Source organism: Paenibacillus swuensis (assembly GCF_001644605.1).
In the GTDB taxonomy this organism is placed as follows: domain Bacteria; phylum Bacillota; class Bacilli; order Paenibacillales; family DY6; genus Paenibacillus_N; species Paenibacillus_N swuensis.
Genome location: NZ_CP011388.1, coordinates 3945172 through 4002842 on the forward strand (window position 1 = coordinate 3945172; position 57671 = coordinate 4002842).

Below are 57671 nucleotides of genomic sequence, written 5' to 3' on the forward strand. Positions count from 1 at the left end.
CGGCAACCGTTTCCCTCGAACAATCGGAGCCTTTATACAGTTTTGATGTTTTTTTGGGATAACACAACCAGAATAGTCCGTCTTCCAGCAAGTGATGTGAAGCTGTGTGGGCGAGAACCTGAATTTCGTCATTGCTGCTTCCGAATACCTGAACAAAATCATACTGTATTCCGGTTTCCGGGTGTCTGTGAATATGCCCTTTGAATGCAGATTCTGTTTCCGCATAAGCTTGCGGAGCGTTCAGAACTAATACCGGCTGACCGTGATCTTTGAAATTTAATTTTTTGAGCGTATCCTGTTCGGACATAGTCTAATGTGTCTCCTTTCCTAACGTAGCGGTTGAATCTTACTGATCTCCCGCTTCCCACAGTTTATCCAGTTCCCTCATCAGCTTCTCGACCGATTCAGGATCTGTGTCTCCTCGTAGCTTAAATGCGTGAAGTCGTTGCTGAGCTTCTAGTCCGGAACGCTCCAAACCCGATCGATCTTCTGTTCCCGCGGGATTAAACCAGACATAATGACCTTCAGGTCCGTTACGCAGGAATGTACGATTCCAGTAAACTGGGTAAGTATAGAGCTGTTCACCCATCACGACGGCGATTACGTCATCATGCCCGAGAGGCATCAGTTGATGGTAAAATTCCTCCGTGAATGCGCTGCTTGCTTCTTTGTGCAAATACGCGAAGTGCAAATAATGCTCACCGGTTTCCGTATCCTTGTCTATTTCGTAAAATTCATACTCGGATTCAGCCAAAGTCTGTACGGAGATGACCCGAGCTGTGATCTCGTCACCCTTCACTTTGTTTAATGCCGTTAATGATTTTAGTGAATTAGACATGAGCCATATCCTCTCGTTCTATAACCCAGCGAATCAGTTGATCGCAACCTTCTTGAACAAGCTCATATACCTCTTCAAAGTTACCAGTAAAGTATGGATCAGGCACATCTTCAAGTTCACTGCCGGGTACGAATTGCATGAACGGCACAATTTGGCTAGTCCGCGCATCAGAGTCAGGTTGTAGATTTAATACGTCTTGCAGGTTCTTCCGATCCATACAGACAATATAGTGAAAACCGGTGAAATCCGGCAAGTCGAATTGTCGCGCCTTCATGCCTTTATAGTCAATTCCGTACGTATCGAGAATACGTTGGGTTCCTACATGAGGAGGATGTCCTATATGCCAATCGCCCGTCCCAGCGGAATCTACGTTGATTTTGTCGGATAAGCCCATTTGTTGAATCTGTTGTTTGGCTACAGCTTCCGCCATCGGAGAACGGCAAATGTTGCCCAGGCAAACGAATAATATGTTAATCATCTATTCTCATTTCCTCCTGCTCACTCTTTAGCCTACTTTGTTTCTATGTGCCGTTGCGGTTCATGCAATGACCTGCGGGGCAGCTTCCATCCATAGTATACCGACATCATGCGAAGAATAATGACCAATACGAATAAAGCATACAATTGAACCGGGGTCGTCATCCAGCCAAAATGAATGACCGCGCCCGCCATAATCGCCCAGACCGCGTAAATTTCCTCACGCAACACAAGCGGTTTACGACCTGCCAGGACATCGCGTATGATGCCGCCGCCTATGCCTGTAAGCATGGCCGCAACAATGACTGCGCTTAAAGGCAACTGCCGCTCAGTCGCGTATAACGCTCCCTGAATGGCGAACGCCGACAACCCTACCGCATCCAGGATCACCTCAAAATTCTTCCATCGCCGAATCCAGCCAATCGGCAGAATAAAGATAATGATTGTCGCCAGTACGGCTGTTTTTAAGTAGAGTCCTTGCTGCCATAACATCGTAACATCCACGCCAATTAGTAAATTACGTATGACGCCTCCGCCGAACGCCGTAACTAAGCCGAGGACAAAGACGCCGAGTATATCATATTCTTCCTCCATCGCAACATAGGCGCCACTTACGGTAAAAGCGATTGTACCGATTAAACTGAACACTTCCCAACTCACTGACCGAACCTCTCCTCTGACTGTTGTGCAACCATCCCATATATTATATACGGTTCAAGATCATTCTCATATACTTAAATAAGGCGCGCACAAAGAAAAGCACTTCGGATAAGTGCTTTTGGTTGGCATTTAGATATGTTCCTGGTCTTGAAAATAACGGGAAGCCGCGTTGTCCAACATGACGACCAGGTTTGGGTGAGTTTGCAGCAATGAAGCGGGAAGCTCGGTGCGAATGGGCCCGGTAAGCGCCTCATGTACAATCTTCGCTTTATCTTCTCCCCGTACGATTAACAGAATCGTCTTGGCTTTAAGGATCATCCCCACACCCATCGTAATGGCCAGTTTGGGAACTTCCTCAATTGAATCAAAATACCGGGCATTGGCCCGTAACGTTTCTTCTTGAAGTTTAACCACATGTGTCCCGCTTACGAGTGCATGATCCGGCTCATTAAATCCGATGTGTCCGTTGTGACCCAGTCCGAGAATCTGAAGATCAATCTGCTTCGCTTTCGCTAGTTTTTCTTCGTATTGACGGCATTCCGCTTCCGGATCCGGTGCGTTGCCATCGGGAATGTGAATCTGTTCCGCAGGCAAATCCACATGATTAAACAGGTTCTCTTTCATATAGGTGTAATAGCTTTGTTCATGCTCGCGTGGCAAGCCTACATATTCATCTAGATTAAAGGAAGTCGCTTTCTTGAAAGAAACCAATCCTTTTTTGTAGGATTTCACGAGCTGTTCATAGACGCCTACCGGTGTTCCTCCGGTCGCCAGTCCCAGCACCGCATCAGGCTTCGTCTGCAATAACGAAACAATAATTCCTGCTCCTGCCTCGTTCAGTTCTTCCGTGGATTGAAATGTCAGGATGTTCATCTATATCTGTCCTCTCCGCTTCCATAGCGTTTAATCTTGTAATCGATGTAATGCGAACATGGCCGAGCCAACGATCCCGGCTTCATCCAGCCGCATAGCCGGAACGATCGTCAGCCGTTCCCAGTATAGGGGATGCACCATCCGCTTGAGCTCCTCGCGCATCGGGGCCAAGAGCCGCTCTCCCGCCAGGGAGGCGCCGCCGCCGATCACGATCGCGTCAGGCCCGTACAGCGTGACCGCGTAAGACAGAGCTTTACCCAGCGTGCGCCCGGTAAAGTCCATGATTTCGACCGCGAGCGCGTCGCCGAGGTCGTAAGCCCGCGAAACGTCCGCCGCGCGGATAGCGGACGTTTCGCCCCCCGCCAGGCCGGCGAGTATAGACTCGCGGCCGGCGGCCAACTGGGCGCGCACCTGGCGCACCAGCCCTGTCGCGGAGGCGACGGTTTCGAGGCAGCCGGTCATGCCGCACCCGCAGGCGAACGGCACGCCGTCCATGCGGATGTGGCCGAATTCGCCGGCCGTGAAGCCGCTGCCGTAATACAAGCGTCCGACGTTCACCATGCCGGACGCGAGTCCCGTGCCGAGCATGATGCCGAGCACATGCTCGAAGCCTGCCGCGGCCCCGGTCGTAGCCTCACCGTAAGTGAAACTCCTTACGTCGTTGTCGATATAGACCGGGGTGCGGAGAATAGCGGACAGCGGCGCCGCCACCGCCACGTCGCTCCAGCCCAGATTGCCGGCAAGACGCACGACGCCCGCCGTCGGGTCAATGAATCCCGGCAAGCCTACGCCCGCGGCTAGCAGATCGTCCAGCGAAGCTCCTTCGATATCCAATAACTCCTTGACCATTTCCCCCATAGTCTTCAATACATGGCCGCTTCCAAGTTCAGATTGAGTAGGCTTCTTTAGCGTACGTAGCACGGTTCCGTCAGGCTTAACCAATCCCGCTACTATATTCGTGCCGCCTAAGTCGATTCCCGCAATATAGCTTGGTTTGACGTTAGTGTTGTTCCCCTCATCCGATCTCCCCATCGGTCATGCCTCCACTTCATTGGGATCTCTATAAACCACAGATCCTCTCACATAGGTGCTATGAACCGTTAAATCTTCATGCATCACAACGAAGTCGGCGTCTTTACCTTTCGCTATAGAGCCTTTGCGGTGTTCCATACCGATCTGCTTTGCCGGATTTAGCGTTAATGCGGGCAAGATATCTTCCAGCGAACGATTCGTGAACGTCATAGCGTTTCGTAAAGCCTGATCCATCGTTAATGCGCTGCCGGCCAAATTTCCGCCTTCCTTCAGGGTAACTTTGTTGCAGCGCATAATTACGGGTAACTTCCCCAGCATGTATTCCCCTTCCGGTAAACCTGCCGCTTCCATGGCATCCGTGATCAGAACTACTTTATCCCTTGGTTTGGATCTGAATACATAACTAACGAGTTCTTCGCGCAAATGCAGACCGTCGCAAATCATTTCCACCGCAAGCTCATCCATCATTAAGGCCGCACCGGCAACACCGGGTTCCCGATGATGCAAGGGACTCATTCCGTTAAATAAGTGGGTCACATGTGTCGCGCCGTACTGGACGGCTTGCTTCACTTCTTCATATGTCGCATCGGAGTGGCCGATTGAAACCGTGATGCCTTGCTCGGTTAAATAGCGAATGATATCCATCCCGCCATCAAGTTCCGGAGCAAGTGTAATCAATCGAACGGATTTACCCGAACTTTCAATGATCCGATCCAGTTCCTCACGGGTCGCCGTGCGCATATCCTCCGGTTTCTGAGCGCCGCTTCGTTTGGGGTTTAAATAAGGGCCCTCCAGATGAATGCCCAGAATTTCAGCACCTGATGTTCCATGATCCATGGCCCTGCGAACCTCACCTACGACTTTCACTAACCGATCAGCCTCGTCAGTCAGTGTGGTAGGCAGGAATGAGGTTGTTCCTTTACTGGCGGCGAACCGGCTTAACCCTTCCATCTGACCGGGCTCGGATACCAGCTTCATGGTGTCGAAACCTCCGCCTCCGTGAACATGCACATCCACGAAGCCCGGGAGCAGCAGCTTGCCGGCTAGGTCAACGACGTTCAGTGCCGTATCCCATGTATGGTGCTCTAGCTCTTGCTGCGTCAGAATCGAGGCAATTTTACCTCCTTGCACAAACACGCCGGCGCCTCTTAAAACTTCGTTTTCTGTATACACATTCGCATTGATAAACAAGGTGTCCGTTAATCGTGTCATGTAATAACCTCCGTAGTCGTGTGCGGTAAATAGATATTCACATTCCTCTCGGTCAAAATCCGTTCAAACGGCTCCGGTAAAGGCTGATTCGTAATACAGGCGTGAATATCGCGGATCGGAGCGATTGAGAATAAGGAGGATCTGCCTACCTTTGTGTGATCAAACACCGCTGCTGTAAAAGCCGAACGGCGAATCAACAGCTGAGCAATGTGCGCCTCTTGTTCGGAATACGTTGTTAACCCTTGATTCACGGAAAAGCCGTCGATACCGATGAACATTTTGCCAATATGAATATGCTCAACCATTCGCTCTGCCAGAGGACCACAAAGTTCGAAGCTATTGTTGCGCAAGACGCCGCCCGTCACCACAACTTGAATGCCTTCGGACTCAGCCAGTTCCATAGCCACGTTGACCGCGTTCGTAACCACCGTGATTCCCTGCATATGCTTAATGGCTCTGGAGATGAGATAGGTTGTCGAACCGCCGGTTAAGCCGATGATATCACCCTTCTCAATTAAGGAAGCGGCACGTTCGGCGATCGCTTCTTTTTCAGTCCAGTACTGTGCCTTCTTCTCAAAGAAAGAGGTTTCCTTCGCGGTGGAGAAGCCTTCATATTGCGCCCCGCCTAATGTTCGGACAACCGGTTCCCGATTTGCGAGCACCTCAAGATCACGGCGGGCCGTCGCCTCGGAACACCCAAATTCCTCGATGATGTATTGTACGGTGATACGCCCTTGTGACTTCAAATGTTGAAGTATACTTTCCCGGCGTTGATCGCCTTTATTTAAAATAGATTCGGACATGGATGCCTCCTCTTTATACATTGTTACATTATAATGATAGTATAGTTCATATTTTTGATTGTTTCAATCATATGTAATGAAATAAACGATTATATCAATCATATTTTTATGAAGAATCTATAAATATGTACGAAATTCTCTTCAAGAAGTGGAAATCAAATGCAGAAGTGATTATGCTAAGTAGAATATAACTTGAGTATAAGAAACGGAGAGAAGTATGGATGGATCAACGTATATTGATATTTACGGGCGGCAATTTGAGCGATTGGGCGCTTGATGAGATTCAGGAGGGAGATTATCTGATCGGCGCGGATCGAGGCGCTCATTTTCTCGTTGAACACGGTCGCACCCCTAACCTGGCGGTAGGTGATTTCGATTCCGTTAATTCGGAAGAGATGAACTACATAGAACAACATAGTCTGGAAACGCGAGCATTCGATCCCGTTGACAAAGATTGGACGGATACAGAACTTGCCTATGACATGGCGATCGCAAAAACCCCTCAAGAGATTATATTAATTGGAGCGCTCGGCACCCGATTCGACCACTCGCTTGCCAATGTCCATCTGTTGTTAAAGGGCTTACGCAGCGGGATACCGAGTAAAATTGTGGATGAGAAGAATGAAATCATCGTAGCGGATAAACCAATCACGATCTATAAAGGGAAATATTCAAACGTATCCTTACTCCCGTTAACGCCTGAGGTTCAAGGGATTACATTAGAAGGTTTTCTATATCCGCTGCATAATGCCGTATTAACGATGGGGCAATCGCTAGGAATCAGCAATCGATTGTTATCGGATAAAGGTACAGTTGAAATTAATAAAGGACAAGTTCTCATCATTAAAAGTAAGGATTAGTTGGAGTGTGTATACGGATATTGTCTCCTTCATCGGATTATGATAAACTTTAAGCAAAAGAAAGCCAAGTGTCGTAACACTTGGCCATGCAATCGGCTCGGACGGGATTCTCCCTTCTGATGTCTTGATTCAGAAGTAGATGAAACCCACCTTAGGCGGCAACCTGCGGGTGGGTTTTTACTTATTGCGACGATCGTTACGGATATAAGTCAACAATGCAATTAAGAAGCTGCCGAACAGAATCATCAATGAAATGGCGTCTTGCGCGTCCATCTTCGCCTCACCTCCTTCCGGAAGAAAAGAGGCACCCACCCAAGGTTCGATTGTATTTATATTGTAGCAGTTTTCTATTATGCGAACAAGCGTTCTTAAGTTGTGTTTCCTATAGTTCCAAAGGCATACACTATACAGGTTTTGTGTTTTTTCTGGAATGACATGTATGACTTCCTCCAGATTCAGCCATCTTATGGAAGAATTATAACTTTCGGAAGGATGAGTGGGTATGGAACGTACATTTTTGATGATCAAACCGGATGGTGTACAGCGTGGATTAATTGGCGAGATTGTAAAGCGATTTGAGTTAAAGGGGTTTCAACTCCATGCTTGCAAGTTGGTTCGCGTTAAGAAAGAGCAAGCCGAGAAGCATTATGAAGAACTTAAAGATAAGCCTTTTTTCGGAGAATTGGTCCAATTTATAACAGCCGGCCCCGTCTTTGCCATGGTATGGGCTGGAGATGAAGTCGTTTCTCTTTCGCGCAGTATGATGGGTAAAACCAAAGTGCTTGAATCCCAGCCGGGCACGATTCGCGGCGATTATGCTTTACATACGGGGACTAACATCATACACGGTTCGGACAGCCCCGCTTCGGCGGAACGTGAAATAGCTAACTTCTTCGCCCCGGATGAGATCGTGGACTACGATAAAATCATTCAACGTTGGATGTAAATACACAAACATAAAGAGCTCTCGCGAGCTCTTGTTTTGTTTAGAATTACATTAACTCATTAAGATATTTCTTGCGATTCTCCAGAAAACGTCGGGTTACCTGATAATGATCTGTCTGTTCGTATGCAATCGTACCTAAAGGTTGATGGTCGAAGCTAAAGATATCCGCCTCTGGATATCCCAGCAGTATCGGTGAATGTGTAGCAATGATTAGCTGAGCGCTTTTCTGCAGCTCGTGAATAATACTGAGGAAAGCCAACTGTTTTGCCGGCGAAAGGGCTGCCTCAGGTTCGTCTAGGAGATAGATCCCTTTGCGTCCAAAACGATTCTGAAACAACGAAAAGAAGGATTCTCCATGGGATTGTTCATGCAGGGTTCTTCCTCCATATGAATCATAGATAGACGGGTGATCCTTGGCGATCTCATCAACGTGACTTGCAAAATGATAAAAGGATTCCGCTCTGAGGAAGAAGCCTTGCGTTATTTTGGGCAGCCAGGATAACCGAATGTAATCGCCGAGCATGGAATGGGAAGCGTTTAGCTCATAGGTGTTATTGCGCCCTCCACCCGCTGTATTGAAACCGCATTGATAAGCGATCGCTTCTAGCAATGTGGATTTCCCCGACCCGTTCTCTCCGACAAAAAAAGTGACCTTTTTCTCCAAACGTAGCGTGGTCAAGTTTTGTATGGATGGTATATGAAATGGATATTCATTTGGATGTTTAATTTCTTCATGGAGTTTTCTTATTTCTAATAACACGGTAGACTCCCATCCCGAAGTAATAACAAACATATTAGCTTATTCTTCATTTGCTATTTCGTATAGGGAATTGACTGTTTTCCAATTACGCGTTGTCGCGAATACCTTTAACTTTTTCTCCAAAAAATTGTTTGAAAATAACGACTTCCCATAACTTTCTCTGCAAAATATATAGACTTCTTTCTCTTTAACGATATACTCATCCACTGGACTTCGAAAGGATTGAAGGATTTCTATATGTTCTGGAACAGGAGGATCCGAAAGAAATGAGACGTATATCTTCCCCTCTTCTTCAAGTATGTTCTCTGCAAAAGGATTGCCTTCCAGCACGCGTTGGAAATCTTCCACTGTCCTAACAACTACGGGTACGTCAAAATCAAATGTATTTTTGATTCCTAATACAATTTGCTGACTTATTTTAATAGTATCTTTACTTTCCGAACGAAAAATGACGTTGCCGCTTTGGATATAGGTTCTGGCTTCTAAATAACCCAACTGATTGAAAAGTTCTTTGAGACGATCCATTTTAATCATCTTTTGCCCACTGACGTTGATCCCGCGTAACAATGCGATGTAGGTTATCATAGTTAAGCCTCTTTTCTGTGTTCCCATGCTTGGTTCATCTCTTCATAAAGCTTGTCCATAGGTGATCCTACGTCTAAATCAGTAAGTATAAACACTCTTTGCTTATACAATATTCTGTGATTAAACCTGTTTATCCATGGTATTGTTTGAAAACGAGGTTCACTTAGTACGAGACCGATGGTTCTTCGATTCATAAAAACATATGTAAAAATCTCCTGTACGTCATTCCAATTGACAAACGCTGCGTTTAAGATGCTCGTGCGATCTAATAATCCTCGTTCACTTACAATAATTGAAGGATATCCCCGTGTCATACGATATAGACGATATCCCGCTGAAGCCACGAAGATAATTAAGGGAAATGACAATAAGATAAAAACCAGCGTACGATTAGATGTCTCCAGACCAAATATTATAATTAGAAACGTGCTGCATGGAACAACTGTGTTTCTAAAGAAAGAATTATATTGCTGATACATTTTATTCTTACGATGTTTTAAATGTTGATACAGCATTATCGCATAAACACCAATTCCAGGAATAACCCCTGTGTAAATATCAAAATTTGAAAAATCTGACTTAGCTATCATCCAGAAGCCTAGTACGATAAGAACGGCAGGTACTAAAAAATTAAAAATCTCTTTGCCTTTATTAGGGTAATATACTTTTGGATCTTTAATCTGCATATTTTTCTCCTGTGATTCCTCTTCTTCAGCCTTGTTCATCCAAAAACTTACCTTTCCGAGCTTCGCTGTTCCTCTTCTTTTCGAGTTCGAGCAATTTATAAATAGCGATTTTCATATCTTCACTTATTTGAACCTGCTTGCCTAAATAGTTATTTATGCTAATGCCAACAAACATAATGATCAATAAAATCAACAAATTCCTATAAAAAATACATCCAAATGCTCCACACGTCCTTTATGCCAAAAAATAAATTAATTCTCTCAATTGTCTCAATTTCTTCAACGGCACCACATTGAGGTCGTCTCTCCATGGTTGGTTTACTTCTAGCCAAATGGTTTGTAAGCCTGCCAAAGCAGCACCTTCCATATCGTTCTTGGGATGATCCCCGACATAGATACATTCTTCCGCTGATAGCTCAAGCTCTCTAAGCGCAATATCAAAAATTCGCCGATCAGGTTTCTTTACACCTGCTCCTTCGGACACAACGATTGAGTCGAAATAGTGCTTAATGTTCAATCTTTGAATTTTCCCGTACTGAATTGAGTCCATACCGTTCGTAATTAAACCAAGTTTATATCTGTTTTTACAAAATGACAGAACTTCCTCTGCATGACTCATTAAGGTAGCTTCATTCACATATTCATTGGCGTAAAAGTCCATTAACATATCAACGTTAGGCAGAAGGTCCCCTTGAGGCCAAGGCAATGTTTCAATCAACTCAGCGAATAATTGCGGTTTTTGCTTATACCCGTCGTCATCCAGCTTTACAATTAAATCGGTATTTAATTGATGCACATTTTCTGAACTTGCAGAAAAAAATTGCTGATTGAACCGATGTACGAAATTTCGGAAGGTGGTTGTTCGATCTAACAGCGTGTTATCCAAGTCAAAAATGATCGCTTTCACATCCAACTTTGGTTACACTCCATTCATGGTACTAAGTGTTTTTTGAAAACAGCAGAATATCGTCTCGTCTCTGCCAGCCTTTATGCCCCCCAGAAACTTTTACCGATTTCATTGGCCTCAACAACCATCAAGTGACATTTCATAATTCCTGCATTGCGTAGCTGCTCTAGACTGGAATCCACTAGCGCCTTGCCGATTGAAAGACCGCGATATTCGGGATCCACAGCCACATGATAAATATATCCTCTTCGGCCATCATGTCCGCATAAAATTGAACCAATTACTTGTTCATGAGCAATAGACACAAAGCTCATTCCTGGATTGCGGGCCAAATAAGACTGAATGGACTCTCTCGAATCAGCCTCGCTTAATCCCATACCTTCCGTTCGTTTCCAGAGATTTAAAGATTGTTCATAATCTTCAATTTTCATAGGTTTAATTTGATGCATTTACACGGCCTCCTGTCACTTACCCTCCGAACAATATATCTAAGACGGTTCCCTTTTGGCCCGATTTGTGGCCGCGCAGAATATCAGGATTGTAAATTTCGACAGAACCGCAGTTTGTACAAGAGACGAATAAATAATGGTGATGTTCAATGTCGAATATTTTGCTTAAACCCGTGCCGTTCATCGCTACCTCTTGCACTAGACATTCATTGTTCTTACATTTAGCGCACTTGTACTTGTTCATTATTTGATCTTTCAGAGATAACTCATGCTCATATTCTAAAGCACTCTCATGTTGAGGCTGCATATGTTCAGGGAGCACCTCATGTTTACATTCAGGGCAAATTTGATTTACCAGCACCACTTGTTCGTTACACCATGGACATTCTATCACTTTAATCATCCTACTTTCATCATGTTGTATGTTCTTAGATGTCTACCCGTTTTAAAAAACTAAACTTGTATTTCTCTCCTGTATCAACCACAATCTCGATTCCCTCATGAATTAACTTTGAAAAATCTATTTCGTCAATGAATCGTATTTGGCTCAAAGTAATCTGAATCATCCCATCAGGATCCTGGTTTTTGGGGTCAAAAACAACCCTTTTTGAAGTCACATAAAGATCCCCTACTACACGTTCGTGCTTATTGTTAATGTACGTTGCTTGTTGCCTAACTAGCACTTCCTCATACTCATCCAGACGAATCATTCAAATACACCTTCTTTCCAAGGATAGGCGTTGCTGAAATTGCGATCTGAGCGGTTATTAGATGTTTTTATCCATTTTTACAACTTTACCATATTTATGAATGAGCGTAACTACTGCTTATAATTAATCTATGTCCATGATCAACCAGGTATCATTGGGCTGTTTCCCCTTCCAGAACACATAAACATAAGTCATTTCTTCTTTGTTGAAAGTTACTTCATTTGTTCTGACAGATGCCTCATAAATATTTTTTTGTTCACGAATATGGATCTCTTCCATGACTTTCACCTTTTTTACTTTATATGATGGGGGGTTACTTACCGGGCTGTTGGGGGCAGTTAATTTGACGTATTCGTCTTTGTTCTCTTCAAAAATATATTTCATCCTAAGATTAATAAGTTTAACGATTTCCAGCTGATCACCCGTAAAGTTTGACTCTGGAATATATTCAGGATGAGTAGCTTCACTGCATGAAGTCAATATAATAACAAGCAGAACATATAAAAATGGTTTAGTGAACCTTTTGAACTGGAACATGTCTACCTCCCAAATCTTTCGTTTTCAATGACATTAATCCGTAAACTTCATATGTAATTTCTCTTTTCTATAATATTCCATTCGATCTTCCAACTGTCCTGTATGTAGTTCGAATTTATGTCCATCCGGATCGGTGAAATAAATGGATTTCATATCGCGGCTATCCCTTTCCCGGCCTGGAAGGATATGTACTTTCAATTGTTCCAGTTTATTAACCCAGGCAGCTATTTCGTGTTCTGTCACTGTAAAAGCGATATGGGTGTAAGAATAATGAATTTCAGACCTGGGTATATTTGATTCTTCATTTAAAGCTAACCAGATGCCGTTCAGATCAAAATAAGCAAGTTTTCGGCCGGTCACTAACAACTTGGCGTTAAATACTTGCTCATAAAACTGAATGGATTCGGACAAATTGGAGACTGAGAAACATAGATGATTTATTCCTTGGATTTGCATGAGAGGATCTCCTTGCTGTAGTAATTTTAAAATTTCTTTAAAAATGCCGTTTTACGACCTGTCTCATAGTGATTTTGTTGATAAAAACGATGTACTTCTTCACGATTAGATCGTGTCATCAGCATGATTTTATAGCAATGAAACTTTTGAGCAATGACTGAGGCTTCGTCCAAAATCAAACGGCCGTATCCTCGCTTTCAATACTTACTGTGTGTCACCACATTCTCGATAAGACCGTAGGTTTGGCCCCGCGAGCCTTACTCACCCTATTAATCCCTATTTTCAAAAAAAGACAACTGCGTTTCCACAGTTGTCAGATTAATTCGTTATACTTCCACCTGCAACCCGGCCTGAGCCAAGCGAATATGGCCTGGGAGCGGGTACTCACGCCTCATGTCCACATCGTGCGACATATGCGTGAACACGGCGGCCGCGGCGCCGACCTCGGCAACAACGGCTTCGCCTTCGATCATATCGTACACGGAGCGTGTAGCGAAGTCGTACGGCTCCCGGTAGAAGCTCGTGCCCAGCACGAGCAAATCCGCGCCGAGCATCGGCGCCTTCTCTTGTTCCGACAGGTTGATCGCGTCGGAACAATACACCCACACCCGGCGGCCGCGCTCGAAACGGTACGCGTAAGCGTATCCGTTCTTGCCGTGGCATACGCGCCAGGGGCGGATGGCCCAGCCGGCGAACGTGAAGCCTGCCGCGGGATCCAGATCGGTAAATTCGATGAATTTATCGACCCAGGGATACCGCGCCTTGCAGGCGGCATTCACGTCCGCCGGGGCATAGACGCGGCCGATGTGCCCGAGCCATCGGCAAGCGTCCGCATACTCGGGCAAGCCCGCGACATGGTCATTGTGCGGATGCGTCAGCAGCACATGTTCCACCCAGCGCAGCCCTCGCGCTTCCATCTGCGCCCCGAAATCCGGTCCGCAGTCCAACAGCATCTTATCTTCTTTGAAGTCAATGGGTTCATCCGCGGATGACTCCACGTGCCGAACCCCAGACTCTTCTTCATTAAACTCAATCAGTACCGAAGATCGAAGACGCCGATTCACGTCCGATGTCCTCGCTTCTTCACATACGGAACAAGAACAATAGCTTCTGGGAACACCCATGGAATCTCCGGTGCCAAGAAACGTTACGGTTGCCATCGATGTTCACCCCTGTTTCATTCCGCTTCTGAATCAATCTCCGTCAAGCAGGTTGCCTAATCCGCCTAACAAGCTTCCCTCTTCTTTACGTCCCGTACTCTTGGCCGCGCTCATCACGCGATCCGCCAGTCGGCTGAACGGCAGCGATTGGATCCATACTTTACCCGGACCACGCAAGGTGGCAAAGAACAGCCCTTCACCGCCGAAGATCGCGGTTTTGACCCCTTTGACAAATTCAATATCATATTGGACATCACGAGTCATCGCAACCAAACAACCTGTATCCACACGTATCATTTGCCCCGGAAGCAGCGTACGTTCATAAATCGTTCCGCCGGCGTGCAAGAACGCTAAACCGTCGCCTTCCACTTTTTGCATAATAAAGCCTTCTCCGCCGAAGAAACCAACGCCCAGTTTACGCTGAAAATCAATGCCTACCGAAACACCTTTGGCTGCGCACAGGAAGGCGTCCTTTTGACATACAATTTTGCCGCCTAACTCGCTTAGATCCATAGGGATAATCTTCCCAGGGTAAGGAGACGCGAAGGAAACCCGCTCTTTCCCCCGACCTTCATTCGTGAATACCGTCATAAACAAGCTTTCACCCGTTAACAGACGCTTGGCACCGCCAAACAATTTACCTACAAGGCCTTTCCCATTGTCGGTGCCGTCCCCAAAAATCGTGTTCATCTCAATCGAGCTGTCCATCATCATCAAACTGCCTGCCTCGGCAATAACACTCTCCCGCGGGTCCAGCTCCACCTCGACAAACTGCATTTCATGCCCGTGAATTTCATAATCGATTTCATGACTATTCATCTTCTAATCAGCTCCCTATAAATTACCTGTTAATGATTATGCTCTACTTACGGGCAAAAAGAAAATTCGTTTCACCATCAACTTATGAAGAATCGCAAGATCATTAAAGCCATGGCCCCTGTAACCACCGTGGCTACCAAACTCCGGGTCCAAACGGCTACAATCACGGTCGGCAAAGCTGCCCAAAGTTTTAGATTATGCTGAAAAGGGACAAGCTCGCCTTCGTTCAAAAAAATCTCCTGGCCGATGAGCGCCGCCATGACGGATATCGGAACATAGTTTAACCATCGGGTAAACCATTCGGGTAAATCCAATCGACTTAATACGACAAGCGGAACCACTCTCGGAATCAAGGTTACGAAAGCCGTGCCCAGACTAACCAACAACACATAAAGATTTATTTCCATCGTTCCATTACCACCCCTAACGTGGAAGCCACCAAAGTTGCCGCGATTACACTGAGCGAAGTGGATAGGAGAAAAGTGCCGCTTACTCCTACAAAAAGAGCGATGAGCCCCACAGCAACGTCTGTTCGGATTCGTTTCCTGCTAATGACGGATACGGCAAGAATACCGATAAACATGCCCGCCAGAGCGAAATCCAGACCGAATGTCTCGGGATCCTCAATCCATTGCCCCACATAAGCTCCTGTCATGTTGGCGACCCACCAGCTGATATATGCCGTGAGGTTAAGTCCGTGCATCCACTTTTCACTGAGACGGTGCGTATGTATGGCCTTGTTGATGGCAACTCCGAAGGTTTCATCCGTAACAAGGGATCCAACCAGCAAATTTCGAAAGGGTGTCAGATGTTTAAAATAAGGTGACAAGGCCGCGCTGAGTAACAGATAACGCAGATTCACAAAGAAAACGGTAATCATAATGGCAGTGATTGAGCTGCTCGCCGTAATCATGCCCACCGCAATAAACTGGGCAGATCCCGCATATAAAATCAGGCATAACATAGTAATATCCATTAAACTTAGACCCGCTGTTTTTTGTACCACTCCTGCGGCCATTCCAATACTGAAATAACCGAGTAACGTTGGAACACAATCCCGGACTCCTTGCACAAAACGATCTTCCGTAAGCGGGCGTACGAAGGTATCCTTAGTTACTTTCGATTGACTCATCTGAACTCCTTCATCTTGGTGAATCTGAATGTATTAATCTTACAGCGGCAGAAGCGCGACTTCATCCTTTTCCCTTAATCCTTCCATCATTTGCAGCCATGCTTCAGGCTTGGCGGATAATACCGCATAGTAATTGTCCACGAAATCTGCCACCAGGGAGGCTGGCAGGGATGTCATACCCTCGCGCATAGGCATAAACCCCAGATCGAGCCCCGTTACGGCTTCACCGTTATTCTCCCAAGAAGGATGGACATAACTGAAGTCCAGACGCTGGTATCCCAAATGGGAAAGCACCTCTCTGCGCACGTAAGGATCCATCGGTTTTACGCCTCCGAATTCATGGTCTTTCTTGCGATAAGGGTCATAGATTTCAGCGAACATGCCGAGAAGCTCTTGTCCCGAAACTTCGGCCATCCTCTTCAAATCCTGTTCACGTTCTTTATACAGAAATCTGCCGATTCCAAGCTGGGGTCTTCCGATAATCGTGAAATCGGTCATTGCTACATTAAATCCCGAATAATATCTATATTCCGTAGCCCCCACAACTTCGTCTGTTTCGGATAGAATCGCTACATACACCTGGATTCCTGGATCTTCCAACGGCTCCGCCCACAAGGAATACTCCAGCACCTCTTCCGGCGGGAACACCTCGCGCATTAAATTGTGCATTTTGCGAAAATAAGGATCGTTTATGGTTGTTATTCTATGAAACTTTAATTGGGATTGAGTTACCATCGTCTAATCATTCTCCTTCCAAAAGGGATTATTCCATTCCATTAATACAGCATAGTTTAATGAGTCTTCATCTTCAAGGTAGTTCTCAACAACTTCAACCGGCATGCGACCGCATCGCAGCAAATAGGACAGGACCGGATCTTTCCGCTCTCCTTGAATGATAGCTTCCAGATATTTCTGAGCGGTCATACCGTTTTCTAAAAACGCAGCGCGATAACCAGGCATGCGTCCACCGCCAAGCAACCTTCGCAAACCCAGGTTTACGGTTACCTCGTACATCGTCTGCATCAGCCATTTACCCAATCCTGTTTGGCGATAAGCCGGCGTAACACAAACATCCACAACATACAAAGTATCTCCGGTTGGGTCATGATTCCGGATATATCCGCTGTCCGTTGCTTCATCCCAAGAATGCTTCTGACGGAACATGGCCTGGGGGAGCCGTAAAGCGGTCATCGAACCCACAATACGTCCATCCGCCTCGGCACATATGGCACCTTCCGGAAATCGTTCCGTGTGATTCCCCAGCTGCTCCGGATTCCATAACAGATCTTGAGGGAACGGTGGCGGAAAGCTATCTTGTTGCACTTGAATTAACGCCTCAAAATCATCGGGAGAATAATTTCGAATGACTGCCTTTATGGGGATGCCATTCCTGAATACATATAATTCTTTATACATGAATTACTTCCAATCCGGATACAAATCAATTCTCCGGTCTCTCCATGTCGTTACGGAACCGCGTTCTCTCACTTCATAAAGTAAGCTTAAATCCAAATCAGCCGTCACGATCATATCGTCGTTAATGATGCCTTCCACTTGAATACCGGCGGGCGGAAACGGCACATCATTCGGCGTAATGACCGCGGCCTGTCCAAAATTACCACGCATGAAATCCACTCTGCGCAACGTTCCTACGGTACCTGTAGTGACAATATAGATTTGATTTTCCACAGCGCGGGCATGACAGCAATAGCGTACCCTGTAGAAGCCATGGCGATCATCCGTGCATGAAGGACAGAATATGACATCCGCACCTTGCGCCTTCGCCATACGCACAATTTCAGGGAACTCGATGTCGTAACAGGTAAGCATGGCGATTCTGCCTTTAGGCGTATCAAACACTTGCAGTCCGTGCCCCTGTGACATATCCCATTCTTCTTTCTCGGTAGGGGTTACATGTAATTTGGCTTGTTCAACTACGCTTCCGTCTGGTCCGAAATAATGCGCTGTATTGTAAAGCTTTCCATCCTCTTTACGGATAACATGCGTACCGCCAATGAGATGAACGTCGTATTCCTGTGCGAGACGCCCGAACAATTCCAGATAGGAATCCGTATATCCAGGCAGATCGTCAATCGAAACAGATGAACCATCAATGTTCGGGATGGACAGCAATTGCGTTGTAATAAATTCAGGAAACAATATGAAATCGGTATTAAATTCCATGGCCGTCTTTATGTAATGTGTCACTTGTTCCGCAAATTCCGCAAAGCTTTCAATATCCCTCAAAGCGTATTGTACCGCGGATACTCTGAGTTTCAAAGATGATCATCCTCTCATCCATTTTATTTTTCATTTCATTATAAAGCATTACAGCGGGAAAATTAACGTTTTCACACCAAAGATTAGAATTTTTTCATCTGTTTCTAATAGAGCCCCCTAATCCCTTGCCAGGCCTGGGTTAGCGCAATCTAAGGAAATAATTAGGATGTTTCAATTCTGTTATATTGGGATCAGGCCATCATCTTGCATAAGAAATTCAGGCTCAGGAGGTAACTAGATGATTACCAAGAACAAATTTGTACGTATGATTTCAAGTATCGGACTTTGCGCCGCGATTGGATGGACAAGCTTAGGTTTAGCCGCTCCACAACAAGCCGAAGCCGCTACGTCCAGAGGGGAAAAAGTCATTTCTATAGGGAAAAAATACTTAGGTGTGAACTACCAGTTCGGCGCTCCTACAGGATCCACCCGTACATTTGATTGCTCTTCTTTCACGAAGCATGTTTACAAAAAGGTTGGCGTATCTCTTCCGAGAATTTCGAAAGATCAAGCTAAAAAAGGTTACAAAGTCGCAAAATCCAACCTTAAAAAAGGTGATCTAGTATTCTTCTGGGGACGCAACGGTAAAGGCAGAGTCGCACACGTAGCGATTTATGCGGGGAACAACAAGATTCTTCACACGTACAAGAGAGGTATTGGCGTAACGTATTCGTCTCTGAACAGTTCTTATTGGAAGAAGCATTATGTAACAGCGAGACGTGTAGTCTAGCAAGCGCTTCCATTGTTGGATTCATTAAAAATCTAAGCACCATTTATATGACATAACCCCCGACCGATCACCGGCGGGGGTTTCCCTATTTCGGAAGATTCACAACCATCGTTGTTCCTATATTTTTGGTGCTGTACACTTCGATATATCCTCCATGCAGCTCCACAATTCGTTTTGCAATGGAAAGGCCTAATCCAACGCCCCCCGTCTTTCGAGCCCTGGCTTTATCAATCCGGTAAAACCGTTCAAACAGATTCGGTATTTCTTCGGTTTCAATGCCGATGCCCCGGTCTATAAATTTGATTTTGCAAGAACGCTGATGCTCCTGAACTTCAATTAGAATGGGATCTGAACTGTACTTGATGGCGTTATCGAGAAGAATGATGAATACTTGCTTTATTTTGGCCATATCCCCGCTGATGTAGATGTTCTTGGCTTCGCATTTCACCTGTATGGAACGTCTGAAGGCTTGCTCCATCATCACCGATGTTTCGTCAGCCACACTCACAATGTCGATCCATTCCCGGATCACCCATTCCTCATGCTCCAGATCCGCGAGCTGCAGGAGAGATTTGGTTAGTTCCCGCAAACGCGCAGCTTCAGACTGAATCGCATCGACAGCTTCTTCCCGTATTTGAGGATCATCCCCTCCCCACCGCTTCAACAAAGAAGTGTAACTTTCTATAATTGTTAACGGGGTTTTCAATTCATGAGACGCATCCGCGACAAATTGCTTCTGACGCGAGAAGTTCTCTTTAATCCGATCCATCATGCTGTTAAAAGCGCGAGCCAGTAAGTTTAGTTCATCCCTGCGAGAGTTGGTCATTTCGATTTTCCTGAACTCGCCGTACTTCTGAATCTCTCTCATCGTTTTTACGAAAGAATCGATCGGTTTAAGCAATAAAGCCGTATAGAAATAACTCCCGATTAAAGACAGAATCACGGCACATAAGGAGGATACCACGAGCGCTTTCAATAACAAATCCAAGAAAAAATTCAATCTTAACAACTTATGACCGATTTCAAGCGTCCCCACTTGTATACTTGCGCTATTGTAAATAGGAGCTTGTACAAAGATGTACTTCACATTCTCTTTCGTAAAGCTCTGCGAGTTCCGGACGGCCGAGTAAACAGCGTCATGTTCAGCCAATTCCGGATCGGAGAAAACTTCATTCTTCGTCAACCCGTCCCTGCCTATAATTCGAATAATCTCACTGGAGACGAGAAATTCCGTCAATAAATTAGGTTTATTCCATTGTTCTTTCACATCGATATTCTTTACATTCAATATGGTTGAAGCTTTATCCCTCATCAATTGCAATTCACTGCGTGTGGAAATATTCACAAAGAAATAGTAAATAAAAATATTGAACAACAACAAGATGAAAATTAACCAAAGTGTTGAGAAAAGTGCGAACCGGCTGCGGAAATTCATGGTGTCGACCCTTTGATTAAGTAACCGATGCCACGGCTTGTATGTATAAGCTTTGTCGGAAAGCCTTTATCAATTTTTTGCCTCAAGTAACGAATATAAACATCAATGACATTGGTATCACCGACAAAATCATAACCCCATACGTCCGATATAATCTCTTCCCTGGAGATGACTTGATTGCTGCGTTCCGCTAGGTAAGCCAACAGATCAAATTCCTTCGGCGTGAGCTCTACGTTGCGCCCGCTGCGAATTACACTTCTGGTTCGGGTGTCGATGGATAAGTCATCCACTTCAATCAGATGTGAAGTAACTCCTTGTTGCTGAACTAATCGCAATAAATTGCGAATTCGGGCAAGCAATTCTTCAATTGCAAACGGTTTGGTGACGTAGTCGTTCGCTCCATGTTCGAATCCGCTGACTTTCTCCGGAATCGTGTCTCTCGCGGTGACCATCATCACCGGTGTAGCTGTATTGTTCTGTCTGAATCTGCGAAGCACTTCAATTCCGTTTAATTCGGGGAGCATAACGTCGAGTATAATGAGATCCCAGTCGTTATTGACCGCGAGCTCCAGCCCGATTCTTCCGTCTTGTCCCACCTGGACTTGATATCCTTCATGCTCTAACTCCAATTGTAGAATTCTCGCGATCTTGTCTTCATCTTCTATAATTAATATGTTAGCCATTCCGATCACCGCCGATTACGAAAAGTATCATTGAATATATTACCCACATTCCGCTTTTTTAAAAGGGAAAGCCCCGGAACGGCCGGCGGGCCATTCCAGGGCTTTGAGGTTGTGTTAATTTCTGCGGTAGGAGCGTGTGTTACCGGAAGCGTTATTCGCGGAGTCCGGTTCAAATCGGCGGCGCTCGGTTCGTTCAATTTGCATAATCTTTCCTTCATGAACAGTGATATTTAATGACCCGTACTCCAACCCTTCCAGATTAGCGATAATTCGCTTCAGCCAAACCTCATCAATTTCCAGCGGTTTACTCATCGTATCTCCTCCTATATGACCCAGTCGTTCCAATCCTTACGGCGCTGCGCCGTGTAAGAAAGCCATTCGTTCGTCTTCTCAATAACGGCATCACTGCTCTTCAGTACCGAAAAGGTGTGATCACCGCCCATGATGATATCTTTGTCGCATTGACCTGATGACCTCATCCAGAACAATCGTTGGTACAGAAAGCAATATTCAGAAGGAATGATGGTATCATTGCTGCCGTGCAGAACATAGACATCACCCTTAAAGTCCTTTATCGACTCCAGCGGTTTGGACCGTTGTAACGACTCAAAGAATGCAGGAGTAAAGGAGTAACCGCAGTAATCAATGCTGCCGTGCCGCTTTGCGTAGTCGTATGATTTCTCGCCTATAATTGAAGTAATGTCCTTATAGAGGTAACCCGCTGAAGACCACATAACCAATGTCTTCACTCTGGTGTCCTGCGCTGCGGTCATTGCCGCAACGGCTCCTCCAAGACTATGGCCAAGCAGAGTTACTTGATTGGGATCTACACAGTCCATCGTTAAACCATAATTAATTACATCCCTGGTCTGAGCGATTAAAGTTTCGATTCCGCCGGAACCGTAATCACCTTCGCTCTCTCCGCAACCGCCATAGTCAAAGCGGAGTACCATAGATCCGTTGTCCGCCAAGGAACGGGCTGCTTTCACGAACAAGCGGTCAACGCCTATGCGGTTGCCGATAAAACCGTGACATATAATGATGAGGGGCCAGCGACATTCGCGGCGATCCACCTTTGTCTTGGGATAATGTAATGTTGCTGCCAGATGAATGCCTTCGCTTTGGATTGATAAAGATCTTTCCATAGTAGCCCCTCCTTTAATTAATATAATTCCGATAGTTTTAGTAAGATATTCACATAGTAACATCCGTATTTGAATTCAGTCAATGAAGAAAAGGTCCTATTATTTAAATAGATGTATTATTTCGGTTGATAAATTTGGTCAAATGTTCCGCCGTCATTAAAGTGGTATTTCTGAGCTACATCCCATCCGCCGAACTCTTGAATTGTAATCAGGTTCAACTTAGGGAATTGTTTAGCGTATTTAGCGGCCACTTTCTCATTGGTCGGACGATAGAAGTTTTTCGCGGCAATCGTTTGGCCTGCTTCCGTATAAAGATAATCCAGGTAGGCTGTCGATACTTCACGTGTATTGCGCTTTTCCACATTCTTAGAAACAACAGCCACCGGCGGTTCAGCTAAGATACTTAAAGACGGCGTTACAATTTCAAATTGGTCACCGTATTCTTTCTTCGCCAAGTAAGCTTCATTCTCCCAAGTAATCAACACATCGCCTAAACCGCGCTCAACGAACGTTGTTGTGGAACCGCGTGCGCCGGAGTCCAGTACAGGCACATTCTCAAACAGTTTCTTCACGAAGCCTTGCACCTTCTTCTGGTCTTTCCCGTATAACTTCTGCGCATAACCCCATGCGGCGAGGTAATTCCAACGCGCTCCGCCTGAAGTCTTCGGATTCGGCGTAATGACGGAAATGCCGTCCTTCGTCAAGTCATTCCAATCTTTGATTTTCTTCGGATTGCCTTTGCGAACCAGATACACAATGGTTGATGTGTATGGAGCGCTGTTCTTGGCCAATTTCTTCTGCCAGCCCGGCTTGATGAAGCCCGCCTTCTCAATCGCGCTGATATCGTAAGCAAGGGCTAGTGTCACCACATCCGCTTTTAAACCGTCAATGACAGAACGCGCCTGTTTGCCTGAGCCGCCATGCGACTGTTTAATCGTTACGGTTTGACCGGTTTTCTTCTTCCAGTACGAAGCGAATGATTTGTTGAACTCTACATATAACTCACGGGTTGGATCATAGGATACATTCAAAATTTCAACTTTCGCCGGTCTCTTCGCCGGGGCGGCAAACGCGTTCCCCGCCAGGCCAATCAATAACGCCATTACAAGTGTGAATACTGTCCATTTCTTCATGTTCTTAACGCTCCCTTTTCTTAACTAATTTTTTTTGTGGCAAAACAAATAGCCCCTGTTACCGCACAAACAAACTATGTATATAGTCTGGTTCAAATGGGTCCTCAGAGGCCTCCGGCGTTCCGGTCGGCAAAATTCATTGTTGTCGGGTGGATATGTGACCATATTATTCCATTAATTCCGATGTGTCAACTAGGTTTTAAAAATAAATTTTTCTTATGCTGTTTATAACTTTCCTTTAACAACTCGGGCATGGGTGCATATACAGTAATATAGTTGTGGGCGTAAAATCTCTCCTAAATAAGTATCGTTGTGTGATATAAAAAAGTGTTGACACTGTGTGAATGCCCTTGTTACAATCACTTCAGGCATAAATCCCATTAATCTAATCGGATTTAGTTGATTTTCCAACCGGACACACCGGAGGAAAATGTTTTTTTGTTTTAAAGGACTTCTATAGGATTACTAACGAGAACTTCTATATGAATGGAGATGAATGAATAATGAAGAATTCGAGAGCGAAATGGTTTGTAACGGGCACTCTGGCCCTATCCCTTATAACGGTGTTAACGGGTTGCGGGGGGACCAACAACGCGAACTCCCCAGCGACAAACAACGGCTCCAATACCGCTGCCAAAGGGGATATTGAGTTGTTGAACGTGTCATATGACCCGACCAGGGAATTATATGAAGCGGTGAATACCAAGTTTGCTGCTTATTGGAAAGAACAATCCGGACAGAATGTGAAGATTAACCAATCCCATGGTGGTTCCGGTAAACAAAGTCGTTCAGTCATTGACGGTTTGAAAGCAGATGTGGTCACGTTAGCTTTAGGTTATGATATCGACGCCATTCAAAGTAAAGGACTTATTGAAGAAGGCTGGCAGCAGAAGTACCAGGATAATTCTTCTCCTTATACTTCCACCATCGCTTTTCTTGTCCGCAAAGGAAACCCTAAAGGAATTAAAGACTGGGCTGACCTGATCAAGGACGATGTAAAGGTTGTGACGCCGAACCCGAAAACTTCAGGCGGAGCCCGTTGGAACTACTTAGCGGCCTGGGGCTATGCATCCAAGCAATTTAACGGCGACGAAGCGCAGATCAAAGCATACATGAAGAGCTTGTTTAACAATGTTGAAACACTAGATTCCGGAGCACGCGCTTCTACTACTACTTTCGTTGAACGCGGACTTGGCGATGTGCTGATTACCTGGGAGAATGAAGCGTACCTATCCCTGAAGGAATTCGGTGAAGATAAATTTGAAATTATCTACCCTTCCATCAGTATTCTCGCGGAGCCGCCGGTCGCCGTAGTAGATAAGAATGTAGATAAGAATGGGACTCGAGAAGTTGCCGAGGCGTACCTGGAATTCCTTTATACAGAAGAGGCGCAGGAGCTTGAAGCACAGAATTTCTACCGCCCGCGGCTTGCCTCGGTATTGGAGAAATATAAGGAACAGTTCCCGGACATTCCTATGGTGAATGTGGACACGGATTTCGGCGGATGGGCTGAAGCACAGAAGACCCACTTCGATGACGGCGGGACGTTCGACGAAATCTATACGAAACAGTAAACGGCAGGAGTGAACCGCTATGAAAGCAGCAGTAAAGCCAGCTAAGGGGCGCAGTGTATTACCCGGATTCGGCATTTCCATGGGTTTTACAGTGGTATACTTAAGCTTAATTGTCATCATCCCCCTTGCAGGGATCTTTATTAAGACAGCCGGAATCAGTTGGGCTGAATTCTGGGAGACCGCTACCAATGCACGAGTCGTTGCCGCATACAAAGTCAGTTTCTTGACTTCCTTTGCGGCAGCGTCCGTCAATGCCGTATTCGGTTTACTGGTGGCTTGGGTGCTTGTCCGGTATAACTTCCCGGGTAAGCGAATTATCGACGGATTGGTCGATCTTCCCTTCGCCTTACCAACAGCCGTTGCCGGTATAGCACTCACTACGATTTATTCCCAGAATGGATGGATCGGATCCCTGCTGGAACCGCTGGGCGTTAAAGTGGCGTTCACTCCTATCGGCATCACGATTGCACTGATGTTCATCGGATTGCCCTTCGTCGTAAGGACAGTACAGCCCGTCATGCAGGAACTCGATAAAGAAATTGAAGAAGCGTCCGTTATCCTGGGCGCAAACCGGTTCAGAACGTTTACGCGGGTTATCTTTCCCGAGTTGCTTCCTCCCTTGATTACCGGGTTTGCCCTGGCATTTGCCCGCGGTATTGGGGAATATGGTTCTGTAGTTTTTATTTCCGGTAACATGCCCATGAAAACGGAGATTGCCCCCCTTCTCATCATGTCAAAACTTGAACAGTTTGATTATGTGGGCGCGACAACGATAGCTCTGGTTATGCTGGTAATCTCCTTTGTTTTATTGCTGTTCACAAACTACTTACAATGGCGCAGCAGTCGTCGTATGATTAAGGAATAGGAGGCGTTCGATTATGGCGGGAGCAGTATCTTCCGGTTTAGGCGGAGGCAGCAAAGTCGAGCGGCCTCCCCATATTTCCGAATCACGTATTACAAGGGCAATCCTGATTACGGTTGCTTTGTTGTTTATGACCCTGGTGATTGTAATTCCTTTGTTGGCGGTATTATTTGAGGCTTTCGAAAAAGGCTACGAGGTTTATATCGCCTCCATAACGGAAGCCGACGCATTGTCCGCCTTAAAGTTGACATTAATTGTTGCTTTGATTGCTGTACCGCTTAATACGGTATTCGGTGTTGCCGCAGCTTGGGCGATTACCAAGTTCAGCTTTAAAGGCAAAAACTTATTAATTACATTAATTGATCTTCCGTTTGCCGTATCCCCCGTGATATCGGGTTTGATCTTCATTCTCTTGTTCGGCTCCAACGGTTTCTTCGGACCATGGCTTGAGAACAATGATATTCAAATCGTATTTGCTCTTCCGGGTATTGTGTTAGCGACAATCTTCGTCACCTTCCCCTTCATCGCAAGGGAGTTAATTCCCTTGATGCAAGCGCAAGGCGCCCAAGAAGAAGAAGCGGCCGCAAGTTTGGGCGCTAAAGGTTGGCAAATCTTCTGGCGTGTCACCTTCCCTAATATCAAGTGGGGATTGTTATACGGTATGATTCTGTGCAACGCTCGTGCCATGGGCGAATTCGGCGCCGTCTCCGTCGTTTCCGGCCATATCCGCGGCATGACCAATACGTTGCCGTTGCACATTGAGATTCTATACAACGAATATCAATTCACGGCTTCGTTTGCGGTAGCGTCCCTGCTTGTTGCATTGGCATTGGTCACATTGATTATTAAGTCGATCGTGGAATGGAAGCACGAACAGCAAATGATGGTGAAAGAGTAAATCACTGATGTAAAGCGTTCTCGCTACTTGGCGGGACGCTTTTTTTGCTTGGTAACGACCAGATGGTTTCGAATATTAACGGATTATTGACGGACTATTGACGGAAATATCAATCGGTACTACCATAAAAGGATTCGTAAAATCAATTTGGAGGTGTACCATGTCCGAGCAGAGCCCAGTCGTAAACTACCTTACCGTTAATAACGGACGCCATTTACAAGCTGATTGTGAGAACTGTTTCGGATTATGTTGTGTAGCGCTTGCTTTCGCCGCATCCACGGATTTCGCGATGGATAAAGCTGCGGGGCAGCCCTGTACGAATTTACAATCAGACTTTCGTTGCGGTGTACACAATAACCTCAGACAACAAGGACTTCGGGGATGTACGGTATTTGACTGCCTCGGCGCGGGACAACAAGTTTCACAGAAGACTTATGCCGGACAAGATTGGCACCAAGATACGAAAATCGCGAAACAAATGTTTGAAGTCTTTCCTGTAATGAAAGAGTTACATGAGCTGCTCTGGTATTTAACCGATGCCTTAACGTTTTCTTTGGCCCGTCCGATTCAGCAAGAGCTCAATGAAGCGCTCATTGAAACGCTACGGCTGACAGAGCTTGAACCGGAGTTGATTATTCTCTTGGATCTTAATACGCACCGCATCAAGGTTAATCAACTCTTGCTTGGGACAAGCGAGATCGTACGAACTGAAGCCTTACAATCATTGAAAGGAACCAACGGTGGTCGCCGAAAGTCGTATAACCGGGGAGCTGATTTAATTGGTGCCAAGCTAAAGGGGGCCGATCTCAGAGGCGTAAATTTTCGAGGAGCTTACCTCATTGCCTCCGATTTAAGAGAAGCCGATTTGAGATCCGCGGATCTCATCGGAGCTGATTTCCGAGACTCCGATCTTAGCGGAGCGGACTTGACCCGTAGTATGTTTCTTACACAAGCTCAAGTCAACTCGGCTAAGGGAGATTCAAGCACGAAACTGCCCCTGAGATTGATTCATCCACCCCATTGGACGGGATGTTAAAGAGCTGTCGCATAGGACCACAGCTCTTTTTTTAAAGCTTTAGAGTATCTGATTACACCCTTTTGCGATTCAAGTGAACAAAGGTAATCGCCAATGCAAATACCAATACGGCTCCTTTAAATATATCAAACGTAAAATACTGCAGATTTAACATCGTCAGTCCGTTCAACAAAACCCCAATCAGCACGGCGCCAAAAAAAGTGCCGATTACATTAGGCTTGCCAGCCCCTAACACCGAAAACCCAACAAATACAGCCGCCACAGCTTCCATAAGCAATGGGGCGCCGGCGTCGATCTGCCCTGTTCCTACACGCGCCGCAAACAGAATTCCTGCAATCCCCGCGAAGCCTCCCGATAATAAGTACGCCAATAATCGAATGCGGTCCACCCGAATGCCGGATAAACGAGCGGCTTCCCGATTTCCGCCGGTGATGTACATTTGACGGCCAAGCGTCGTGTATTTCAGAAAAATATGCACAACTGCGACAGCGACTATCATCAGCAGAACGGGCACCGGTATGCCGAGCCATTTCCCCTGACCGATCCACTTGAAGCTCTCGGTGAATGCACCCGGAGATACCGTTCCGTCTGCTCGATTCATATGATCATAGATGGAATAGCCCTCCGTAAAGGTTTTATGAATCCCGTTAATGATATACATAACAGCCAACGTTGCCAATAAGTCCGGTATCTTAATTTTTACAATCAGCAATGCGTTAATGAACCCAATCAGTAACCCCACCAAGACAGGCACAATGAGCACGATCCACAGGGGTTGTTCATACCACACCATTAAGGAAGCCGCAACTACGGTTGATATGGAAACTGTAGAACCGACTGAAAGGTCGAAGCCATCCACGATCAGAGAGAACGTAACGCCGATAGCCACAAAGGTTACTATGGAAATGGAGCGCAAAATATCGGTAATGTTATTATAAGTCATAAAATAAGGGGATTGTGTGGTAAAGAACAGGAGTACACCGGCAATGACGATCAGCGCTCCGTATCGAAATGTAAAGTCTAACAGTTTCTCTTTCACTTTTCTTCTCCTCCGCCGCTTGCGTAATAAAGAATGGTATTTTGCGTAGCTTCTTCCCTGCTGAGCTCTTTCACGATTCGGCCGTCACACATGACTAGAATACGATCCGCGATGCCCGTAATCTCCTGAATTTCAGAGGAGAAGTAGATTACGCCCTTTCCTTCCGCGGCCAGATCTCCGATCAAACGAAACATGTCCTGCTTGGCGCCGATATCGACGCCTTTCGTCGGTTCGTCGAACAGGAACACGTTGGCTTCGGTCGGAAGCCACTTCCCGACCGCGACCTTCTGCTGGTTGCCCCCGCTCAGACGGGCAACCAACTGGTTCAAGCCCGGCGTCTTCACGCCGAGGCGCGCAACCAGCGCGTTCGCCGTCAGCCTCTCCCGGCTGCGGCGAACGAAGCCCAGCACGCTATGCCGGCTCAGCGTCGGCAGCGTCAGGTTCGCGCCTACGGACTCGTAGGCCAGGATCCCTTCCTTGCGGCGTTCCTCCGGCACCAGCACAATGCCGTGTTTCACAGCATCATGCGGCTGCTTCAGCCGGAGGGTCTTGCCGCGCAAGCGGATCGTGCCGCCGTCCGGCGAGTCCGCGCCGAAGAGCAGCCGGGAAAGCTCCGACTTCCCGGCGCCGACCAGGCCCGCGATGCCGACGATTTCGCCGGCTCGCACCGCCAGGCTCACGCCGCGGACCCGGGTTCCGCGGCGAAGCCCTTGCGCCTCGAGCAGTACGCCGCCGATGGGCACGGACCTCTTCGGGAATTCCTCCCCGAAGGTCCTGCCCAGCATATCGGCAATCACTGCTGGAATGCTCGTGTCGGCGGCGTTGCGGGTTGAGATGACCCGCCCGTCGCGCATAACCGTGATGCGGTCGCATACCGCGAACACCTCGGGCAGCCGATGCGTGATGAAAATACACGCAACACCCTCGTCTTTGAGCTTCCGCATCAAGTGGAACAACCGTTCCGCTTCACTTAAGCTGAGCGGTGCCGTAGGCTCGTCAAAGACAACAATCTTCGCTTGCTGCGCAACCGCTCGTGCGATGAGAATCAGTTGTTTCTCCGACAAGGAAAGCTCGCTTACTTTTCTGCCAACCGGTGTAAATAAACCAACCGAAGCAAGAATACGGCTTGCCTCTTTCTCAAGAGCCCTCCAATTTACCCATGTCACTCCTCCATTCGTAAACCGATCCAGCATGATGTTCTCCGTCACGGTTAACTCTGGAAAGAGAACCGTATCCACTTCCTGGTAGACACATTGAATACCGCTTTGAATGGCATCCTGAGGATTGCGAACAGTCAAAGTCTTTCCGTCTAACAAGAGTTCCCCTTGATCAAATGCATAGGCACCGGTCAAGATTTTCATTAACGTGCTTTTACCGGCTCCGTTCGCACCTAACAAAGCATGAATTTCGCCCGGCTTCACTTCAAAATGTATATTATCCAAGGCAGTGACACCGGAAAAGGACTTCATGATTCCTCGCATTAATAACATGATGTTCTCTCTCCTTCATGAAAAATCTCACCGAAGGTATCTCCGGTGAGATAGCAAAATTCATTTATTGTTCCAGTTCTTTCAACCAATCCGTATATCCTTGCTCGCTCCCGCCCCAACCTGGAACATGTTCGCTTAGCGTTTCCGTTGTCACCGGTTCCGACGGCAATTGATCACGAGACACAAACACGGGTTCCAGTACAATCTTATCTTCCGTTGTATCGCCATGAAGCTTCTGATACAGATATCTTACCTGAATCCGGCCAATGTCGGTCGGATCGACAGCTGCGGAAGCTACCCAAGGATTCTTGGGATCCTGTAACATGGTTAAATCTTCGTCGCTTAAATCGATACCGTATATCTTAATCTCATCCCGGCCGGCCGCCTGAATGGCTCTCGCCGCGCCTTTAGCGAATTCATCATACGATGCCCATACCGCGGCGATATCCCCCTTATTGGGGTACTGCTTCAGCACCGCATCCATTTGAGCCTGGATATCCAGCGCGGTGTTGTTGCTAACGGTTCCGAATGCAGCAACTTCCTTTATGTCGGGGTGCGCTTCCATGAATGCTTTATAAGCCAATTGACGTCTTTCCATCGGGGCAAAGCCGGCAACCCATATTTTTACAATATTTCCTTTGTTGCCGATATCTTCCGCAAGTTTATTCAAGGACATTTCCGCCATCTGCTGATCCCCTTGTTCAAGCACCGTAACGTCAGGCACCTTTAAATCGGAATCAAAGGAAACGACCGGAATTTTAGCATCGATAGCTTTCTGCACACCGGCCTGCAATGCCTGAGCTGTACCATGATCCAGAAGGATTCCGTCAAAATGCTGGTTAACGGCCGCATCAAGATTGGAAGACATCTTTGCTAAGTCGTTGTCAGAAGCAAATACCTGAACTTCCCCGCCTAGCTTTTCCACCTGGGATTTAACGCCTTGCACATACTGCGCCGAGAAAGTTCCTGTGTTAAACTGCATGACGAGCGCGATTCGTTTACCGGCTAATTCGTTTTCCTCGGCAGTCTTTTCAACGGTAATCGTTGCTTCTTTCGTCGCATTTCCGTTACTGGATCCGGCGTCGCCTGTTTTGTTGTTACCGCAACCTACAAGAAGTGCTGCCGCTAAAATCACGGGAGATGCAAATTTAAAACTTTTCAATAATGAAAACTTCATATGAACCCTTTCCCCTCTCTATCTTATAATCCCTATATGTATAGTTGGAATTAAAATTATAGTAGCACCTAATCGAAGAGCTCGTCAATTATTTTTTCACTATTCCCAATAAACTAAAAAAAGCCCGTCTTCTCCGAAGAGAAAACGGACGGCGGTAAGACTACATACGGTCTTTATTGTCTTTACGGTTTCTCAAACCGGCCAAGCCCAACAAACCTAACAGACCCAACCAACCCCAGTCCGTATCGTTGTCGTCTGCGGTTGTTGCGTTTGTTCTGTAGTTGTTATTGTTCGTACCGTACGTGCCCATGCCCATACCAGAACCGTTAGTACCGTAGTTGTTGCTGTTCGTACCGTACGTGGATGTGCCGCCATTCATTGTGCTGTTCGTACCTGTAGTGCCCATGCCTGCTGCGGATTCTTCAGCCATAGCAGGTACGGCTGTAAGCAGCGTAAGGCCAAGAGCTACTGTTGCCAATGCGCGTTTTTTCATGAGTGAGAGGCTCCTTTCTGTTGTGTCGAATAGGTTGTTACGTCTTATATTGTCACCTGAGCACGAAAGATTATGCCCCCGTCGATAATCAGATTTATCCAGTTTCTTTTGTGGAATCAAAAAAAACACCGGCTAAGCCGATGTCTCCTTTCAAGTGACATATTACCCAAACAACAGAGCGCCTCCTGAGGCCCCTAACAGCACAACCAGCCAGGGAGGCGCCTTCCAAAAGGTGAGAAGACCAAACAACACCATCCCTATACTTATATGAACAGGTGTATGCATCGTGCCTGTCCAAATGGGATCGTACAAAGCTGCCAGCAATAACCCGACGACCCCAGCATTTACACCGGCTAGAACCTTTTGTACATGCGGTTGAGTACGCAACCTGTCCCAGTACGGCAAGCATGCGGCTACTAACAGAAAGGATGGTGCAAATATAAACATAAGAGCCGTTGCGCTGAAACCTGCAGCGGACAGGATGCTGAAATCGCTCATGGAAGCTCCAATGAACCCCGCAAAAGTGAATAAAGGACCTGGTACCGCCTGTGCTGCGGCATAGCCTGCAAGAAAGGTTTCATCAAGAATCCACCCCTGGTCCACAGTAACTTCTTGCAGCAGGGGCAGTACAACATGGCCTCCACCGAAGACCAGCGCGCCTATACGATAAAAAGCGGCTGCAGTCTGGAGCCACAAAGAAGGATAAATGACTGCCGCTATGGGCAAAACAATCAGAAGACCGATAAAAATGATTCCGCAGCTCCAAGTTACCTTTTGGCCGACTGAGTAAATTGTTGAATCATTCTCCAAGTGAACGTCAACACGTTCGTTTGTTGGAACTTGTTTGTATAAAAACCAACCTGCCAAGCCGGAGCAAGATAAGACTGCCAGTTGCATCCATGCTTGAGGGATGATTAGTATCATGACTGCAGCCATTAAGGCAATGCTTTGTCTTGATCGATCCGGGGTAAGTGACTTCGCCATCCCCCAGACGGCTTGAGCAACTACGGCCACCGCCACGATTTTGAGTCCCTGCAGCCAGCCGGCAGATGACCATGAATAGGTACTAAGCAAGGTCGCAAACACGAACAGCAGAAGGGCTGAAGGCAATGTAAAACCAAGCCAAGCGAGAAAGCCTCCCCATAATCCCGCTCTTTTCATACCAATGGCCATCCCGACTTGCGAGGAAGCGGGGCCGGGAAGAAACTGGCATAACGCCACTAAATCCGCATATTCTTTCTCCTTCAACCATTGCTTGCGGATTACATATTCCTCACGGAAATAACCCAAGTGCGCCGTTGGTCCCCCGAAGGATGTACAGCCCAGCTTGAGCGCCGTCCAGAATACATCTCCGCTTGTCTTCGTACGATTAGTTTTCATAATTACCTCGTGAACACATATAAATTTATATTCAAAAATAAATATTATCACAATTTACTTATAGATTTGTTTTCTCTATATTATTTTTTTGTCAAAAGACAAAAAAAGCGGCCCGCAGGCCGCTACATATAATATTAGAAATTTAAAATTATTTAATTGTGATACCCTTGCCGCTCTTCTTGGTTTCAGACCAATCTTCCACATTCCATGTTTTGGTAACCCAATCCTCGTAAAAGTCGGGTTCGTGAGATACCAGAAGAATCGTGCCTTTGTATTCCTTCAATGCGCGTTTCAGTTCTTCTTTGGCGACAACGTCCAGATGGTTCGTAGGTTCATCGAACGCGATCCAATTGCTTTCTCTCATTAACAGCTTGCACAGACGAACTTTCGCTTGTTCGCCGCCGCTCAGTGCATTAAGCGGTCTGGTAATGTGCTCATTCTTCAGCCCGCAACGCGCCAGCGCACCCCGAACTTCATGTTGATTCATGAACGAAAACTCGTTCCAAACATCATCAATCGGCGTCAAATGGCCTGCTTTCACTTCTTGTTCAAAGTAAGCCGGAAACAGATAATCACCCATGTAGGTTTTGCCGCTGAACGGCTGAATTTTCCCAAGAATGGTTTTCAGCAATGTAGATTTACCTACGCCGTTACAGCCGACTATAGCAATCTTATCGCCGCGCTCCACTTGCAGGGTCATCTTAGGCAACAACGCCGAAGTGTAGCCGATTTCCATATCTTCGCATTCAAACACGGCGCGTCCGCTCGCACGGGCTTCCTTGAAGTTAAAGGTTGGTTTCATCGCTTCTTCAGGACGATCAATCCGTTCAATACGGTCCAGCTGCTTCTCACGGCTCTTCGCTCGTCCCGACGTGGAATAACGCGCTTTATTACGCTGGATGAAGTCCTCTTGCTTCTTGATGAATTCCTGCTGCTTCTCATACGCGTCGATATGTTGATTCTTATTAATGTCCGCCATCTTCAAGAACTTCTCATAATTTCCTGCGTAACGGGTCATCTTAGCAAATTCCAAATGATAGACAATGTCGACTACGCCATTCATAAATTCAGTATCATGAGAGATCAGAATAAAGGCAAACGGATAGTCTTTAAGATAGTGAGTCAACCATTGAATATGTTCCACATCCAGATAGTTGGTCGGCTCATCCAGCAACAATACCTGCGGCTTCTGCAACAGCAGTTTGGCGAGCAATACCTTGGTACGCTGTCCTCCGCTCAGTGCAGTGACGTCGCGGTCCAGACCGATGGCATTCAACCCGAGTCCGTTCGCCATCTCTTCCACTTTCACGTCAAGCATATAGAATCCGCTGGCATCCAAACGCTCTTGAATATCGCCCATTTGCTCCAACAATACTTCAAGCTCTTCAGGTGTGGCGTCACCCATCTTTTCCGTAATTACCATCAATTCTTTCTCTTGCTCCAAGAGCGGCAAGAATGCTTCCTTCAGCGCGTCGCGGACGGTTTTCCCGGCTTCCAGCTTCGTATGCTGATCCAGATAGCCGTATTCCACACGCGGAGTCCACTCCACCCTGCCGCTGTCCTTCAGTTGCTTGCCTGTCAATATATTCATCAAGGTAGATTTCCCCACCCCGTTCGCTCCTACTAATCCTACGTGTTCCCCGGCCAGCAGGCGGAAGGAAACGTTCTTAAACAACACGCGATCCCCGAATGTATGGGAAAGCTCTTCAACAGTTAACAAACTCATGATTATGTCCTGCTCCTTATTCCGAAATAATATAACATCACAATAGATTATTTTAGCACATTTTTAGCCGCTTGTGTCAGAGAGTGAAATTTCTTCCACGCCTATTTCGGATTTGAACAGATGATCATAGGCCGTGATTCGTAATCTTTGTGATTTATCTATAGCGTAGGTTACAGATATGCGGCTTAAATCCAACGTTTGCTGATGAGGCTGGATGTTCATCCGCCAAAAAATCGGACTTCCGTTTTTCCGAAGCGGTTCGAACTCAGCGCCTTTGCGTACCATAGGGACAATTTCAATCTTCGTCTGATTCGGTTTCGTAGTTGCCACACGCTTGACTTTGCGTACCGGATATTGTTCTGAAGCTTCAATCATCGGAATGGTTTCTTTCCCCGCATGATTATAAATGCCGTAAGCCGCGTTAATGGCATCCCCGACGAGAATTTCGCCCTCGCTCTTTGTGTATCTGGCATTTCCGCGGGCAATCCGGGTTTGCAGATGCTCTTCATCCCACACAATCCGGGCGTTAGGGTAAAGCTCCTCCAGCAGATCTGGAACAAATGAAATTAAGGAAGATCCTCCGGAAAGGAGAACAGCATCTATATTTTGACGGTTAAGACCTGTAATTCGGGCAAATTCATCATTCAATGTCTTAAGTCCGCCCAACATGGCATTCCGAATACGTTCCGATCCGATCAAGAATTGTTCCAGTGTTAAAGTGATGCCCTTGATGCCTTCATCAACACCCGGAACCAGAGGCGGGATCGATAAAGAAATTTCATCGTTGTCGGAAAGAGCCTTTTTCGTTTTCTCGGCAACCGCTTTTAATTGATAATAGAAGGTGAACTTCGGATGATTCTTCAGTTTGTGCAGACGTTCAGGGTCATCGAAGACATCGAGACTCAGGCTTTGGCAGATCGGATTACCCTGTTCTTTCCCTTGCTCAATGAAATATCGGATAATGGTATCATCCAGATCATCCCCGCCGATATCAAGCCCTGTTTTGGCCACCACTTTGCCGGTATAACGGTTAGCGCCCTCACCCGTGAGTTCGCGAAGCACTTGAGCGGCGCCTTCCTTCTCTTCCTCGGTCTCATACTTATCCATAACAGCCAAATCCAGCGTACCTCCGCCAAAATCGAACACAAGCACGTACTGTCCCGGAATATTTCTACAATCCCAAAGTACGGAAACGGGTTCATCGAGAAACCAGATGTTTTCGCGTGGGATTCCGAGTTTCTCTGCCCCTTTTTCCATAACACTCTTGCGGTTTTCGTCGAAATTGACGGGGATGCTAAGAGCCAGACGTTCCACTTTACGAGGATGATCAATGCCGGCCTTACGCAGCAAAGTACGAATAAATATGGCGTATAGCTCCGGTAAATCGTAGCTGTCTTCATCCACTTTCAGCTTGAAATTCATATCCCGGCGCAGTTCTGTTTTGATTGAGAATACAGATCGGCTGCGAAGACGGTCCACAGCTGCGGCCTGATTACCCAGTAACCACTCCCCCGCCTCATCCTTGGATAAGATGGATCTTACCATAAACGGTGTTTCGCCTACATCCACTTTCTTCATTTCCACTTCGCCCGTATAAGGATCTAAGATCGCGACTGATGAATTCGTGGTTCCCAAATCAATGCCAACATAATATTTAGCCATATAACGTGAAAGCCTCCTTTGCTGCAAAATTATTATAAATCGTTTAAATCATTCAGTAAGTCCTCTGCCGATTCCGCGCTTCGCTGTTGATAAATTGCAATTTTGGCTTTATATAAGGCTTTTCCCGATTTCAAATCCCTGATTCCGGGAGATAACAGCCGATAGTTTTTTAACTCATTGCTGGTTGTTGTGTCATTCGTAATAATGGTGTAGTTTTCTGGACGTCTGGTCATATCATTAACGATTAATTCTGAAGTTCCCTGCGCAGTACCCGCTATAGGAAACCATTCCCATAAACGGTTTGATTGCAAGAGCTCATGTAATGTATAAGCCAGATCCGGAAACGCAGACTTCATTTCGGGTTCGCGCAACCGGAATAACGCATGTAATTCAATCAGGGCTTCAGTCTGTTTCTCTTGCAAAAGGAAACCCTCGGACGGCTCAAGCCTGTAAGCGGATCGTGCTGCGCGCCAGGCTTGCTTCAACCGGTTAAACATAACGGTCATGCCCCCTACAAATTCATAAGATCATCCAACATATTGGAGATCGCTGATGCATCTGTCCATTCAGCACGGATGACAGCTCTTGCCAGTATCTCGCCTGATGCCTGGTCCTCCGCCCCGGGACGAATAATCCGGTAATTTAATTCATCCGTATTCCCCTGCGGCGCCGCCTCAAAGGCAATCCGTTCTGATCTGTCTTTAAGCTGCTCCAATACCCAATGGTGACCCTCTGAAGCATTCTTAGACTCGCCTAACCAGCGTATATTCGCCATCGACGCGAGTGATGCGGCTGCTTCAACGGGCCAATGTGTTTCCGCATATTTCTCAAGAAACGTTAAGGCTAGCATAGCTTGATCTTCCTTCACCCTTTCAGCTGTCCATCGTTGAACGGAAGTTATGGAATCCTCCATGGAAAGGTTTGATTTGGAGAACAAAGATTGCAGCAGAAGCGATGCCAAATGTTTTCTTGACCCCGCGGCACGGATATTCTCGCCATGAAACAGCGTCCCAAGGTATCGGGCTTCCACGGATAAGAGCGGTTTGACCTCTTCCAGATGCTTCATCCGATAAATAAGCGAATACAATAAGTCCTTGTCATGCACGGCGAAATATTGAAAGAGCGGGACCGTTAATTCATCGCTTAAACCTCTGCGGACAGCGTCTCCAAAAATTAAACAGCACCGGTCAATAATAAATTCCGTCGATTGAGACTGGTCGGAGCGCAACAAGCGTTGTTGTAAATTAACCGGATCAAGGCATAACACCCAGGCAAGATGAAGGAACTGATACTCCTTATCGGTAAATTCTTTAACAAAGCGTTGCCAATGACGCAGAATGACTTTGTTTCTCAACCATTCGCGATGTTCGGGTACAGGTAACCCGGCAAGCACAAGATCCGCAAAGAATACAGGGATTTCATGAGTAGCCATAAGTGTATCTTCAAAGCCTGAGGTGTGAAATACCGCTTCAAGACAGGCCGTTTGTATATTCATAGGAACAGACCGGGCGGCATCCGTATCCGATAACGATAATAAGGTAAGCAGCCCGGCCCACCATCTCCGTCTTCCTTCGGACACCTCATCTTCACCACGGTTCATGCCGCCCTTTGAGGCAACGGCGATAAACCAAGAGATAAAGCGTTCAGCCTCAACTTCTTGAGTCAAAAATTTGTCAATCACTTCGTGATAAGATGAGGAATGTTCATTAATATACCGAAGTAAACCGGGTGGAGTCTGTTGTTCTATAGAATTAGAATTGGGATTGTGCTTCGTAGGATGGATGGAATTCATGGTTTCCATTGCCGGCATGACATGCGACCGGGGGTCAGCCCAGCCTTTGTAATGAAGATAAGCTACCATCGGATGTTCCTTGTCAAAGTGCTTCTGCAGCAATTTGCGCGGCAATTCATCCGTTTTGCGCCTCCACTGCTCCGCAGCATTTTGTTTGCGGAAATCCTTCTCATCTTCAGGCAAATCCGTATCAGCATTTAAGGCATACAGCTGTGAGCGATATTCAACATTTAACTTTTCCTTTTCTCTATCCAACAGTTCAGTGAACCGGCCGAAAGCTGCAAGACTTTGTTCTACCCGCTGTTGAAGATCATTGATAGCCTGTTCGAAACGATCTGGTTTTTTAAGAAAGGATTGTAAATCATAAACCGCCGTTAACAGCAAGTCATCCTTGGTACCACGCTTCGGTTGCATATTAAACAGCGTCTCAAATAACAGTTGATGAAAGAACACTTCGTCAAAGGGCACGTAACTGTTTTTGAACATCCCGGGTGAACGCTGGAAGCCCACATCGGACCGCAACGTTTCTTCAGGCGGAAACAGAAGCCATTCCACAAGCATCATGGGGTTGGGCTCAGCTGCAATATAGGCTATTTTATCCTGAAAAGATGAGCTTCGGTAGGTTCCGGCAAATTTACGAAGCCAATCTGTGGTGAGATAGGTTTTCATTGGGTCTCCTCTTGCATTTCCAGATTCAATTGATCCGCCCGCTCGCGTACTTTGGCATATAAGGGATCCAGTACGTTACGAAGTCCTGCATCCTTGTTCCAAAAAACAGGGTAATCTTCGGCAAATGCCATTGGCGATCTCTGAGTTCGTGAGTCTGATTCAACGTCAACATGTGCGTCATTGCTATGTTTCTGGGGATTCTGATCCATTCCTGACTCTATCAATAAGCTGGCTCCGCGTTTGATGCGGAATGAACGCCACACCTCATTCATGTCCATTCCACGAAGATTTAACAGTTTCAACGGATCCCCTTCCAGTATATTTGCCGTCTCATAAAGCAATGCGGCGCTATGCTCACATGGCATGCCACCCGGCTTACAAGTACAAACAAAATCAAGATTGGAAGCCTCCGGGAGTAAGCGAATCGACTTTTCAGCCAATGCAACTTGTAAACCTGAAGGTATTTCGTTCATTAGTAGTTGAGCCTGCATCTCCGTATCGTTCCACAGCATACTTATCCATTGTTCTTGAGCAGCTGAGGAGTAATTCCACCCGGTTATCTGCGGCTGAAAAGGACGTGGCTTATCTCCGCGCACCTTGGCGGTAACAAACCCTGGTTTAAGGGAAAGTTGTTGAACCCTCTGCTCGGCGGCGAGGCGGCGACCTTGTTGAGCGAGTTTTGTGTCTTCCAGAGACTGAAGAATCCATGATTCCCATTCACTTATCCACGAGATCGTTTCATCCATGTTTCATCCTCCTCCACCAGCAATTCTTTACCTAAGGTAAACATTTCACGAAGTTGCTCTGTTGACAATTCCGTCAGCCATTGTTCACCTTTCCCGACAACATGCTCCGCTAATTGTTGTTTATTCTCAATCAGGGTATCGATTTTCTCTTCCAGTGTTCCCGATGTGATGAATTTATGCACTTGTACGTTACGCTGTTGTCCGATTCGATACGCGCGGTCAGTCGCTTGGTTTTCCACAGCTGGATTCCACCACCGGTCGTAGTGAAACACATGGTTGGCTCGTGTAAGGTTGATTCCGAAGCCACCGGTTTTCAACGACAGAATAAACAGTAACGGCGCCTCTTCGTCTTCTTGGAAGCGACGAATCATCTCATCCCGCTGTTTCTTGGATGCATCCCCTGTCATAAGCAACACTTCGGTACCGAAGTGTTCTTCTGTCATCACATGTAACAGGCGGGCCATCTGTGCGTATTGCGTAAACACCAGAGCCCGTTGTTTACGACCGAACACTTCCTCCAACATTTCCAATAATCGCAGCGATTTGCCCGAACGCGCAGGGTCGGGCTCCCCTTGACGCAAGAAATGGGCGGGATGGTTGCAGATTTGTTTGAGGTGTGTAATGGCGGCGAGTATAGCTCCCTTACGTTGAATGCCTTCCGAACTTTCCGCAAGCCGCAACACTTTCTGAACGGCCGCCTCATATAAATTCGCCTGCTCGCGTGTAAGCGGACAATACTCTTTGGATTCCAGTTTATCCGGTAAATCACGTATGATGCTTTCATCCGACTTCACCCGCCGCAATATAAACGGTCGGATCCGAAGTTGCAAAGCGGATGCTTTGCCCTCATCCCCCTCGCGTTCGATCGGAATCGCGAACTGCGATCTGAACTCTTCCTGCGGGCCTAGATAACCTGGATTCAAAAATTGCATAATGGACCATAATTCATTTAGTGTATTCTCAACAGGAGTACCGGTTAAAGCAATTCGGTGGCGCGCATGTAATGTACGTATGCTCCTTGTTTGTTTGGAGCCTGTATTTTTAATATTTTGAGCTTCATCTAAAGTTAACACATCCCAAGTGATGCTTTTTAATACAGCTTCATCCCGCAGTGCGGTGGCATAGGATGTGAGAATAATTGGCGTTGTTTGTGACTGCACACTTAAAGCATCGGCGTCCAGTCTGCCGCTGCCGTAGTGTAACCACGGCTTAAGGTCGGGAGCAAAGCGTTCCAGCTCCCGGCGCCAATTCTCCAGTACGGAGGTCGGCGCAATCAGCAGACAAGGCCCTTGCAATTCGCGATGCTCGTATAAACTTAGCATATAAGCGATCCATTGAATGGTTTTGCCTAGCCCCATGTCATCAGCCAAACAAGCCCCCATGCCATAATCCCGCATTGACAGAAGCCAACGGAAGCCCTGCGTCTGATAAGGGCGTAAGGTGCCCTTTAACCCTACTGGCTGATCTCTGGCCGGGAAGGGTTCTTTGCCTCGCAGCCGCGACAGCAGACGGCCGACTTCTCCTTCCGCGATGACACTGCGGACGGGCAGATCGGCAACGCGCGGAGACGCGAGCAGATGCGCATCCTGTTCTTGGTGCGCATCTGCGTCAGTAGCGAGCGCAAGCTGGACCGCTTCCGCGAAAGGCATCTGCCCTTCGCCGTCCGGACCGTAGCGGTCCAGAAACCGTTTCGCGAGCTCTGGCCGGAACGGCACCCAGCCGCCGCCGGCCCGCACCATCGGCGGGCGCTCCTCGATCAGCCGCCTCAGCTCCTCGCGGCTGATCACGTCTTCGCCTACCGCCAGCTCGCTGCGGTAGGACATCAGCGAGGCGAAGCCGAGCACGCCGGCAGCGGCGGATCGTCCGCCGGCGACGGTTACGGCGTCGGCGGGCGGATCGTCACCGCGGCTGGCGGCGGCGGTTTGCAAGCGCAGCTGCACGCCCCAGCGCGGGCGGCTGCGCCACCAGGCCGGCACGAGCACGGCCAGGCCAAGCCGCTGCAGCTGCGGCGCGGCCTCCTGGAGGAAGCTGTAGGCTTCCTCCAGGCTCAGCGGGCAGCCGGTGGGTGCCTGCTGAGCGAAGCTTGCGCGCAGCGGCGGGAACACCCGCGCCGCTGCGCCAAGCTGGGCAAGCAGCCGTTCCTGCGGCTGCTTGAAGCGGAAGCTGCGGATGACGAGTTCATCCGCAGCTTCACGCCAGACCGCCTCGGCGGGCACGAGCAGGGAGTCGTCTTCTTTCACCCGCAGGTGAAAGGAAAGACGCCAGCTCCCGGCGTGCTTCGCCGAGGGATCCTGTGCGGCTGTCGGCTCCTCCAGCCGCAGGCAGGTCGTGTACGCGTGCGGCTCTTGCGTGCGCTGCGCCGCTTGCGTCCACGACCTGACCTCGCCCGCGATCCATTCGAGAGCTCCCTCAGCCCGCGGAGCGGGGTCGGTGAGCAGCGAATGCATCCAATGCTCCGCGGGCGTCAACGGGACCGTGAACCGGGGATTCATCGCTTTCAGCGCTGATTGAGCCGTTTCACGGTCCGCTTGCGCGCGGATAAACAGATCCGCGCAAACCGCAACAAACGACCTCGCATCATGCAGCATGCGCTCAGCCAAAGCCGCATCATCTCTGAACGATTCGATCAGGTGATGTAACCGATACTGAAGCTCCGGCGAATCCAAGAGAACCTCCCAGACAGCACAATAGGCTATCGAACTTCCTGAACTTCCCGGATCCGCCAAATTTCCCGATTCCTCAAACCTCACAGAACTTTCCTTACTAGTCTCATAAATCGAGACAGTAGGCAGGAAAGATCCGTTGCTTAACGTCTGTAGCAGTAATTCAGCACAGCGTATCCACAGAGACATCATTTTACTTAGCCCTATGTGAAGCTCCGCGTCATAATCCCTTTCAAGTGTTAACAAATATGATAAAAATTCTTCGATATTTTTGGAGTCCGGTGTTAACTGGAGTAAAGATTGATCCTCCGCCGTTATTAAATGCGGACACACTGAAGCAGGAACAGCCTCCGCGATCCGTTTAAGCGTACTTGCTTGTTCACGGGTCCCATTGTCCGTTCCTTCTCCAGAGATGGTTATATTCAGTTGATAATAAGGCATTCCTTCGCGTTCCGCCCTTTGTGACCAAACGCCATCCATGAAAATCATGATGACTACCTCTCTCAACAGCTTTACAGATTTAGGTTATTCCTTCAGCATAACAAACCTTAGCCTTATAAACAACTTACAAGCCTCCTGCTCCTTCCTTTAAAATTCCATTTTAAATAGATATTGCGCTCCGGGAAGCCGAATCCGGTCCCCGTCTTTTAACAGATACTTTTTATTGGGTACCAATGCTTCTCCGTTAAGTTTACTGCCGTTGACCGAAGCTAAATCCCGCACTTCGTACTGCTGTTCTCCATATGTAATTTCCAGATGAAGCCTGGACGTTCCCATGGCCTGTTCAACATAATCCGCTTCTTCCTGTGCTCGGCCGATAATGAAGGATTCCTGTTCCAAAGGAATTTGTATTTTCTCCGTTCCTTTGCCAATAACCAAGACAGCAGGTTTTCTCGTTTGCGATTCCGGCGGATTTTCTAACATAGTCAATAGAACCGTCTGGTCCGGTTTAGGCAATAAGGCGGTTTTCATATGCAAATCAGCATAGTATTGTTCCATGGGAAGGTCTGTTGTATCCTCATGGATCAGCGATGTTATACCTGTCTCCGGTTCGGGCTCATTTACTGTTTTCCATAGCCACCCAGCAACCGACAACAGAAGGATTCCGGTGCCGATGTATGCCATGTTAGATCCAAAAATCCGCTGTATGCCTACCCAGAGTAACAAAGATAACAATGCCAAAATAAAAGAAAAGCGGATTTTCAGTTGAAGTGAGCTTAAAGGTTGTTGTTCCGCTTCGGTTGTTAACTCGGTTTCGGGAAGAAATGGTCGATACTGGTCAGTTGTAAGCTCAGAAGGCTGTTGTTGCAAGACCATTGCCAATCGTTCCCTTACTTCAGATAACTTGAATTCGGAATTCGTTAAATGATTCATCAAGCTCTGCATATCCTTGTTGTCGCGTACGACATCCCCTAAATACTTTTCGAATAGAAGTTTAATTTGATTGTGCGTTGTTGTATGTAAGGTGTTTGAAATTAACGGGAGACAAACAAACTTTGTATATTCCAAATTCTCATTTGTATAGATTAATTCATCATCCAATACATACTGGTCCGTTGAAAGAAGGTAAGAGGCATGTGCTTCTAATTGTCCTATCAATTTAATGAAGAAACGGATCTTTTCCTCCTGTGTCCTTTCCTTGATCTTCAATATAGAAGACAAGGGCTTCTCAGAACCGATCCGGTACAACCATTTGGTTTGTGAATTCCAGGTCTCTGTTGAAAAGGGGATTAACGTAGGTATTGCATGCTTCAGAATCATTTTGAAAGCGATCGGATCCACCTCTTCCGTACCTACAGGTAGAACCACTAGATATAATGTGTCCGACCTCTCATAATCGTAACGTATTCCGTGAACTGCCTTGTTCATGTCCCTCCTCCTTACATGAATGCATAATATAATGACGTAAGTCCTGCCGGAAATACGGCATACATAAATGGAAACTGCATGTATTGGTTTTCACTTCCGTTTCTCCAGCGGATCTTTACTTTGTCCGCCCACATGAGAGAAATCATTTGATAATAAATCTTGCTAATGCGGTATAACAGTTGTTTTTTGATAATAAAGAGAAGGATACCTATAAAAGCACCATAAATAATAGAATACATGAGGCACTCGATTACAAATAAAGTCCCGGTTATAGCACCGATGGCTCCAAATAATTTAACGTCTCCCGCACCGATGCCACCGAACGCGTAAAGCAGAACCAATAATCCGAATCCGGATGCCAAACCCGCGAATGAAAACAGAAATCCTTCCCATCCTGAAATCGTAGTGTGGTAAAGCAGACCCGCGGCTGCGCCTCCGACTGTTAAGGTATTCGGGATAATCATGCGCGTGGTATCTGTGATTAAAGCGATCAACATACACACACTCAGTAAAACAATAGAACCCGTATCCAACGAATCTCCTCCTATTCACCTACCCAAACCCGTTCATAGGCTTGGTCTCGCAATGTAATTTGCTTATGGAAGAAAGGGATGTTGAGCTTAAATGTATACTCTGCAACAATCCCGAAATCTGCATACTCCCGATTGCCGGGGATCGGAAAGGTAATCTTAACAATCCGTAATTGTTCTTTACGCAACTGCGTCGTTTGGGGTAAGGATTGGTTTGCAAAGCTCCTGAAGAGCGGTTGGAAAGAAGCAATCAATGCGTCTTCGATTCCCTCTTGGGCTTGGGTTTGAATTTTAGATTTGAAACGTTCAGCCCAAACGGCAAGATCCAATATGGCATCGGGTACCAGAAAACTAAAATCACCGAAAAGCGATTCCGCCTGCAATACCGCTTCCCTTGCTGATTTAACATGGTCTACCGTTTGCATAATCGTCTGACCCGCCCCGGTCGCTTTCGCGCCCTCCACCAGTAACTCAACAGGATACATATGTGCCGCAATGATCTTCGTCGTCTCGCTTGTTGCCGTATGCAACGCCAGTTGCGTAATGGACATTTGAATCATGGACGTCAACGCAATGACAAATGCCAGAAAGAAGGGCATCGTAACCGCTGCTTCCAAGGCAATACTTCCCTTGCTGCCCCGCCACATGCTGTTTCCTCCCTTTAATACGAATGCGCTGTCCTTGTAATCCATTCGTACTGATTTCCCCGAACCTTTCCATCTACCGCATTCCCCCATTTCATCAGGGAGATCATCCCTGGAATAAACCATAACCGCATTGAGGTTTTCATTTCCCCTTGCATATATAAAGTTGCCCGACGCAAATCCGTTCCTGTATTGAGTTGCAGCATGGCTTGCGTTCTGGACAACTGTGATGAAGTGTTCATGTTCATCCATAAGAATAATCTTAAATAGTCCTTATAACTCAGTTGAATCGTAGGCATCTTTGAAATAAGTTCTACTTCTTTCCCTTCCGTTAGTAACTTAAGATCCGCTGATGCTTTTGAAGCGCCCTCAGCCAAAGCTGATAAAAACAACAACCACGGCGTTAAAGCGGATCCAGCGGATTTGGGACTAAGTATAGCTTCGATAGTACGAACAGCGAGTCGAATCCCGTACATCTCACCGTAAGCCGCCGCCATGTTCGCATGGCAAGAAGGCAAGCCGTAAAGTATGTATTCAACTTCCTGTTTGCGAAGCGGATGTGATTGCGGATCCGACAAAACATTCGGTTTTGGCACCTTTCGCATATCAAAATCAATTGTACGGTAATTAAAATTTTGGAGTATATATTCGTTGGTGTACAGCGTGTCTCTTATCGTTTCAATGCCTTGCAGCGCGCGTGATAATATTCCTATGGAGTTCTTACCGGAGGTCTCTGGGGGAATGTCGAGCGGGTTTAACTTCGTCGGTTCAGTGGCTGGGGATCCATTACGATAACTTACAGCATAACCCTCAGGTCCTTCTAACTGCATGTATGAATTAACATCTTGCCAGTCACAGCCTGTTATGGCCATTTGATGCTTGGCATCGTTCATAGCTTGCTGGGCTTGTCCCACTGCTTCTTCCCGCTTGTGCTCTTCGTTTTCTGCGGCCGTAAGCCGGGGTCCTTCCGCGTCTTTTCGCAACTGGAATACAGAGCGAGCATGAAGGAGATGTGCGGAATGATCCACAGATGTTGAAACGCCTGTGACAGTCCTTGTATGGTAGTTGCTATATGCGGAAGAAATAGAAGCCATTTGACTTTTATACAGCGTGTAATAATCAGAACCCATTACAGTTATTGTATTTAATGAATCCTGTAAACCCTGATTCCCCTGGGTTGAACTTGTAACTTGCGGTTGATTCAAGGATTGGGTTGCTTCGGCCAACTTCACCGATAACTCCTCATCCTTGCGCAAAGCTAAATCCAGTTCATGCGCTATCTGTCGGGTTATAGCCAAGTTCATCTCGTGCTGCTGTTGTGATGAAGATTGAAGATTACTCTCAAGTTCGCTAATTGTAACTTTTAATTGCTGGATTTGCAGCATTCTCTTCTGTTCCTCCACAGGATTCCCAGTGTTTAACGTTGATGATTGTAATTGTAGTTCTGCTCTCTCTAGCTGAGCATAACGCTCCTCGTCTGTTGCCGCATATCTGAGATAGTCTGTTTCCCATGATTTCCATTTGGTAAAGGCTTGCTTTAAATGCAGATCCCTGAGCTTTACCAGTTTGTCAACCTCCGACGCGTATGTTACATATTGATCTGCCATCATCGCGGCATCAGGGAGACCTCTCCATTTGTCCAACAACTGGCGGGTATACTCAATGGGGGCCTTATACTTCATATCTTCTTGAATCTGATGTTGGATCGCTAAGGGATTAGCTAAACTATGCAAAGGTTGCAGACGGATACTGTTATCCACATATGAGGTATTCGTAAACTGAAACGCTGAGGCTGTCCGGTCAGGAAGATTGAGCTTTATGATCTTCTGCGCCATTAATACCCGGTCTTCTTCATTTATAGAGACGCCATACAGACCATACTGTTGCAATGATGAATCATAAGCGGAGAGCACGGAGTTCATAGATGCATACAGAGCATGTTCAGACTGTCTTTCAGCCACATAGATGCGTGTAAAATCAATTAGTAAAGTTGTGAACAAAAACAACACTCCGGTTATGACAATCAGGTAAATGGATATAGCCCCTCTTTGATCATTCGCTACATGCCGGATTGCTGACTTAACCATGCTTGACGATGATGATGCCCTTCTGCTCCAATGTTTTTTGCAGGGATTTGGATAATCCCCATTGCTCTTTGCCGTCTTTCTTGAATAAATGCCACACCACTCCCTTTACTTTCCCCGTAGCCATCAGCTCCAAATCCTTAGTCAACTGATCCCTTAAAGATCGGGTTGAGCTTTGGTAACCGATGTAAGCTTGATGGGCTACGCCATCGGAATCCAGCGCATCAATCATACGCCATTCGCCGGTCTGCTCTGTCGTAGCCGAAGATCCGCGACCTCCTACCGTATTCTGCAAAAATTGCTTTGCTTCACTATGAGTTCTGAAAGCCAAAGTCTGAGTTGAAGTTTGTACTGGTGTCGCGGTCTTAAATCGATTCAAGAGTAGTTGAAGTTGTGTACGACTCATATAATGCTGAATATAAGGCATATACGTTCTAACGAAATCCAAACTGCGTATAAATTCTGACGGCTCGACGATGGCAGCTTTAGCTTCGGCTTGCAGACCTGCTGTTCCCCATAATCCAGCCGACACAAGCGGCATCTGAAAAGGGCTCTGCAGCCTAACAGTAACATAACGGGTAAACATCTTATTGGAGTAAGCCATCTGACCATTCAATCCTTGCGGAAATTCGTTCAAGGCTTTGGCCATTTTCGTTTCCGGCAAACCCGATGACTCCATAACTCCCTCCCCGCCCACTTCAACTCTGGAAGGTTGATTGGGCCATAAGAAGTTGAATGTGTCCGAATTGCTGTCCTGAAGACTTCGCCAGTATAACCCGTCTGCCTGTCCAAGCGAATAATGTCCTGTGTTATAGCTGCGAAAGCTGTTGTTCCAATGGTTAGCTGTTCGCTGAGCTGCTTGGTTGACAATGACGGTCATGGCGCTCTTCTGGTAAATGAAAACGGAAGTGAAAATTAAACTCAGCGTAAGGAGCAAAACGACCGGAAATACGAGAGAAGCTTCGACTGTTAACGCCCCTTGGTTACCTTGAATAATTTTACGCACAATTACTTTGGAGGCGTCAAAAGCGTGCCGTCTACCGTATCGGTGTTGTTGATAAGCTGTTCATTAGCTTGTCCCAGCAGCTTTTCAAACCATCCGATAATCCATTTGCGAAATGCTACTGCAAGAATGAGGATAACCGCAATGATCATAATGATTTCTAACGTTCCCAAACCTTCTTCTTCCTTCCATAACGCTTTAACTCTGTTCATCCATTTCATATTCGTTCCTCCTGTTATTTAAGAATTCATCATCATGACACCTGGTGCCGCGACCACAATTAAGATCACCAGGAAGATCAGCATGAGCGGTAAAATCATTTTGGCCGAAGCTTCTTCACCTGCTGTTTTGGCTTCCGCTTTTTTCTTTTCCCATAATTGTCTTGACAGTTCTCTTAATGTAAGTACAAAATAATCACCCCCTTTACGGTAATTCATTAATATCGTGTTTACGAATACTGCGGTTTCCTGAACGCCGCAACGCTTGTTAAAGTCCTCCATGACACGGCCGAAGGATTCGTTTCTGTCCAGTTCCGTTACTGCCTGTCGCAGCTCTGCATAAAGGGGCTTTGTCACGTCTCCGTGACTAGAACATTTCATAAGAGCTCCTTGTATCGTTTCACCCGCGTTCATTAGCAAACACATTTTGTCCAGCAGCTCCGGCATATCTCTGATTATAAGTTTCTTTCGTTCACCGATGCTCTTGTTCAGACTTTGCCATCTAAGGAATGGGATCACACTTGTCAGGATTAAGCCAGCGATATACATAACCCATCCATCAGAAGAAATGGCGGCAATACCGCTAAAAAATAATTGACACAACAACATATAGCACAACATTCTACTAAGAAATCTTTGGATTCGAATCTGCATTCGATCCTGCGACGGAAGTAAATTTAACTTTTGAATGATGGCTGAAACCCAAGTTGCGAACCGACGTCTAATGTGCAGATACTCAATTAAGAACCAGCTTAATGCCTCAAGTCGGGCGCGGATCTTATTAGATTGATTATCAGGATGCGGCTTTAAATTCCAAACGAATCCGATCCCTATCACTAAGGCGATAGACTGGGCCAAGAACCACAAAAGAAAGAATGAATTCAACTCGTTCACACCTTTAAATTCATAATTTTCATGGACAGCCAACCGGCAACACCAATGACGGCTAACGCCAATGTCATGACAAAGTGGCCTTTAAGCGTGTATAGCGGTTGCATATAATCCGGAGATCCGAAGCTTAAAAATCCGATAATGACAAAAGGAATGACACACATCGCTTTGGATTCGAACCTTTTCTGTGCGATCATGACCGAAATTTCTTGTTCGATTTGCAGCTTGTCGCCAATCATATGGGCTGTTTTACGCACAACTTCCACTAAATCTCCGCCGGTTCTTTTGCAAATATTAAACACCTCGGTAAAGTTGCTGATTTCATCCAGATGAGCTCTCGCTCCCAAATCGCTTAAGGCTTTCTCAATGGGCAATCCATTATCCACTTTCCGTACAATCGCTTCCATTTCCTGAACCATGGCCAGATCGGCATCAGGATAAATCAGAGTCAGATCAACAATGGCTTCTCTAAAAGCATTCTCGACGGATTTTCCTGCTGACAACGAAGAAGATATGGAGTATAAACAGTGTTTAAAGCTGAGCTGCAGCTCTTTTTTCTGCTTGAGAATTCGGTTGCGAATCCAAACTCCGGGAGCCTTCAAAGAGATGAAGCTTAGCGCCGCAGATAGAACAATACTCTTGTAGAACAGATAGCCGATAATGAACATAATCAAGGCGGTTAGGAAAATAACGATCCATTTCTCGTGGGTAACGAGGGTGTATTCATCATAATTTTTGGCTGTATATACTTGAGCGGATTTCGGTTGAACTGACGTTGGCGCATGCTCCTTAATGACAGAACTTGTCTTTAGTACAATCGCCCGCTGAGATATCCGCTCCTTACCCCATAATACGATTCCCGCCAACCCTGCCAAGACGATAGCAATAAATCCTAACAAATATTTTCTTCACCCTTTCCCAAGGCCCGCCATCTCAAGTTTATGCCTTCTGATTAAGTTGTTACCTGTAGAAATCAAAGCCCCCTTCACATCATTAGTTGACTTTTTGGAATCAGACGCAATTTCATATGGTTCATGCTCCTCAAATCGGTAGAGAGGATTTAACACAATTTCACCTTGTACCACACCGACGATTTCTGAAATTTCTGTAACACGGCGTGTCCTGTCCCTCAACCGCGACAAGTGAATCATAATATCAAGGGCTGAACAAATTTGGTTGCGTATGACGCCTATTGGCAGATCGGCTGCGCTAAGCACCATCGTTTCCAGACGGCTGAGCATGTCGGTTACTGTATTGGCATGTCCCGTGGATAATGAACCGTCATGTCCGGTGTTCATCGCCTGCAGCATATCCAAAGCCTCCGCTCCCCTTACCTCACCCACAATGATTCGGTTCGGGCGCATGCGGAGTGAAGCGCGAATAAGATCGCTCATCGATACTTTGCCTTTCCCTTCCGTATTGGCGTTTCGCGTTTCCAAAGCAACCCAATTCGGTACATTGCTAATTTGAAGCTCTGCTGAATCTTCAATCGTGATTACACGCTCATCTGAAGGAATGGATGATGATAATGCATTTAGGAACGTTGTTTTTCCAGAACCTGTGCCTCCTCCGATAAAAATATTGTATTTAGCTTTCACCAGTGTAGTTAGTAATTTATGAACTTCTTGGGTGATTGACCCGGATGCCGTGAGTTGTTGAAGGGTTATCATCTTCTCGGGGAATTTACGTATGGTGACCGTCGGACCCTTGAGTGCAAGTGGAGGAAGAACAATATGAACACGGGAACCGTCTGGTAAACGGGCATCTACAACTGGAGAGCTCGCATTAACAATTCGGTTTACTTTGGATACGATCATTTGAATGATATCCTCAAGTTTTTCTCTGGATTCGAACATGAGAGGTAATTGGTGTACAGCTCCATACCGTTCGATGAAAATTTCCTCGTGACTATTAATCATGATTTCAGAAATTGTGGGATCATCCAACAACGGTTGCAAAACATCCATCCCTCTAAAGGTGTTGAATATGCGTTCAACAGCGTTTCTCTTTTCCTCAAACGTGAGCAACCGGGTATCGAAAGAATGGAGCACTTTGGTTTCAATACATCTTCTCAATTGTTCATCATCCAAAGAAAGAACCTGGTTCAGTTCTCCCCTGATTTCTTCCCTTAGTTGAAAATATAAGATATCATTCATACGGCACTACGCCCTGAAATAACATCAACGACCTGCTTGAGATTATCATTAAATATTCGATTAGAAAGCTGTTGTTCACGATTACGTACATTCTTCCATTGAGGGATATAAGGGAGCAAACCACTAATTAAGACATCCTCTTGATCCTCAGAAGCCCGAAACGCACCCGTGTATTTGTTGGTATAAAATCGAGCTGCTTGGCGAATACGCTCCAGTTGTTGGGGCTGATTCAAATTAGCTTCCGTTAACCATAACTTGGCTTTCCGGGTTGAGTGCAAATCATCCAACACCAACCACAGCACAGCGTCGCTCATAGCCATGGATTCCAAAATCCTGTTGTGATAACACGATTCCAAATCCATAACAATATATGAAAATTGATTTAATTGTTGTAATGCTGCTATAAGCTTCCTCACATCCGCTGACTCCATGTGCTGCATTTCTCTGACGGAATGATGTGGTGCGATAAAGGAAACGCCAGTATATTCATCCTTCTGTATACATGCTTTGAGTTGTTGCTCAAGAGCGGCATCTTCTTGTCTAAGGTAATATAAAACTTGCGAAAAACCCGCCTCTTCTGAACCGTGCAACCATGCAGTTGTAGATGGGATGGACTCTAGACTAAGGTACAACACGTTTTCTTGACGCTCCGAGAGAAGATGAGCCAAATTCATGGCAACTGTAGTTTTACCGCAACCTCCTGTAGCCGAGAAGACGGATATAATCCTCGTATCTTGCTCCCTATTTGCGTTATCTTTAAACAAGGATCGGTCACCTAAAGCTCCTGCATATAACGTATATACTTTACTAAAAAGATCATCAACGGATTGATACTTATTAACAAAGGAAAGTCCTTCTTTATACAATTCTGTCTCTGAATCCGCAATCGCGATAAGACATTGGGTACTTGCTTTAAGCTCGAATTCCAGATCGCTGATCCATGTGGAACAAACAAGTGTGATGTCCGTACGTAAACCAGTCTGAAGGTGTTGGGACATTTGCTCCAATTCCGAAATATAACGAATATTCAGCTTGTTAAAGCGAGGCGTGGATCTTACATAGTTTGCAATCCTGCTTAAATAATCAGGATCAGGATCCGCCCATAAGACTTGCATATCTTTTAGCTCCTTTCGGTTCATAGTTTCACATCAGATGTTGCAGTAAGCCCCCAAATACCAGGATTAGGCCGGCAATGCCAATCACAATACCGGCTTGTTTTCTTTCCTTACCTGACACAGGAATTTCCGGATGCCATTTAGTCCAGTTCATCACACACCTCACGTTCTAGTAAACACAGAAAAAGCACACACAGAATCAGGTTAGGTCAACCTGTCCGCGGTGCTTCCGAGACATGAATTTATAATTATTTCTATAATATATAATATATACCATTTATGCAACAACTATTTCATTTGTATCAGTACTCGGTGAAAAGAGCGTATTAATCTGTGCTTGATTGTCGCTGTCTCTAAACGAGAAGATTGGGGCAACAAAATTTCCAGAACAGGAACAATCGCTTCCAAGACTGATGTTGCGTATTCTTCGAGATCTAATATAGATTTTTGTTTCCAAAAAGAGTCGACACAATGAAGATAAGGGATATCAGGTATGAAGCATACAGGTTGTTCAGGGAAGCTTTGAAGCCATCGTTTGCGGGAAGGAAAGACGACATCCCTGTTCCCGATCCAGTATACCTTGCCTCCTTGCTTTGTTAAATAGTCAATTCGCTCAGGCACCCACTGCTCCTCATTCAAAGTCCACACAGCCGGCATCGGCGTTGCAATCAGGAACCACATGTCCACCTGCTCCAAGTCTATATTCCCGAGTGTTTCTAAAGAAAGATCTAAGAGCACCAATGGTTCTTTAGCGGCCAGCATCTTATGTTGATATTCAAGAATGTCGGATGAATGCCTGAAATCCAGAACGGCGTGCGGCACACCATGTGCGCTTAGTCCTTTAGCTACCGCGTGTTGCACGAATGAAGCACCCGCACCACGGTAAACACTTGTGAATGCCACAATCTTCTTGTTCATCGGTTTATTAAAAACAGAACGTTCAGGATTACGAACACTTTGAGGAGATATGGATTGCATTGAATGTTGTGTTACTTGATGTAAATCCGACCTCAGCTCCGATGCGCTTTGATATCGCTCTGCTGGATTTACCCGTAGCAGTTTGGAGATTACTTGCAATAGTTGTGGCTCCACAGCTTCTATTTCTAACAATTCAGTTTGTGAAACCCAACCCGGCATAGCATAGTGACCGCCGCTGTACAGATAATACATTAGCGCTCCCAAGGCGTACAAATCAGAGCGATGATCCGACTGATTGCCGTTAAACTGCTCCGGTGCCGCGAACCCGACGGTACCAATCGGAACTGTGTCTTGCTGCTGTCCGGCCTTATATGTTCGTGCTATGCCAAAATCAATTAACCGTATCCCTTTGCGTTGATCAATCATAACGTTGGACGGCTTTAGATCACGGTAAACATACGGATGGACTGGCTGCTCATGTAAATATTGAAACACGTCGCAGAGCTGAAGTATCCACTGATTTATTGCTGGATGTGGAAGTTTCTTGTTTAAACGCTCGAAATGCGCCTGCAACGTTTCACCCTCCACATATTCCATCACCAAAAAATCCGTACCATAATCAGTAGCAGGAAGATAATCAATCATATCCGGCAACATGGGATGCTTTAACTGCATCAAGACCATCGCTTCTTCAGAACTAACCTCAATCCCTCCGACATTGTTAAAACTCTGTTTGATAGCCCAAAGCTTACCGTTTAATTTGAGATCTTCCGCACCATAAACAACGCCCATACCTCCTTCACCCAAAATAGAGCGGATTACATATCGATTTGCCAAAATCGTTCCTGGCTGTAACCTGTTATTATTCGGATTCAAGAACACCCTCCTTTCATTCTCCCTCCATAAAAAATAACCTCTTGTCCAATTCATACGGACAAAAGGTGGTGATAAACGAATGAAAGCACCCCTTCAAGCCCGTGAGCGTGCAACAGCACAGCTAACGCTTGTCAGGATGCTTTCCTTACTTCTTATTATACTAAAGTTAGTACATATTTCCAGTACATTATATTAATTTTTCATTAAGTATAAGGTCAGCTCGTCTCGGTTATGAAAAAGTTGCTTCGCCTGCAGCAGTTGAACGGAATCTTCCCAACTGGAAAGCACTTCGCGTACAGTCTGGAAAGCCTTCTTGTGCATGAGCTTTACCGTGATGACCAAGTTGCCTCCAGGACGCACAGCGTAGAGCAGCTCAGATATTAACTTCGACATCATTTTGGGGCTCCAACTCATGTCACAGACAAGCAAATCAAACTCACCGGGCTTGAACTGGACCTCTCCCGCATTCTTTTTCAAATGTTTCAGGTTCGGATTCTTCAACAATTCGGGCGCCATGAAAGCCGGGTCGACCGCTGTAACCGTTAAGCCGCGCTCCAACAACAGTGATGTCCAACCGCCGGGTGCCGCCCCGATATCCAAAGCTTTATGAAACTGGTCCAGAGAGAAACCGAATTTCTGCTCCGCTTCAAGCAGTTTAAATTTAGCTCTTGAGATTTGACCTTCCTCTTTGCGAAATCGGATACTGCCCCCGGACCAATCCGACAGATTATCCAGCGGTTTGGAAATGCCCATGTAAATCCGATCCATGGTGGCATAAACCGACACGATCAGATCCGCGTCCCTCAATACCATCTGAACATCCCTACAATCGCGAAACACGGCTTCGACTGCTTCCTTCATGGCTTCTTTACCCAATGGACTCTGGGGAAGCCTGCGAATTTGGACCGCGATATTTTTGCCTGAGACCGCAATACATAATGATGACAGCTGTTCCTTTAACAACTCAGCGTTAATCTCGTCTCCTTCAAGCTGGATATATTCCGCCTGAATCGGATGAAAATGCCGCAGAAACATAGGCTCCTGTTCTGTCAATGTCTGTACAGCCTGTTTTTCTCTAACGTTCAACTCCATGATAAACACTTCGGAAGGCACAATATAGCTAAAACGCGCGCTTCCAAACAAACGCCGAATTTCCTCCTGGGCTTGTTGAGCATAACCTATATTACTTGTACCTATGAAACGGGAACTTGATCCTTCCCGATGCTGTTCTGTCAAATGGGCACCTCATTCTCATTCTCATATTTATGTATTAGATAACCCGGATCCAAGGCCGGTCCTGATGCCATTCCAAATCAACATTCACGTTATAAGCCAGTCTGATATTCTCTTCTGTAAGCACGTCCCTTTTGGGGCCGGCAGCAATAAGTTTGCCTTGTTCTAGTAAAGCGACATGTGTGAACAACGGCATGATTTCTTCCATATGATGTGTAACGTAAAATAAGGTAACGGATTTCATGTTCAATTCATTGATTGTCACTAATAATTGTTCCCGTTCAAATAAATCTAAGCCTGAACAAGGCTCGTCCATAATTAATAGGGTTGGATCTGCCATTAACGCCCTGGCCAGCATAGCTTTCTTACGTTCGCCTTGTGATAATGTGCCCAATAAATGCGTACCGCGGTGTTCCAGCTTCACAAAGGCAAGCATACGCATGGCTTTCTCTTTCAAATCCTCGGGAATCTGCTCATAAAACCTTAAATACCCGAATTCCCCTGTAGCTACAACTTCCCAGACGGGGTCGCTTAACGCCAGTTTATCCATGAGAGACTGTGATATATATCCAATCTTACGGCGAATTTCCCTTACATCCACTTTACCGTAGATAGAGTGAAGCACCTTTACGGTACCCGATGAAGGGAACACATAGCCGTTAATCATCTCTAGAATAGAAGTTTTGCCAGAACCGTTACGACCGAGAAGCACCCAGTGCTCATCCTTACGAACCGTAAGCGTGACATCGTCCAAAATCTGCGTTTCCTCCCGGCGAAGTGAAACATGATTTAGATCAATCATCTTGGAACATCCTCTCCCTATGAGCGTTCAATGATTGGCTTTAACAACTGATATAATCCGTCTACCGAATGCATCGCATATATGGATTTCGTTACCCGGCCCTTTTGGAATAAAAGAATGCACGGGATACTCGTAATTCTCCACCGCTGCACTAAACCGGGAGCGAAATTCACATTCGTCCGATACAACTCTAAATTCGGATGCATAGCTTCAATAACTTCCAGCATCCGCATGGCTACCTTACAAGTTCCGCATAAAGGCGTATATAAAAAAAGTGCAAAATCCCCGCGAAATCGCAGCTCTTCCGCTTCAAGCTCCGTAATGTCTTTCATGATTTCCCCTAACTTTCATTCCCAATCTCCGCTAACCGATAAATCTTTGCAATTTCATCCCTATGCGTCCCATCCATGGAAGAAGGTGTTTCCAGAACGACCGGAATCCCATCCGGAATGGACGATTGCAGAAGTAATCGCATACGCTCTTCGCCTATGTACCCTTTACCGATGTTGGCATGCCGATCCCGGTGTGACAGATAAGGATAAAGTGAATCGTTGAGATGAATGGCCTTCAGATGTTCCCAGTACCCTATTGCTTCTCCCTTCATGACCAAACCGTTCCAATCATCCTCCGGCCACAAGCCGCTTGCAAAAGCATGACAAGTATCGAAACAAAAACCTACCTTAGCCGGAGATTTCAACAAACTGCGAATCTGCATCATCTCTTCCATGGTCGTCCCCATCGGTCCACCTTCACCTGCTTGATTCTCTAAGAGAAGCAATGTTGTTCCATGCCATGCATCCAGAACTTCATTCAGCAA

Annotated in this window: 64 protein-coding genes (2 of these 64 only partly in view); 7 read left to right on the plus strand and 57 right to left on the minus strand. The window is 46.3% G+C overall.

Translation table 11 applies throughout. The features are described 5' to 3' along the window. The 8 genes from SY83_RS17580 to SY83_RS17615 all read right to left on the minus strand — a co-directional run. Positions 1 to 307, minus strand: partial view of a DUF3052 domain-containing protein gene (locus SY83_RS17580; RefSeq protein ID WP_068608887.1) — the 5' portion only. It extends 161 nt beyond the left edge of the window; 307 of the gene's 468 nt are visible here — the first part of the coding sequence; it begins with the start codon at positions 305 to 307; the stop codon falls past the left edge of the window. Positions 308 to 346: 39 nt separating this feature from the next. Then, positions 347 to 838, minus strand: a complete 492-nt coding sequence (locus SY83_RS17585; RefSeq protein ID WP_068608889.1) for a hypothetical protein — start codon at positions 836 to 838, stop codon at positions 347 to 349. Then, positions 831 to 1316, minus strand: a complete 486-nt coding sequence (locus tag SY83_RS17590) for a low molecular weight protein-tyrosine-phosphatase (RefSeq protein ID WP_068608891.1) — start codon at positions 1314 to 1316, stop codon at positions 831 to 833. Before SY83_RS17590 ends, SY83_RS17585 begins: the two co-directional genes overlap by 8 nt. A 32-nt stretch (positions 1317 to 1348) precedes the next feature. Continuing rightward, positions 1349 to 1975 carry a trimeric intracellular cation channel family protein gene (locus SY83_RS17595; RefSeq protein ID WP_068608893.1) on the minus strand — a complete coding sequence of 209 codons (627 nt, stop codon included), beginning with the start codon at positions 1973 to 1975 and terminating at the stop codon, positions 1349 to 1351. 129 nt (positions 1976 to 2104) lie between these two features. Beyond that, positions 2105 to 2848 carry a glucosamine-6-phosphate deaminase gene (gene nagB, locus SY83_RS17600; RefSeq protein WP_068608896.1) on the minus strand — a complete coding sequence of 248 codons (744 nt, stop codon included), beginning with the start codon at positions 2846 to 2848 and terminating at the stop codon, positions 2105 to 2107. 30 nt (positions 2849 to 2878) lie between these two features. Beyond that, positions 2879 to 3880, minus strand: a complete 1002-nt coding sequence (locus SY83_RS17605; protein ID WP_068608898.1) for an ROK family protein — start codon at positions 3878 to 3880, stop codon at positions 2879 to 2881. A 3-nt stretch (positions 3881 to 3883) separates the two neighbouring features. Continuing rightward, complete coding sequence (gene nagA / locus SY83_RS17610; protein WP_068608900.1) at positions 3884 to 5092, minus strand: N-acetylglucosamine-6-phosphate deacetylase; 1209 nt, start codon at positions 5090 to 5092, stop codon at positions 3884 to 3886. Continuing rightward, the gene (locus SY83_RS17615) at positions 5089 to 5895 is read right to left on the minus strand and encodes a DeoR/GlpR family DNA-binding transcription regulator (RefSeq protein WP_068608902.1); all 807 of its coding nucleotides are present in this window, start codon (positions 5893 to 5895) and stop codon (positions 5089 to 5091) included. Before SY83_RS17615 ends, nagA begins: the two co-directional genes overlap by 4 nt. Before the next feature lie 221 nt (positions 5896 to 6116). Between SY83_RS17615 and SY83_RS17620 the strand changes: the two genes are divergently transcribed. After that, a complete protein-coding gene (locus SY83_RS17620; RefSeq protein ID WP_068608904.1) occupies positions 6117 to 6755 on the plus strand; it encodes a thiamine diphosphokinase in 639 nt (212 codons plus the stop codon). Positions 6756 to 6932: 177 nt separating this feature from the next. Here SY83_RS17620 and SY83_RS23580 read toward each other — a convergent pair whose 3' ends face one another. Continuing rightward, the gene (locus tag SY83_RS23580; RefSeq protein WP_231891288.1) at positions 6933 to 7028 is read right to left on the minus strand and encodes a putative holin-like toxin; all 96 of its coding nucleotides are present in this window, start codon (positions 7026 to 7028) and stop codon (positions 6933 to 6935) included. Positions 7029 to 7257: 229 nt separating this feature from the next. Between SY83_RS23580 and ndk the strand changes: the two genes are divergently transcribed. Then, positions 7258 to 7701, plus strand: a complete 444-nt coding sequence (gene ndk / locus SY83_RS17625; protein ID WP_068608906.1) for a nucleoside-diphosphate kinase — start codon at positions 7258 to 7260, stop codon at positions 7699 to 7701. Between the two features lie 46 nt (positions 7702 to 7747). Here the strand turns inward: ndk and SY83_RS17630 are convergent, their stop codons facing one another. From SY83_RS17630 to SY83_RS17705, 16 genes are all read right to left on the minus strand, one after another. Further along, complete coding sequence (locus SY83_RS17630; protein WP_068608909.1) at positions 7748 to 8494, minus strand: AAA family ATPase; 747 nt, start codon at positions 8492 to 8494, stop codon at positions 7748 to 7750. Positions 8495 to 8500: 6 nt separating this feature from the next. Next, a complete protein-coding gene (locus tag SY83_RS17635; protein ID WP_068608911.1) occupies positions 8501 to 9046 on the minus strand; it encodes a DUF1697 domain-containing protein in 546 nt (181 codons plus the stop codon). 2 nt (positions 9047 to 9048) lie between these two features. After that, positions 9049 to 9771 carry an STM3941 family protein gene (locus SY83_RS17640; RefSeq protein WP_068608913.1) on the minus strand — a complete coding sequence of 241 codons (723 nt, stop codon included), beginning with the start codon at positions 9769 to 9771 and terminating at the stop codon, positions 9049 to 9051. A 196-nt stretch (positions 9772 to 9967) separates the two neighbouring features. Continuing rightward, complete coding sequence (locus SY83_RS17645) at positions 9968 to 10639, minus strand: HAD family hydrolase (protein ID WP_231891465.1); 672 nt, start codon at positions 10637 to 10639, stop codon at positions 9968 to 9970. A gap of 80 nt (positions 10640 to 10719) precedes the next feature. Continuing rightward, positions 10720 to 11088 (minus strand): GNAT family N-acetyltransferase, encoded by a 369-nt coding sequence (locus SY83_RS17650; RefSeq protein ID WP_231891290.1) that lies wholly within the window; start codon positions 11086 to 11088, stop codon positions 10720 to 10722. A gap of 19 nt (positions 11089 to 11107) precedes the next feature. Beyond that, the gene (locus tag SY83_RS17655) at positions 11108 to 11491 is read right to left on the minus strand and encodes a zinc ribbon domain-containing protein (protein WP_231891291.1); all 384 of its coding nucleotides are present in this window, start codon (positions 11489 to 11491) and stop codon (positions 11108 to 11110) included. Positions 11492 to 11516: 25 nt separating this feature from the next. Beyond that, the gene (locus tag SY83_RS17660) at positions 11517 to 11798 is read right to left on the minus strand and encodes a GRAM domain-containing protein (protein WP_068608918.1); all 282 of its coding nucleotides are present in this window, start codon (positions 11796 to 11798) and stop codon (positions 11517 to 11519) included. A gap of 123 nt (positions 11799 to 11921) precedes the next feature. Next, positions 11922 to 12335 carry a hypothetical protein gene (locus tag SY83_RS17665; protein ID WP_068608920.1) on the minus strand — a complete coding sequence of 138 codons (414 nt, stop codon included), beginning with the start codon at positions 12333 to 12335 and terminating at the stop codon, positions 11922 to 11924. A 33-nt stretch (positions 12336 to 12368) separates the two neighbouring features. Beyond that, positions 12369 to 12791: a metallothiol transferase FosB gene (gene fosB, locus SY83_RS17670; RefSeq protein ID WP_068608922.1), complete on the minus strand. Its 423-nt coding sequence runs from the start codon at positions 12789 to 12791 to the stop codon at positions 12369 to 12371. A gap of 326 nt (positions 12792 to 13117) precedes the next feature. Further along, positions 13118 to 13951 (minus strand): MBL fold metallo-hydrolase, encoded by an 834-nt coding sequence (locus tag SY83_RS17675; protein WP_068608924.1) that lies wholly within the window; start codon positions 13949 to 13951, stop codon positions 13118 to 13120. A 33-nt stretch (positions 13952 to 13984) separates the two neighbouring features. Further along, the gene (locus tag SY83_RS17680; RefSeq protein WP_068608925.1) at positions 13985 to 14770 is read right to left on the minus strand and encodes a TIGR00266 family protein; all 786 of its coding nucleotides are present in this window, start codon (positions 14768 to 14770) and stop codon (positions 13985 to 13987) included. 77 nt (positions 14771 to 14847) lie between these two features. Continuing rightward, positions 14848 to 15177 (minus strand): AzlD domain-containing protein, encoded by a 330-nt coding sequence (locus tag SY83_RS17685; RefSeq protein WP_068608927.1) that lies wholly within the window; start codon positions 15175 to 15177, stop codon positions 14848 to 14850. Beyond that, positions 15168 to 15902, minus strand: coding sequence for an AzlC family ABC transporter permease (locus SY83_RS17690; protein ID WP_068608929.1), 735 nt, complete (start codon positions 15900 to 15902; stop codon positions 15168 to 15170). The genes SY83_RS17685 and SY83_RS17690 overlap by 10 nt, the downstream gene beginning before the upstream one ends. A gap of 39 nt (positions 15903 to 15941) precedes the next feature. Beyond that, on the minus strand, positions 15942 to 16637 hold the full coding sequence (locus SY83_RS17695; protein ID WP_068608932.1) for a GNAT family acetyltransferase: 696 nt from the start codon (positions 16635 to 16637) through the stop codon (positions 15942 to 15944). 3 nt (positions 16638 to 16640) lie between these two features. Further along, positions 16641 to 17318 (minus strand): GNAT family N-acetyltransferase, encoded by a 678-nt coding sequence (locus SY83_RS17700; RefSeq protein ID WP_068608934.1) that lies wholly within the window; start codon positions 17316 to 17318, stop codon positions 16641 to 16643. A 3-nt stretch (positions 17319 to 17321) separates the two neighbouring features. Then, positions 17322 to 18182 carry a carbon-nitrogen hydrolase family protein gene (locus SY83_RS17705; protein ID WP_068608935.1) on the minus strand — a complete coding sequence of 287 codons (861 nt, stop codon included), beginning with the start codon at positions 18180 to 18182 and terminating at the stop codon, positions 17322 to 17324. Between the two features lie 241 nt (positions 18183 to 18423). Here SY83_RS17705 and SY83_RS17710 point away from each other — a divergent pair, with 241 nt between their 5' ends. Further along, positions 18424 to 18912, plus strand: a complete 489-nt coding sequence (locus tag SY83_RS17710) for a C40 family peptidase (protein WP_407944636.1) — start codon at positions 18424 to 18426, stop codon at positions 18910 to 18912. Between the two features lie 85 nt (positions 18913 to 18997). On the opposite strand, the gene SY83_RS17715 is transcribed toward SY83_RS17710, so the two are convergent. From SY83_RS17715 to SY83_RS17735, 5 genes are all read right to left on the minus strand, one after another. Next, the gene (locus tag SY83_RS17715) at positions 18998 to 20347 is read right to left on the minus strand and encodes a sensor histidine kinase (protein ID WP_068608939.1); all 1350 of its coding nucleotides are present in this window, start codon (positions 20345 to 20347) and stop codon (positions 18998 to 19000) included. After that, complete coding sequence (locus SY83_RS17720) at positions 20344 to 21030, minus strand: response regulator transcription factor (protein WP_068608941.1); 687 nt, start codon at positions 21028 to 21030, stop codon at positions 20344 to 20346. Before SY83_RS17720 ends, SY83_RS17715 begins: the two co-directional genes overlap by 4 nt. 114 nt (positions 21031 to 21144) lie before the next feature. Continuing rightward, on the minus strand, positions 21145 to 21342 hold the full coding sequence (locus SY83_RS17725) for a YezD family protein (protein ID WP_068608943.1): 198 nt from the start codon (positions 21340 to 21342) through the stop codon (positions 21145 to 21147). Positions 21343 to 21353: 11 nt separating this feature from the next. Continuing rightward, positions 21354 to 22175, minus strand: a complete 822-nt coding sequence (locus SY83_RS17730; RefSeq protein ID WP_068608945.1) for an alpha/beta hydrolase — start codon at positions 22173 to 22175, stop codon at positions 21354 to 21356. A 116-nt stretch (positions 22176 to 22291) separates the two neighbouring features. Continuing rightward, positions 22292 to 23308, minus strand: a complete 1017-nt coding sequence (locus SY83_RS17735) for a sulfate ABC transporter substrate-binding protein (protein WP_068608947.1) — start codon at positions 23306 to 23308, stop codon at positions 22292 to 22294. 503 nt (positions 23309 to 23811) lie between these two features. Here SY83_RS17735 and SY83_RS17740 point away from each other — a divergent pair. The 4 genes from SY83_RS17740 to SY83_RS17755 all read left to right on the plus strand — a co-directional run bounded on the left by SY83_RS17740 (position 23812) and on the right by SY83_RS17755 (position 27678). Further along, entirely contained in the window at positions 23812 to 24882 is a 1071-nt protein-coding gene (locus SY83_RS17740) for a sulfate ABC transporter substrate-binding protein (protein ID WP_068608949.1), read from the plus strand. A 19-nt stretch (positions 24883 to 24901) separates the two neighbouring features. Then, positions 24902 to 25747 (plus strand): sulfate ABC transporter permease subunit CysT, encoded by an 846-nt coding sequence (cysT, locus tag SY83_RS17745; RefSeq protein ID WP_068608951.1) that lies wholly within the window; start codon positions 24902 to 24904, stop codon positions 25745 to 25747. Between the two features lie 13 nt (positions 25748 to 25760). Continuing rightward, complete coding sequence (gene cysW, locus SY83_RS17750) at positions 25761 to 26642, plus strand: sulfate ABC transporter permease subunit CysW (RefSeq protein WP_068608953.1); 882 nt, start codon at positions 25761 to 25763, stop codon at positions 26640 to 26642. Positions 26643 to 26802: 160 nt separating this feature from the next. Further along, the gene (locus SY83_RS17755) at positions 26803 to 27678 is read left to right on the plus strand and encodes a pentapeptide repeat-containing protein (protein WP_068608955.1); all 876 of its coding nucleotides are present in this window, start codon (positions 26803 to 26805) and stop codon (positions 27676 to 27678) included. Between the two features lie 52 nt (positions 27679 to 27730). Here SY83_RS17755 and SY83_RS17760 read toward each other — a convergent pair whose 3' ends face one another. The 27 genes from SY83_RS17760 to SY83_RS17885 form a co-directional block, all read right to left on the minus strand. Further along, complete coding sequence (locus SY83_RS17760; RefSeq protein ID WP_068608957.1) at positions 27731 to 28717, minus strand: ABC transporter permease; 987 nt, start codon at positions 28715 to 28717, stop codon at positions 27731 to 27733. Further along, positions 28714 to 30207 (minus strand): sugar ABC transporter ATP-binding protein, encoded by a 1494-nt coding sequence (locus SY83_RS17765; RefSeq protein ID WP_068608959.1) that lies wholly within the window; start codon positions 30205 to 30207, stop codon positions 28714 to 28716. The genes SY83_RS17760 and SY83_RS17765 overlap by 4 nt, the downstream gene beginning before the upstream one ends. A 64-nt stretch (positions 30208 to 30271) precedes the next feature. Continuing rightward, complete coding sequence (locus tag SY83_RS17770) at positions 30272 to 31384, minus strand: sugar ABC transporter substrate-binding protein (RefSeq protein ID WP_068608961.1); 1113 nt, start codon at positions 31382 to 31384, stop codon at positions 30272 to 30274. 160 nt (positions 31385 to 31544) lie between these two features. After that, positions 31545 to 31877, minus strand: a complete 333-nt coding sequence (locus tag SY83_RS17775; RefSeq protein WP_068608963.1) for a WGxxGxxG family protein — start codon at positions 31875 to 31877, stop codon at positions 31545 to 31547. 162 nt (positions 31878 to 32039) lie between these two features. Next, on the minus strand, positions 32040 to 33257 hold the full coding sequence (gene chrA, locus SY83_RS17780) for a chromate efflux transporter (RefSeq protein ID WP_068608966.1): 1218 nt from the start codon (positions 33255 to 33257) through the stop codon (positions 32040 to 32042). A gap of 148 nt (positions 33258 to 33405) precedes the next feature. Further along, positions 33406 to 34983 carry an ABC-F family ATP-binding cassette domain-containing protein gene (locus SY83_RS17785; RefSeq protein ID WP_068608968.1) on the minus strand — a complete coding sequence of 526 codons (1578 nt, stop codon included), beginning with the start codon at positions 34981 to 34983 and terminating at the stop codon, positions 33406 to 33408. A gap of 63 nt (positions 34984 to 35046) precedes the next feature. After that, positions 35047 to 36645, minus strand: a complete 1599-nt coding sequence (locus SY83_RS17790; RefSeq protein WP_068608970.1) for an Hsp70 family protein — start codon at positions 36643 to 36645, stop codon at positions 35047 to 35049. Between the two features lie 32 nt (positions 36646 to 36677). Then, positions 36678 to 37142: a hypothetical protein gene (locus SY83_RS17795; protein ID WP_068608972.1), complete on the minus strand. Its 465-nt coding sequence runs from the start codon at positions 37140 to 37142 to the stop codon at positions 36678 to 36680. A gap of 14 nt (positions 37143 to 37156) precedes the next feature. Further along, complete coding sequence (locus SY83_RS17800; protein ID WP_068608974.1) at positions 37157 to 39106, minus strand: hypothetical protein; 1950 nt, start codon at positions 39104 to 39106, stop codon at positions 37157 to 37159. Continuing rightward, entirely contained in the window at positions 39103 to 39852 is a 750-nt protein-coding gene (locus tag SY83_RS17805) for an SWIM zinc finger family protein (protein ID WP_068608976.1), read from the minus strand. The genes SY83_RS17800 and SY83_RS17805 overlap by 4 nt, the downstream gene beginning before the upstream one ends. Continuing rightward, positions 39828 to 43004 carry a DEAD/DEAH box helicase gene (locus SY83_RS17810; protein WP_068608978.1) on the minus strand — a complete coding sequence of 1059 codons (3177 nt, stop codon included), beginning with the start codon at positions 43002 to 43004 and terminating at the stop codon, positions 39828 to 39830. The genes SY83_RS17805 and SY83_RS17810 overlap by 25 nt, the downstream gene beginning before the upstream one ends. Positions 43005 to 43103: 99 nt before the next feature. Then, the gene (locus SY83_RS17815; RefSeq protein ID WP_068608980.1) at positions 43104 to 44384 is read right to left on the minus strand and encodes a DUF6382 domain-containing protein; all 1281 of its coding nucleotides are present in this window, start codon (positions 44382 to 44384) and stop codon (positions 43104 to 43106) included. Positions 44385 to 44395: 11 nt separating this feature from the next. Next, positions 44396 to 44917: an A24 family peptidase gene (locus tag SY83_RS17820; protein ID WP_082882598.1), complete on the minus strand. Its 522-nt coding sequence runs from the start codon at positions 44915 to 44917 to the stop codon at positions 44396 to 44398. Between the two features lie 11 nt (positions 44918 to 44928). Further along, positions 44929 to 45606, minus strand: a complete 678-nt coding sequence (locus tag SY83_RS17825; RefSeq protein ID WP_157279881.1) for a hypothetical protein — start codon at positions 45604 to 45606, stop codon at positions 44929 to 44931. Continuing rightward, the gene (locus SY83_RS17830) at positions 45576 to 47645 is read right to left on the minus strand and encodes a hypothetical protein (protein WP_068608984.1); all 2070 of its coding nucleotides are present in this window, start codon (positions 47643 to 47645) and stop codon (positions 45576 to 45578) included. Before SY83_RS17830 ends, SY83_RS17825 begins: the two co-directional genes overlap by 31 nt. Further along, positions 47638 to 48648: a TadE family protein gene (locus SY83_RS17835; RefSeq protein ID WP_068608986.1), complete on the minus strand. Its 1011-nt coding sequence runs from the start codon at positions 48646 to 48648 to the stop codon at positions 47638 to 47640. Before SY83_RS17835 ends, SY83_RS17830 begins: the two co-directional genes overlap by 8 nt. Positions 48649 to 48650: 2 nt before the next feature. Continuing rightward, entirely contained in the window at positions 48651 to 48866 is a 216-nt protein-coding gene (locus tag SY83_RS17840; RefSeq protein ID WP_068608988.1) for a Flp1 family type IVb pilin, read from the minus strand. Between the two features lie 18 nt (positions 48867 to 48884). Further along, positions 48885 to 49790 (minus strand): type II secretion system F family protein, encoded by a 906-nt coding sequence (locus tag SY83_RS17845; protein WP_157279883.1) that lies wholly within the window; start codon positions 49788 to 49790, stop codon positions 48885 to 48887. Then, on the minus strand, positions 49754 to 50653 hold the full coding sequence (locus tag SY83_RS17850) for a type II secretion system F family protein (RefSeq protein ID WP_082882600.1): 900 nt from the start codon (positions 50651 to 50653) through the stop codon (positions 49754 to 49756). The genes SY83_RS17845 and SY83_RS17850 overlap by 37 nt, the downstream gene beginning before the upstream one ends. A gap of 9 nt (positions 50654 to 50662) precedes the next feature. Beyond that, the gene (locus SY83_RS17855; protein ID WP_068608992.1) at positions 50663 to 51910 is read right to left on the minus strand and encodes a TadA family conjugal transfer-associated ATPase; all 1248 of its coding nucleotides are present in this window, start codon (positions 51908 to 51910) and stop codon (positions 50663 to 50665) included. Continuing rightward, complete coding sequence (locus SY83_RS17860; protein WP_068608994.1) at positions 51907 to 53025, minus strand: AAA family ATPase; 1119 nt, start codon at positions 53023 to 53025, stop codon at positions 51907 to 51909. The genes SY83_RS17855 and SY83_RS17860 overlap by 4 nt, the downstream gene beginning before the upstream one ends. 28 nt (positions 53026 to 53053) lie before the next feature. Then, on the minus strand, positions 53054 to 53179 hold the full coding sequence (locus SY83_RS23675) for a hypothetical protein (protein WP_269453459.1): 126 nt from the start codon (positions 53177 to 53179) through the stop codon (positions 53054 to 53056). A gap of 134 nt (positions 53180 to 53313) precedes the next feature. Beyond that, the gene (locus tag SY83_RS17865) at positions 53314 to 54819 is read right to left on the minus strand and encodes a serine/threonine protein kinase (RefSeq protein WP_068608996.1); all 1506 of its coding nucleotides are present in this window, start codon (positions 54817 to 54819) and stop codon (positions 53314 to 53316) included. A gap of 192 nt (positions 54820 to 55011) precedes the next feature. Next, on the minus strand, positions 55012 to 56055 hold the full coding sequence (locus SY83_RS17870) for an SAM-dependent methyltransferase (protein WP_068608998.1): 1044 nt from the start codon (positions 56053 to 56055) through the stop codon (positions 55012 to 55014). A gap of 34 nt (positions 56056 to 56089) precedes the next feature. Further along, positions 56090 to 56854, minus strand: a complete 765-nt coding sequence (locus tag SY83_RS17875; protein WP_068609000.1) for an ABC transporter ATP-binding protein — start codon at positions 56852 to 56854, stop codon at positions 56090 to 56092. Positions 56855 to 56871: 17 nt separating this feature from the next. Next, complete coding sequence (locus tag SY83_RS17880; protein WP_068609002.1) at positions 56872 to 57186, minus strand: thioredoxin family protein; 315 nt, start codon at positions 57184 to 57186, stop codon at positions 56872 to 56874. 8 nt (positions 57187 to 57194) lie between these two features. Beyond that, a protein-coding gene (locus tag SY83_RS17885) for a deoxyribonuclease IV (RefSeq protein WP_068611179.1) crosses the window boundary here: on the minus strand, positions 57195 to 57671 show its 3' portion. It continues 369 nt past the right edge of the window; only the last 477 of its 846 coding nucleotides appear in the window; its start codon lies off the right edge, out of view; the stop codon is at positions 57195 to 57197.

Bases quoted from the DNA above. Each gene is read 5' to 3' on its own strand.
- SY83_RS17690 (WP_068608929.1), bottom strand. From the start codon at position 15,902: ATGAGTCAATCGAAAGTAACTAAGGATACCTTCGTACGCCCGCTTACG.
- SY83_RS17810 (WP_068608978.1), bottom strand. From the start codon at position 43,004: ATGATTTTCATGGATGGCGTTTGGTCACAAAGGGCGGAACGCGAAGGA.
- SY83_RS17740 (WP_068608949.1), top strand. From the start codon at position 23,812: ATGAAGAATTCGAGAGCGAAATGGTTTGTAACGGGCACTCTGGCCCTA.
- SY83_RS17790 (WP_068608970.1), bottom strand. From the start codon at position 36,645: ATGGCTAAATATTATGTTGGCATTGATTTGGGAACCACGAATTCATCA.
- SY83_RS17860 (WP_068608994.1), bottom strand. From the start codon at position 53,025: ATGCAAGTCTTATGGGCGGATCCTGATCCTGATTATTTAAGCAGGATT.
- SY83_RS17585 (WP_068608889.1), bottom strand. From the start codon at position 838: ATGTCTAATTCACTAAAATCATTAACGGCATTAAACAAAGTGAAGGGT.
- SY83_RS17605 (WP_068608898.1), bottom strand. From the start codon at position 3,880: ATGGGGAGATCGGATGAGGGGAACAACACTAACGTCAAACCAAGCTAT.
- SY83_RS17830 (WP_068608984.1), bottom strand. From the start codon at position 47,645: ATGGTTAAGTCAGCAATCCGGCATGTAGCGAATGATCAAAGAGGGGCT.
- SY83_RS17675 (WP_068608924.1), bottom strand. From the start codon at position 13,951: ATGGCAACCGTAACGTTTCTTGGCACCGGAGATTCCATGGGTGTTCCC.
- SY83_RS17775 (WP_068608963.1), bottom strand. From the start codon at position 31,877: ATGAAAAAACGCGCATTGGCAACAGTAGCTCTTGGCCTTACGCTGCTT.
- SY83_RS17655 (WP_231891291.1), bottom strand. From the start codon at position 11,491: ATGATTAAAGTGATAGAATGTCCATGGTGTAACGAACAAGTGGTGCTG.
- SY83_RS17695 (WP_068608932.1), bottom strand. From the start codon at position 16,637: ATGGTAACTCAATCCCAATTAAAGTTTCATAGAATAACAACCATAAAC.
- SY83_RS17620 (WP_068608904.1), top strand. From the start codon at position 6,117: ATGGATCAACGTATATTGATATTTACGGGCGGCAATTTGAGCGATTGG.
- SY83_RS23580 (WP_231891288.1), bottom strand. From the start codon at position 7,028: ATGGACGCGCAAGACGCCATTTCATTGATGATTCTGTTCGGCAGCTTC.
- SY83_RS17680 (WP_068608925.1), bottom strand. From the start codon at position 14,770: ATGAATAGTCATGAAATCGATTATGAAATTCACGGGCATGAAATGCAG.
- SY83_RS17635 (WP_068608911.1), bottom strand. From the start codon at position 9,046: ATGATAACCTACATCGCATTGTTACGCGGGATCAACGTCAGTGGGCAA.
- SY83_RS17590 (WP_068608891.1), bottom strand. From the start codon at position 1,316: ATGATTAACATATTATTCGTTTGCCTGGGCAACATTTGCCGTTCTCCG.
- SY83_RS17660 (WP_068608918.1), bottom strand. From the start codon at position 11,798: ATGATTCGTCTGGATGAGTATGAGGAAGTGCTAGTTAGGCAACAAGCA.
- chrA (WP_068608966.1), bottom strand. From the start codon at position 33,257: ATGAAAACTAATCGTACGAAGACAAGCGGAGATGTATTCTGGACGGCG.
- cysT (WP_068608951.1), top strand. From the start codon at position 24,902: ATGAAAGCAGCAGTAAAGCCAGCTAAGGGGCGCAGTGTATTACCCGGA.
- SY83_RS17650 (WP_231891290.1), bottom strand. From the start codon at position 11,088: ATGCATCAAATTAAACCTATGAAAATTGAAGATTATGAACAATCTTTA.
- SY83_RS17640 (WP_068608913.1), bottom strand. From the start codon at position 9,771: ATGAACAAGGCTGAAGAAGAGGAATCACAGGAGAAAAATATGCAGATT.
- SY83_RS17715 (WP_068608939.1), bottom strand. From the start codon at position 20,347: ATGAATTTCCGCAGCCGGTTCGCACTTTTCTCAACACTTTGGTTAATT.
- ndk (WP_068608906.1), top strand. From the start codon at position 7,258: ATGGAACGTACATTTTTGATGATCAAACCGGATGGTGTACAGCGTGGA.
- SY83_RS17765 (WP_068608959.1), bottom strand. From the start codon at position 30,207: ATGTTATTAATGCGAGGAATCATGAAGTCCTTTTCCGGTGTCACTGCC.
- SY83_RS17840 (WP_068608988.1), bottom strand. From the start codon at position 48,866: ATGAAATGGATGAACAGAGTTAAAGCGTTATGGAAGGAAGAAGAAGGT.
- nagA (WP_068608900.1), bottom strand. From the start codon at position 5,092: ATGACACGATTAACGGACACCTTGTTTATCAATGCGAATGTGTATACA.
- SY83_RS17855 (WP_068608992.1), bottom strand. From the start codon at position 51,910: ATGAATGATATCTTATATTTTCAACTAAGGGAAGAAATCAGGGGAGAA.
- SY83_RS17630 (WP_068608909.1), bottom strand. From the start codon at position 8,494: ATGTTTGTTATTACTTCGGGATGGGAGTCTACCGTGTTATTAGAAATA.
- SY83_RS17795 (WP_068608972.1), bottom strand. From the start codon at position 37,142: ATGTTTAACCGGTTGAAGCAAGCCTGGCGCGCAGCACGATCCGCTTAC.
- SY83_RS17735 (WP_068608947.1), bottom strand. From the start codon at position 23,308: ATGAAGAAATGGACAGTATTCACACTTGTAATGGCGTTATTGATTGGC.
- SY83_RS17725 (WP_068608943.1), bottom strand. From the start codon at position 21,342: ATGAGTAAACCGCTGGAAATTGATGAGGTTTGGCTGAAGCGAATTATC.
- cysW (WP_068608953.1), top strand. From the start codon at position 25,761: ATGGCGGGAGCAGTATCTTCCGGTTTAGGCGGAGGCAGCAAAGTCGAG.
- SY83_RS17800 (WP_068608974.1), bottom strand. From the start codon at position 39,106: ATGAAAACCTATCTCACCACAGATTGGCTTCGTAAATTTGCCGGAACC.
- SY83_RS17720 (WP_068608941.1), bottom strand. From the start codon at position 21,030: ATGGCTAACATATTAATTATAGAAGATGAAGACAAGATCGCGAGAATT.
- SY83_RS17615 (WP_068608902.1), bottom strand. From the start codon at position 5,895: ATGTCCGAATCTATTTTAAATAAAGGCGATCAACGCCGGGAAAGTATA.
- SY83_RS17770 (WP_068608961.1), bottom strand. From the start codon at position 31,384: ATGAAGTTTTCATTATTGAAAAGTTTTAAATTTGCATCTCCCGTGATT.
- SY83_RS17665 (WP_068608920.1), bottom strand. From the start codon at position 12,335: ATGTTCCAGTTCAAAAGGTTCACTAAACCATTTTTATATGTTCTGCTT.
- SY83_RS17730 (WP_068608945.1), bottom strand. From the start codon at position 22,175: ATGGAAAGATCTTTATCAATCCAAAGCGAAGGCATTCATCTGGCAGCA.
- SY83_RS17875 (WP_068609000.1), bottom strand. From the start codon at position 56,854: ATGATTGATCTAAATCATGTTTCACTTCGCCGGGAGGAAACGCAGATT.
- SY83_RS17880 (WP_068609002.1), bottom strand. From the start codon at position 57,186: ATGAAAGACATTACGGAGCTTGAAGCGGAAGAGCTGCGATTTCGCGGG.
- SY83_RS17700 (WP_068608934.1), bottom strand. From the start codon at position 17,318: ATGTATAAAGAATTATATGTATTCAGGAATGGCATCCCCATAAAGGCA.
- fosB (WP_068608922.1), bottom strand. From the start codon at position 12,791: ATGCAAATCCAAGGAATAAATCATCTATGTTTCTCAGTCTCCAATTTG.
- SY83_RS17685 (WP_068608927.1), bottom strand. From the start codon at position 15,177: ATGGAAATAAATCTTTATGTGTTGTTGGTTAGTCTGGGCACGGCTTTC.
- nagB (WP_068608896.1), bottom strand. From the start codon at position 2,848: ATGAACATCCTGACATTTCAATCCACGGAAGAACTGAACGAGGCAGGA.
- SY83_RS17785 (WP_068608968.1), bottom strand. From the start codon at position 34,983: ATGAGTTTGTTAACTGTTGAAGAGCTTTCCCATACATTCGGGGATCGC.
- SY83_RS17825 (WP_157279881.1), bottom strand. From the start codon at position 45,606: ATGGATTACAAGGACAGCGCATTCGTATTAAAGGGAGGAAACAGCATG.
- SY83_RS17805 (WP_068608976.1), bottom strand. From the start codon at position 39,852: ATGGATGAAACGATCTCGTGGATAAGTGAATGGGAATCATGGATTCTT.
- SY83_RS17755 (WP_068608955.1), top strand. From the start codon at position 26,803: ATGTCCGAGCAGAGCCCAGTCGTAAACTACCTTACCGTTAATAACGGA.
- SY83_RS23675 (WP_269453459.1), bottom strand. From the start codon at position 53,179: ATGAACTGGACTAAATGGCATCCGGAAATTCCTGTGTCAGGTAAGGAA.
- SY83_RS17815 (WP_068608980.1), bottom strand. From the start codon at position 44,384: ATGAACAAGGCAGTTCACGGAATACGTTACGATTATGAGAGGTCGGAC.